Genomic DNA, 57671 nt, shown 5'->3' with positions numbered 1-57671 from the left:
AGCGGCTGCACCAGCGCGCGCGCCAGCGCCTGCGGATTTTTCGCGCCAAATGCCTGCGCGGTAAGACCTGTGGTACTCATGCGCAGGAAAAGCAGCAACATAAAGAGAAAACTGGTCGCCGTGGCGCCAACCGCAACGCCGCCAAGATAGACTGGGCTATCCAGATGACCAATCACAGCGGTATCCACCAGTCCCAGCAGGGGAACGGTGATATTGGAAAAGATCATCGGTAAGGCGAGGTGCCAGAGTGCTTTATCAGAAGAGGTAAAGAAAGGCATACAGGAGAGCCTGGAAGAAGTTAGAGGTACTGAAAAAAATGTTGTCCATGCCCGACAAGCGCAGCGCCATCGGGCACGTTGCCGGATGGCGACATAAACGTCTTATCCGGCCTACAGGGCATTAACAGAAAATTACAGCCATTCACCGTTACGAATAACGCCTACCGCCAGTCCTTCGATAGTGAAGTTTTGCTCACGCAGGTCGACAACGATGGGTTTAAATTCGCTATTTTCTGGCAAGAGTTCAACCTTGTTGCCCTGTTTTTTCAGGCGCTTAACGGTGACTTCGTCATCGATACGGGCAACAACGACCTGACCGTTACGCACGTCCTGTGTTTTATGCACAGCGAGTAAATCACCGTCCATAATACCGATATCTTTCATCGACATACCACTAACGCGCAGCAGAAAATCGGCGTTCGGTTTGAACAGTGAAGGATCGACCTGGTAGTGGCCTTCGATGTGCTGCTGCGCCAGCAGTGGCTCACCTGCAGCCACACGCCCAACAAGCGGTAACCCTTCTTCTTCTTCCTGCAGCAGTCGAATACCGCGCGATGCACCGGATACAATTTCCAGCACCCCTTTACGCGCCAGCGCTTTCAGATGTTCTTCAGCAGCGTTTGGGGAACGGAACCCCAAACGCTGCGCGATCTCCGCACGCGTCGGTGGCATACCTGTCTGGCTGATGTGATCCCTAATGAGATCAAACACCTCTTGCTGCCTGGCCGTTAACGCTTTCATTCCGCCCCCTGGGTGTATATACAGTTATGCTGTGAGTATATACAGCTAAAGGTGATTTTGGAACCGCAAACTGCACAAAAAACAGGAGATTTATGCAGTTGTGGAATCTTTATCGCAAATGCGACCACAACAGGATGCCCCAGGTGATCAGAGCGACAAAAATAGACAGCAATACCGCCGCCGACCCCATATCTTTTGCCCGACCGGAAAGTTCGTGATACTCAGAGCCAATACGGTCAACCACCGCCTCAATCGCACTGTTGAGGATTTCAACGATCATCACCAGCATCACGGACCCAATCAACAGCACGCGGGTAATCGCATCGACGTCCAGCCAGCAGGCGATGGCTACGCCCAACAGGACGGCAACGCTTTCCTGACGGAATGCCGCCTCATTGATCCATGCGGCGCGAAAACCTTTCCAGGAATAGCCTGCAGCTTTGATAATTCGGGTGAATCCAGTGGTATTATTGGCCATCAAAAAGAACCTTTTTACATTATTAGCGTCAATGTCATTGTAACGTTACCCCGTTTGTTTCAGGGTGTGGCAAAGCAGCGCGAAGTATGACGGGATACCACAGAAATTAACTAAACTTTCTGATATCCTTGCAGCGCATTTGCATTATTAACCAGAGGCTTTACATCGTTTATGTCCGGCTGGCCACGAATTTACTACAAATTACTGAATTTACCATTAAGCGTCCTGGTAAAAAGCAAGTCTATTCCGGCAGAACCTGCCCCGGAATTGGGACTCGATACTTCTCGTCCCATTATGTACGTCTTACCGTACAATTCAAAAGCAGACTTGCTGACGCTGCGTGCCCAATGTCTGGTGCACGATCTCCCCGATCCCCTGGAACCGCTGGAGATAGACGGAACTCTGCTGCCGCGCTACGTGTTTATTCACGGCGGCCCGCGTGTGTTCACCTATTACACGCCGAAAGAAGAGTCCATCAAGCTGTTCCATAACTATCTCGATCTGCATCGCAGCAATCCAGACCTGGATGTGCAGATGGTGCCGGTTTCGGTGATGTTTGGCCGTGCGCCAGGGCGTGAAAAAGGCGAAGTCAATCCGCCGCTGCGCATGCTGAACGGTGTACAGAAATTCTTTGCTGTGTCCTGGCTGGGACGCGACAGTTTTGTCCGCTTCTCCCCGTCAGTCTCCTTGCGTCGCATGGCGGATGAACACGGTACGGATAAGATCATTGCTCAGAAGCTGGCTCGCGTGGCGCGCATGCACTTTGCTCGTCAGCGTCTGGCCGCAGTTGGCCCGCGCCTCCCTGCCCGCCAGGACCTGTTTAATAAGCTGCTGGCCTCAAAAGCTATCGCTCGCGCGGTAGAAGACGAAGCGCGCAGTAAAAAAATCTCCCACGAAAAAGCGCAGCAAAACGCCATTGCGCTGATGGAAGAGATTGCCGCCAACTTCTCCTACGAGATGATCCGTCTGACCGACCGTATTCTGGGCTTTACCTGGAACCGGCTGTATCAGGGGATTAACGTTCACAATGCGGAGCGTGTCCGTCAACTGGCGCACGATGGGCACGAAATCGTGTATGTCCCGTGCCACCGCAGCCATATGGACTATATGCTGCTGTCGTACGTTCTGTACCACCAGGGTCTGGTTCCGCCGCACATCGCTGCCGGTATCAACCTGAACTTCTGGCCAGCGGGTCCGATTTTCCGCCGTCTGGGCGCATTCTTTATTCGTCGTACCTTCAAGGGTAACAAGCTCTATTCCACCGTTTTCCGCGAATACCTGGGCGAACTGTTCAGCCGCGGCTACTCGGTTGAGTATTTTGTCGAAGGTGGCCGTTCACGTACCGGTCGTTTGCTCGACCCGAAAACCGGCACGCTGTCGATGACTATTCAGGCGATGCTGCGCGGCGGAACGCGTCCGATTACCCTCGTACCGATCTACATCGGCTATGAGCACGTAATGGAAGTAGGCACCTACGCCAAAGAGCTGCGTGGCGCGACGAAAGAAAAAGAGAGTCTGCCGCAAATGCTGCGTGGCTTAAGCAAGCTGCGTAATCTGGGTCAGGGCTATGTTAACTTTGGTGAACCAATGCCGTTGATGACTTACCTTAACCAGCACGTGCCGGAGTGGCGTGAATCGATTGATCCTATCGAGTCTATCCGCCCGGCCTGGCTGACGCCGACGGTGAATAACATTGCCGCCGATCTAATGGTGCGCATTAACAACGCAGGCGCGGCCAACGCCATGAACCTGTGCTGTACTGCGTTACTGGCTTCCCGCCAGCGCTCTCTGACCCGTGAACAGCTGACCGAGCAGCTTGACTGCTATCTCAGCCTGCTACGCAATGTGCCGTACGCGGCAGATGCTACAGTTCCTGCGCAGAGCGCCAGTGAATTGATCGATCACGCCTTGCAGATGAACAAGTTTGAGGTCGAGAAAGACACCATCGGCGACATCATCATTTTGCCGCGCGAGCAGGCGGTATTGATGACCTACTACCGCAACAACATTGCGCATATGCTGGTTCTGCCTTCATTGATGGCAGCCATCGTGACTCAGCATCGTCGTATTTCACGCGCCGCGCTACAGCAGCATATTGATGCGCTGTATCCGATGCTGAAAGCGGAGCTGTTCTTACGCTGGGAGCGTGATGAACTTGCCGGAGTGATTGACGAACTGGCCAGCGAAATGCAGCGCCAGGGACTTATCACCCTGACCGATGACGAACTGCATATCAATCCGGCCCGCTCCCGTACGCTACAGCTGCTGGCGGCAGGCGCTCGCGAGACGTTGCAACGCTACGCCATTACCTTCTGGTTGCTGAGCGCCAATCCGTCGATCAACCGTGGTACGCTGGAGAAAGAGAGCCGCACCGTGGCGCAACGCCTCTCCGTGCTGCACGGCATTAACGCGCCGGAATTCTTCGATAAAGCCGTGTTCAGCTCCCTGGTGCTGACGCTGCGTGACGAGGGATTCATCAGCGACACCGGAGATGCCGAACCGGAAGAGACGATGAAGATCTATCAGATGCTGGCCGAACTGGTCACGTCAGATGTGCGTCTGACCATCGAGAGCGCTACACAAGGCGAGTAAGCATAAAAAAACCGGTCGGAATGAACTGACCGGTTTTTTATTTTGCAGACTAGACCAAACTCAAAAATGCCAGTAGCTCATCGCCAGTCCTAAGAACAACACCAGACCGACGTAATTATTGTTCATAAACGCTTTAAAACAGGCATCACGTTCGCGATTGACGATCAGTTTCTGCTGATAGACAAACAGCGCGCCCGCCACCAGCAGAGACCAGTAATAACCCAGCCCTAACCCGTTTAGCCAACCCACCAGCGCCATCAACACCAGCACGCCAACCTGCAAAACACCAATAATCAGCTTGTCGTTCTTACCAAACAGAATCGCGGTCGATTTAATGCCTATCTTCAGGTCATCATCCCGGTCAACCATGGCATATTGCGTATCATAGGCCACTGCCCAGAGGATATTGGCGAGGAACATCAGCCAGCAGCTCAGCGGTACGGATTCGCTCACGGCGGCAAACGCCATCGGGATCGACCAGCCAAACGCCGCCCCCAGCACCACCTGCGGCAGATGCGTATAGCGCTTCATAAAGGGGTAAACCCACGCCAATGCTAACGCCGCAACGGATAACAATATGGTCATCGTGTTGAGTGTTAAAACCAGCAGGAAGGCCAGCAGCACCAATACGATGAACAACGTTCGGGCTTCTTTCTCGGTTACGGCCCCGCTCGGCAGCGGTCGATTCGCGGTGCGTTTAACGTGTCCGTCAAATTTCCTGTCGGCATAATCATTCACCACGCATCCGGCGGCGCGCATTAACCATACTCCGGCAACAAAAACCGCCAGGATCCACAGTTGCGGCATGCCCGGGGTCGCCACCCACAATGCCCACAGCGTAGGCCAGAGCAGTAGTAAGGCGCCGATTGGCTTATCCGTACGCATCAAGCGGTGAAACGCCAACAGCTTATTCTGCGTCAGACTCCACTCCATCTTTATCTTCCTCTCAGTACAACGGCGATGCAGGCAGAAAAAGCTCGGTAAGCATCAGCGGCTTACCGCTCAGCCGCAGGCGGGAACGACGCCCCCACAGCGCTGCATCGCGGCCAATCTCAATAAAATCTCGGGTCAATGTTGATGACGTAAACAGGTAGCGTCCGAGCGGGGTTTTCCCCAGGTTTTGTAAGGCCAGTTCAGGACCGCACAAGGTTGATTCAGGCACTACGGTCCGTCCGGCAAGCCAGGGTTCACCATCCGCGCATAACAGGATTTCACGTAACCAATAGCGGGGCTCTTCAGGCAGCAGCGGCAGCTCTTCAGACACCTCATTTTGCCCAACGAATTCTTCGCGAATCAACGTGACGGTGACCTGTTTTCCCTGCTGCTCAAAACGTGTAGTCATGGAATCTTCCAGTAACAACCAGTCGAGCAGTTGGGCGTCCAGCGCCGGGATCGCATCAAAATAACGCAGCGCACGCAGTTGCGTTAACGCAGGGTGTGGCATGCCTTACTCTCCGATTTATAACCTGAAGGCATTGTATCGCAGAAAAGGCATTACGGGGTGAGCAAACACAATTAAGTGATCGGTAGGGCAACATAAGTGTAACAATTAGCACCGAAGGATAAAAAAAGGTGCGCCAGGAGACGCACCAGTTGTTGCAAAATCAACAATGTGGGGAGATGTTTACCCCTTGCCTTTTACACTGCTGATAAAGGTGGATCGGGCAGATTTGGATCCCAGACGTTCAGCTTCATCAAGCAGCTTCAGCGCTTTATCGACATCGCCTTTCGCAACTGCATCCTTAATGCCCTGATTAAAATAGCTTTCCGTGTCGTTCAGCATCGGCTCACTTTTCTTCACCGGCTGCGGCGCAGGTGCGGCAACTGCTGCTGCCGGAGCTGCATAAGCCACCGCTGGTGCGGCGGTATTACCAACCGTAACAGGACCAGGGCCGGACGAGCCAAACAGCGGCCCGACCAGAACGCTGGAGGAGGAGCTGGTTTTGACTTTCAGTTTCAGCAGGCCGTCGGTGGTATGACGAGCGATCGGGTCAGGGATATCCGGAATCGCGTTACCTACCCCCTTGGCATAGGCTTTTGCCGGGTCAAGCAGAGTCGTGGTCTGTTGCAGATCTTTATCCGTGGTAAAGACCAGAACATACAGTTTTTGCTGGCCCAGCGCAGGCGTCAGGCGCATGACCCCTTCCAGGCGATCGGCACTCATCACGCCGGGCTCCTGGTAGGTGAAATAGCTGCTGGGGAAGAACGCAGATGGCGTCATGTTTTGGTCAAGAATTAAGACGTTTGGCGCAAATACGCTGGTTTGTTTGTTGACCTCACTGGACAGCGTCAGGGTCAGTTCGCCAATGTTCGCCGGCACGCTATAGGCCGCGACCGGGCCGGTAATACCCGCGATATCAAGACGCTGGCCCGCTGTCGCAAGCTGTGTCGATTGGGTTTTGGATTGATCAACCGGCGTCCAGGTCAACTGTTGCAGCGCGGCAGTGGGGATTGTTGGGGCCGCGGTGGTGTTCTGCGGAACAATATTAACATCGGCCAGGCTGATGCCAGGCGCGCTGGCAAATAACCCTGCAGATAAACAAAGGGCAACGAGACTTTTCTTCATTTTCATTGTTATCACCTCAGATAGCATGGGTTCAGCGGTGGCCAGGCAATAGCGCGCTAAACCGTAATCAAGAGGGGCTTGCGCCCCTCTTTCGGTCTTTACGTCAGGTTAGTGCTGGATTACCACCAGATTTCCATCTGGGCACCGAAGGACCACTCATCGCTGTCGCCACGGCTGGTTGTGCTGATACCAGAGTTAGTTGCGGCGGCATATTTAGAAACTTTGTCGCCATTTTTCACGTAACCCCACTCTTCATCCCATTTGGCATAGGTTGCGAAGACGCGGATTGCCGGGCGAGACCAGATGCTGTCGCCAGCCTGCCATTGTTGTGCCAGGGTGATTTTGTACTGGCTGTTGCGATCGCTGGTCTGCTGTGATTTAACGTTGTCGTAACCGACTTCCAGCAAGGTGCTCATGATCGGCGTCCATTTGTACATCGGACGGATACCCACGGTGTACCATTCGGTACCCAGGTCGTTATCCAGGTCGATGTTCTGATACATACCGACGTACATCAGGTCCCACTTGTCGCCCAGAGAGATTGCACCATGGTCAAGTACGCGTACCAGGCTACCATTGTTATTGATGTTGTTGTCAACATGATGGATGACAGGTGCATCTGGAGATACCTGAGTATCGAAGGTAGAGCCGTAAGTCCCCTGCGAGCCGCCCTTACCTTGCGTTGTCATGGCGTCAGTCGCGTACTGAACAACAAATTTGTTATAGCCTTTCAGCATACTTTGGGTGTGTTCTGCGGTGAACATCCAACCATCTTTCGTTGCGTCATCCGCGTAGCTGTAACCGTCGGTTTTATTCGCGCGGCCATAGTCCACACCCAGTTCCAGCATACCGTCAGGGTTAGTAGCCATCTGCGCTAAACGTACGTCAAATACGTCGTTCGCGGTATCTTTAGAGGTGTCGTAGATATTCTGGCTACTGAAGGTATAAGACCCCCCAGCTTCCTGAGAACGGGTGGCCGCCAGAGACAGTTTACCGAAGCCCAGATCGATGTTTTCAATACCAGCACCAGGACCTGAAATATCCCAGTAGTAGAAGTCGATCATGTGGACGTCATGACGCTGATAGAAACGTTTACCGGCCCAGATGGTGGAACCCGGCAGCCATTCAATCAGGTTTTTACCCTGCACGTTGGCTTCGCGGAAAGCAGGATCGGTCGCTTCCCAGTCATTCTGCTGTGCAACGGAGTAGGCAACGTTGGTGTCGAAGTAGAAGCTCTTATCGCCCTCTTTCCACACTTCCTGACCTAATTTGATTTCCGCATAGGTTTCACATTCGTTACCAAGACGGTATTTACTTTGTGCACCTGTTGCCTGGAAACATTGTTGTTCACCGCCGCTACCCGTCCAGCCAATACCGGAACGAGCATAACCATGGAAGTCCACGGCCATTGCCTGAACAGACATAATGCCTGCTGCCACAGCAACCGCCAGAGGGAGTTTGCGCAGAGTAATCATCGTTCTATCTCCTGAGATCATTGCTTTTCTTTAAACGCTGCCACCTTCTGCAACTGCGAATGGTTTTGCGTTTCGTTTTTTTTATGGGGACCTTAAACGCCCGGCTCCTGGTGCAACCGACGACATGCAGTGCCATCCTCACGGAACAGATGGCAACGCTCTGGCGGCAGGCCGATAGCGAATGTGGCACCCTCTTCTACCAACACCACGTCGTTCTGGCGGTAAACCAGGTTTTGACGGATGGCGGGGATCTGGATATGAATTTGTGTTTCGTGACCCAACTGCTCGACCACCTGCACTTCACCTTCGAGGGTGACATCGGCGATATCGCTGGGCAGCAGATGTTCCGGGCGGATACCTAAAGACATGTTGGCGCCAACCTGCACCGCATGGCTGTCTACCGGTAGCCAGATTTGCTGGCGGTTGGGCAGCTCAACCTGCACTTGATCGATGGCCGTTGCCGTGACTTTCACCGGCAGGAAGTTCATCTTCGGCGAACCAATGAAGCCCGCTACAAAGCGGTCCGCCGGGTAGTGATACAGCTCCAGGGGCTTACCGACCTGCGCTACGCGACCGGCATCCAGCACCACAATTTTGTCGGCCAGCGTCATCGCTTCGACCTGATCGTGGGTGACGTAAATCATCGTGCGGCCCAGACGTTTATGCAGGCGGGAAATTTCAATACGCATCTGCACGCGCAGTGCGGCGTCCAGGTTCGACAGGGGTTCATCCAGCAGGAATACGCGCGGTTCGGCGACCAGCGTACGGCCAATCGCCACACGCTGACGTTGTCCGCCGGAAAGTGCTTTCGGTTTACGTTCCAGCAGGTGCGCCAGTTGCAGAACTTCCGCGACCTGGTTCACGCGCTGATTCATCACCTCTTTTTTCGCTCCGGCCAGTTTGAGGCCGAACGACATGTTTTCCGCGACAGATAAATGGGGATACAACGCATAGGACTGAAAGACCATGCCCACACCGCGTTCGGCGGGTGGAATGTCGTTCATCCGGGTCTCCCCGATAAACAGATCGCCACTGGTGATGGTTTCAAGTCCGGCAATCATACGCAGCAAGGTCGACTTACCGCAGCCTGAAGGTCCGACAAACACCACGAATTCCCCTTCGTGAATGTCGAGATTGATATCTTTCGATACCACCACGTCACCCCAGGCTTTCGTTACATTTCGCAGCTGTACGCTCGCCATGCCCTTCTCCCTTCGTTACAACCTGTCATCGACAGCAACATTCATGATGGGCTGACTATGCGTGATCCCTTGACTGCGTGAATCCTCCACCCCCCGGCTTTTTTATGGGGGAGGAGGCGGGAGGATGAGAGAGCAGCGTCTGAGACCCGGGCCGTACGCAGCGGAGGAATTTCGTGATGCAGCCTGCAAAAATCGGTGGGTTTTTATGTGCGCCAGTACGCAATACTCACATTTATGTAACACAGATCACATAAAGAGCGGGTGGGGCGTAGGGGTAAGGAGGATGGAAAGAGGTTGTCGTATAAAGAAACTAGTAACCGTTAAGCCACCTCTGCAAAATCACCAAACAGGATGGGAACTATGAAAATCAAAACTGGCGCACGCATCCTCGCATTGTCTGCATTAACGACGATGATGTTTTCCGCCTCGGCTCTCGCCAAGATTGAAGAAGGTAAGCTGGTTATCTGGATTAACGGCGACAAAGGCTATAACGGCCTCGCTGAAGTGGGCAAAAAATTCGAGAAAGACACCGGGATCAAAGTCACCATTGAGCACCCGGACAAACTGGAAGAGAAATTCCCGCAGGTTGCCGCGACCGGCGACGGCCCGGACATCATCTTCTGGGCGCATGACCGTTTTGGCGGCTACGCTCAGTCTGGCCTGCTGGCTGAAATAACGCCTGACAAAGCATTCCAGGACAAGCTCTATCCGTTCACCTGGGATGCCGTACGCTATAACGGCAAACTGATTGCCTACCCGATCGCGGTTGAAGCGCTGTCGCTGATTTACAACAAAGACCTCGTGCCAAATCCACCGAAAACCTGGGAAGAAATTCCTGCACTGGATAAAGAACTGAAGGCGAAAGGTAAATCCGCGCTGATGTTCAACCTGCAAGAACCGTACTTCACCTGGCCGCTGATTGCCGCCGACGGCGGTTACGCGTTCAAGTTTGAAAACGGCAAGTACGACGTGAAAGACGTGGGCGTGGATAACGCTGGCGCGAAAGCGGGCCTGACCTTCCTGGTTGACCTGATCAAGAACAAACACATGAACGCGGATACCGATTACTCCATCGCTGAAGCGGCCTTTAACAAAGGCGATACCGCGATGACCATCAACGGCCCGTGGGCATGGTCTAACATCGACAAGAGCAAAATCAACTACGGCGTCGCGCTGTTGCCAACCTTCAAAGGCAAGCCGTCTAAACCGTTTGTTGGCGTGCTGAGCGCGGGTATCAACGCCGCCAGCCCGAACAAAGAGCTGGCGAAAGAGTTCCTCGAAAACTACCTGCTGACCGATCAGGGTCTGGATGAAGTGAATAAGGACAAACCACTGGGCGCCGTTGCGCTGAAATCCTTCCAGGATCAGTTAGCAAAAGACCCACGCATCGCCGCCACCATGGATAACGCCCAGAAAGGCGAAATCATGCCGAACATCCCACAGATGTCCGCATTCTGGTATGCCGTACGTACCGCAGTGATTAACGCAGCCAGCGGTCGTCAGACCGTCGATGCCGCACTGAAAGATGCACAAGGTCGTATCACCAAGTAGTGCTGTAGCACACGTGCCGGATGGCGGCATAAATGCCTTATCCGGCCTACAACTCACCGTAGGCCTGATAAGCGCAGCGCCATCAGGCACTTTTGCCGACAGATGTTCAATGTTGTAGAGGAAGATCCCCATGGATGTCATTAAAAAGAAACACTGGTGGCAAAGCGACACGCTGAAATGGTCAGTGATGGGTCTGCTTGGGCTGCTGGTCGGTTACCTTGTTGTTTTGATGTACGCTCAGGGGGAGTACCTGTTTGCCATCATGACGCTGATTTTAAGCTCTGCTGGCCTGTATATTTTTGCTAACCGTAAAGCCTATGCCTGGCGCTATGTTTATCCAGGCGTTGCCGGTATGGGGCTGTTTGTCCTGTTTCCGCTGATTTGTACGATCGCCATTGCCTTTACCAACTACAGCAGCACCAACCAACTGACCTTTGAACGCGCTCAGGAAGTTCTGATGGATCGTTCTTATCAGGCGGGTAAAACCTACAATTTTGGCCTGTATCCGGCGGGTGATGAGTGGCAACTGGCCCTCACCGACGGTGAAACCGGCAAGAATTATCTCTCCGACGCCTTTAAATTTGGCGGCGAACAGAAACTGCAGTTGAAAGAAGCCGAAGCGCTGCCAGCGGGCGAGCATGCAACGCTGCGTATCATTACGCAAAATCGCCAGGCATTAACCCAATTGACCGCCATCCTGCCGGATGAAAGCAAAGTGATTATGAGTTCACTGCGCCAGTTCTCCGGCACGCAGCCACTCTATGCGCTCGCTGATGACGGTACGCTCACCAACAGCCAGAGCGGTGTAAAATATCGTCCGAACAACGACATTGGTTTCTATCAGTCGGTGAATGCAGACGGTAACTGGGGCGATGACAAGCTTAGCCCGGGCTACACCGTTACTATTGGCTGGGATAATTTTACCCGCGTCTTTACCGACGAGGGCATCCAGAAACCGTTCTTCGCTATCTTCGTCTGGACGGTGGTCTTCTCGGTACTGACCGTTATTTTGACCGTGGCCGTCGGCATGGTGCTCGCCTGTCTGGTGCAGTGGGAATCCCTGAAGGGCAAAGCGATTTACCGCGTCCTGCTGATTCTGCCGTATGCCGTGCCATCGTTTATCTCGATTCTGATTTTCAAAGGGCTGTTCAACCAGAGCTTTGGTGAAATTAACATGATGCTGAGCGCGCTGTTTGGCATCAAGCCGGCCTGGTTCAGCGACCCAACCACCGCGCGTTCGATGATTATTATCGTCAACACCTGGCTGGGCTATCCATACATGATGATCCTGTGCATGGGCCTGCTGAAAGCAATTCCTGACGATCTGTACGAAGCCTCGGCGATGGATGGCGCAGGTCCGTTCCAGAACTTCTTTAAGATTACGTTGCCGCTGCTGATCAAGCCCCTGACGCCGCTGATGATCGCCAGCTTCGCCTTTAACTTTAACAACTTCGTGCTGATTCAACTGTTGACCAACGGTGGTCCGGACAGGCTCGGTACCACCACGCCAGCCGGTTATACCGACCTGCTCGTGAGCTACACCTATCGTATTGCCTTTGAAGGCGGCGGTGGTCAGGACTTCGGTCTGGCGGCGGCGATTGCCACACTGATCTTCCTGCTGGTTGGCGCGCTGGCGATTGTGAACCTGAAAGCCACACGTATGAAGTTTGATTAAGGGAGATAACGACAATGGCTATGGTCCAACCGAAATCACAAAAGTTACGTTTATTCGCAACGCACTTAGGGCTGCTGATTTTTATCGCGGCGATCATGTTCCCGCTGCTGATGGTTATCGCTATCTCGCTGCGCGAAGGTAACTTTGCCACCGGCAGCCTGATCCCGGAAAACATCTCCTGGGAGCACTGGAAACTGGCGCTGGGCTTTAGCGTTGAGCACGCAGATGGCCGCGTGACCCCGCCGCCGTTCCCGGTACTGTTATGGCTGTGGAACTCGGTGAAAGTGGCCACCATTACCGCGATCGGTATCGTGACGCTTTCCACCACCTGTGCTTACGCCTTTGCCCGTATGCGATTCCCGGGCAAAGCAACCCTGCTGAAAGGGATGCTGATTTTCCAGATGTTCCCGGCGGTACTGTCTCTGGTCGCGTTGTATGCTTTGTTTGACCGCCTGGGCCAGTACATTCCGTTTATCGGCCTGAACACTCACGGCGGCGTGATCTTCGCTTATCTCGGCGGTATTGCGCTGCATGTGTGGACGATTAAGGGCTATTTCGAAACCATCGACGGTTCGCTGGAAGAAGCGGCCGCGCTGGATGGCGCTACGCCGTGGCAGGCTTTCCGCCTGGTGCTGTTACCGCTTTCCGTTCCGATTCTGGCGGTCGTGTTTATTCTGTCGTTCATTGCCGCCATTACCGAAGTACCGGTCGCGTCACTGCTGCTGCGTGATGTGAACAGCTACACCCTCGCGGTAGGTATGCAGCAGTACCTCAATCCACAGAACTACTTGTGGGGCGACTTTGCCGCCGCAGCTGTACTTTCAGCCATTCCGATCACTCTGGTATTCCTGCTGGCGCAGCGCTGGCTGGTCAACGGCCTGACGGCGGGTGGTGTGAAAGGTTAAGTTTTACCGAAGTAACCGCCCGGCAACGGGCAATGCCACTGCAACCCTCAATTTATGTTATCCCAACCTGTGACTGTTATTCGGCGCTCTACGGAGCGCCCTTTTTTTATGTAAATTCCATACGCTTAAGCGATGTAAAACGTTTACACTCACTGGATTATTTTTATTGACAGACAGTTAACATCTTTGTGATAAGCATCACATATGCAAATTTTCATAATGACGAAAACAAAATACAGAATAACACTTCCACTCTCGAAATATTACATTACCCTAACGATAAAATCGGGCGAGTAACAAATATGAAAGTTTATAATTTTGATAAAGTTATTTCACGCGACGGAACCTATAGCGCTAAATATAATAACAAGGGGCGTGACATCATCCCTCTGTCTGTAGCTGATATGGATATCCCCGTAGCTGATTTTATAGTTTCTGAATTGTCAGTCGCAAATCAGAAAGGTATCTACGGTTATACATTATTAAGTGATGACTGGCAGCAAGTAACAGCACAGTGGTACCAACGCCATTACTCGTGGAAGGTCAACCCTGAACACATTGTTTTTTGCCCACGAGTGGTACAAGCCGTCTCATTATTTATCCAGAACTTTACCCAGCCGGGAGATGCTATTGTCAGCCTGGCCCCAGCCTATCATCCTATTAGCCATGCAGTTGAAGTCAACCATAGAGTATTGCTGGAAAGTGCGTTATTTTATCGTGACCACCGCTATGAAATAGACTTTGCGGATCTCGAAGATAAGTTTAAAACGGCTTGTTGTTTTATTCTAATATCGCCGCATAATCCAACAGGAACAATCTGGTCAGAAGACAATCTGAGAAAAATAGCTTCATTAGCAGAGAAATATAATGTTTTTATTATTTCCGATGATGTTCATGCAGACTTCAATTTCACCAAAAAACAACATCAAACAATCTCTTCGATAAGTTCATACGTTGCACAAAACTCGTTTATTTGTACATCTCCAGCAAAAACATTCAATATGGCCGGACTTGAAATCGCCAATATTGTTATTGCTAATGATAAGTATCGTGAAAAGTTTAAATCAGCTCTTATTGCAGCAGGTATCCATAATCCTGGTTATTTCTCTGTTCCTGCATTTCTCTGTGCTTACCGCCATGGCGATTCTTGGTTAGCAGCATTAAAAGATTATTTGGCCGAAAACAGGCGCTGGGTTCAATCATTCTGCCAGGCTCATTTTCCAGACTGGGTTGTCGCCTCTGGTGGTGGAACTTACATGTTGTGGATCGACTACCGAGCGATGAACATCAGCGAAGAGCAACTACGCCATTGGTTTGTCTCCCTCGCTGGTGTTGAGATGAGTTGGGGATCAGATTTTGGCGATGAAGGACTTGGTTTTTTCCGCGTGAACATCGCCACGCCGAGAACCACTCTTACACAAGCATTTGAACGGATTTATCAGAGCATACCCTTCACTACAGGAGTTTCCCTCCATGAATAATAACAATACTCCAAGAACACCAACTCTGGTGGAATCATTGTTACCAATACTAGCGATGGTTCTATTGCTGGGAGTTGGCTATGCAGCTTTCGATCTGCCACCTGAGCCATTAATGGTTCTTTCAACCGTCATTGCTGCGCTGTTAGTTAAGCGGTTGGGGTACGGCTACAATGCAATCCTTGAATCAATATCGCAGAAAATCGCCAAAACAATGCCTGCTCTGCTAATTTTGATCAGCGTGGGCCTCCTGATTGGGACATGGATGATAGGCGGTACTATTCCGCTGATGATTTATTACGGCCTTAATCTGATAAATCCTTCAATGATCTATGTGACCGCCCTGCTCGTTACTGCCGTCGTCTCTGTATGCACAGGGACATCCTGGGGATCGGCAGGCACCGTCGGTGTAGCATTTATGGGTGTGGCCATCGGAATGGAGGCTAATCTGGCAGCAACTGCTGGCGCTATTGTGGCGGGGGCTTATTTCGGGGACAAACTGTCACCTCTTTCAGGCGACACTAACCTGGCCGCGATGGCGGCCCAGATAGATCTCTATGAACACATCGCTCATTTACTTTACACAACCCTTCCTTCATTGATTCTGTCAGCCGTTGTTATGACCCTCTATGGAATGAATGGCGATCTCGGCGGCTCAACCGTGCCCGACAAAGTTCAGCTAATTACAGAGGGATTAAAGGGGATTTATCATTTTAATTTGTTGTTATTGCTCCCCATTGCCATTGTCCTGTACGGTTCGATTACCAAGAAACCAACTATTCCAATTATGCTTGTTTCGGCACTGGTAGCCATGATCAACGCCAGCGTCATTCAGGGTTTCGCACTACACGACATTGTAAAAAGTGCAGTAGACGGATTTAACGTTTCAATGCTTACCGATAAAGATGTTAATCCGCTATTAGGTAATTTGCTCAACCGCGGTGGCATGAACTCGATGATGAGTACGTTGCTTATTTGTTTCTGCGCCCTTTCATTCGCGGGAACATTGGCCTTGAGCGGCGCTTTAGAAGTCATCGTCCATAATCTGCTCAAATTAGTTCATTCCACAGGAACCATGATTCTTGCGACTATTGCCTGTGGCTTAACAATGATTAGCGTGACCTGTAATGGTCAGATCTCAATCCTGATCCCGATTGAAATGTTACGAAGTGCTTATATTGAGCGCGGGCTACATCCAAAAAATCTGGCGAGGACTGTAGAAGACTCTGCCACCATATTTGAACCGATTCTGCCCTGGACTGCCGCGGGTGCCTACATGGCAGGTACGCTTGGTGTTGCTACATTAAGCTATCTTCCGTGGGCTATTCTCTGCTGGAGTGGCATTTTCTTTGCGACGCTATGGGGTTTCACTGGCTTTGGCATCGCTCGCTTGTCCAAAGAAAAGCAGCAACAGCTCATGATGGAAACCGTAAATGAAAGCAAATAGAATCGGCCTGATTAAGATATTCGCCAGTCATTAACCACGTCTACACGCCGCAGCCCGATTGCGGCGTGTTGTCTGTTACTCTCGCTTCAGCCGTTTGGAATTGCACAACCACAGGGTGATCACCAGCAGCAGGATCGCCGCAGAATAGATCAGCACATCCATCGGCGCTTTATGATCGACAATGATCAACCGCACAATCGCGGTGATCCCGATATAGACAAAATAGCGCAGCGGAAAGTGAAACCCTGACTGAAAGTATTTCACAATCAAGGCGATAAATTCAAAGTAGAGGAAGTAAACCACCAGCCCTTCCACCAGCTCATACTTGCTGGTTTGTTCCGGCGCGAACAGCACATCTGCCAGATGCAGCGTTTCTTTCCCGAGGAATACAACCAGGATCAGGCCCAGACTCAGCAGCCCCAGATTCAACACAGTCTGTAAGATGGTGGAGATAAACTCCACGCGCGGACGAGATAGCGACGTCATAACGGCCCCTCCTGTTCAGTGACGAGGTTTCTGTATAACGCAAAAATGTGACAGAGATCTACATTTTTTGTTTATGTTTTGTGCAAGACAGGTCAACGGGGAATGATGAATGTCACGACACATTTCACAGGATGAAGTATGCAGATAAGACAATCCGCTGTCCGCAACGTTACCTGCGGTGAGAACGTGGTGATTTATGAGCCCGCCAATCTCTACGACTGCACATTGGGTGACAACGTCTTTGTCGGACCATTTGTAGAAATCCAGGGCAATACGCAGATTGGCGCAGACAGCAAAATTCAGTCGCACACCTTCATCTGCGAATATGTCACCCTGGGCGCCCGCTGTTTTATCGGTCATGGCGTGATGTTCGCCAACGATATGTTTCGCGAAGGAAAACCCAACGCTGACCGCAACAGTTGGGGGAGAATTATCATTGGAGACGATGTTTCGATCGGCAGTGGAGCGACCATTCTGGCGGTCACTATCTGCGATGGCGCGGTCATCGGCGCGGGAAGCGTGGTGACCAAATCGATCACCGAGAAAGGCGTATATGCGGGAAACCCGGCAAAATTATTGCGTCGCATATAACTTGCCGGATAGCTCGATTAACGGAAATTCACGCTGCGATCGCTGGTCATGTCGTACAGACCAAACTTACGTCCAAGCTGCTGGCCGCCATCACGCGTTAACGGCGTCCAGCCAATCGCCGCACGGCTGCGGGTCGGGCCAGACGAGAACAGATCCAGCGGTACGGAAACGTACACCCCTTTGGTAAAATCACCCTCTCCGTACTCATCCGGCGAGGCATCGGTGATGGTTGCATAGCCACCTACCACAACACCGCTATCAAAGCGTTTCGCCACTTCCAGCGTTCCGCCCTTATCCCCCGCCAGATACTGACCCACGCTGGCTTTCACCAGTACATCCTGAGCGAATGACGGATTCCAGTAAGCCGTCAAATGCCCGGTCTTCACGCTGTAGTCGGTGAATTTCATCATGTCCTGCGCGCTACGCCAGTCACGCTGTTTCACGTAGTTGGCATCAACACCAAACGCCCAACTGCTGTCCAGCGGGCGATACAGCACTTCCGCCCCCGCTCCGCCATACATGGTTTCCAGATAGCCACCGTAAACCTGTCCGTAGAACCCGTTTCCGAGTGACTGGAAGTAGTTGGCCTGCAGGTTATTCACGTAGACATCGTTTTGCACATACTCGCGCACATGGGTACGCACTCGTGGTAAATGCGAATCCTGCGGCGGGTTGGTGTAGTTAAATTTGTCATAGTTATTGGCGAGGTTAGCGAACAAACTCCCGGTGGTCAGCAGATGATCGGTCACCCACCAATCCGCTGTTCCCATTACGCCCAACTGATACATATAGAAGTTTTCCGGGCCGCCCACCGACTGGTTAAGCACCGGATCGATGTGGAGATTAAAGCGTGACTTATCGATATACCAACCCTGCTCGGTCGTTTTCGGCACCACGGGCTCAACGCGTTTTTGCGCCAGTTGGGTTTCATGACCCAACGGCTCGCCTTCCAGATGGCGCTTGAGGCTGGAAACCTCCGTTTCAGTCGTCACCTGCGGCAAGTTAAGGCGATTTTCCGTAATACGGATCGCGCGGATCCCGTCGGGAAGGGAGTTCATCACGATCCGGTTGGCACGTTCGATCCCTTCACGCGAATCACGGTATTTCACCTGTTCACCGGTCACATACAGCGTATCGCCCTGCACCTGAATTTTAGGATCGGCCAGCCCGGCGTTATATTTCAGCAGCGTTAGCTGATTCGCTACCACCGAATGTTGCAGGATGGCATCCTGCGGCTGCGGCTGATATTTCGGCCGGGCGTTGTCGTTATAGTTTGGCCGCAGATCGTTAAAGTTAGTCCGCAGCGTGACCCCAAACATAAAGGTGTTCCCGCGCTCATAGCTCAGGTTAACGTCGGCCCAATCGGTGACGCGATAAATAGCGCCGACGTTAAACTTGCTCTTCTGATCCAGCTTGCCCGCAAAATCCTGTTGGTAATTATTCCCCTCATACTCCAGCTTCAGGCGCAGTGGTTGCCAGGGAGTCTGATATTCCACACCGCCAAATAATGATGCCGGACCATGAAACATCTGGCTGCCGTCAATAGAGCCGGCCTGCTTGTAGCTGTTATCGCGATAGCAGAATTTATCGCTGTATGAGCAAAACGGATTGCTGACGTTGCCGCTGGTCCCGAGATATCCCCAGCCCAGGCCAAGCGAGAAATCAAACGGCCCCCAGGCTTTATTCGCCACTATATACTCCGCATCGAACAGGCCCGTCCCGCCAATATCGCGCGCGCCAGCCGCTACCTGCGGCATCCAGTAGCTCTCTTCCCACAGCCGTAATTTGAGATCAAAAGCCTTATCTTTGTATGTCTGATCGCCTGAAAACGACTCGACGCTGCTGTATTTTTTAGTACGCACATCGGTGTAGCGCAGCGTGGTTTCCAGCCACGGGAACAGTTGTACCGACGCAGAGTAGTAGCGGTACTGATCGTTGTCGCGGTAGTTGAGGCTCATTTCGCCCTCGCGCGCCATGCGTGCAGTTGGGGTTTGCAGCAGCCCCACGCCGCCAAAATCGGACTGCGAAGGTCCAATGGGCGCGGGCCAGGTTTCACCATGGCAAGCAACGCTTACGCCCAGCGCCAGTAAGCTGAGCAGGTAAGTTTTTCTCATTATTCGGGTATCCGCTGGGTCAGGGTGCGAAGAATATCGGCATTGATTTCATCCGGGGTGCTGCTCCAGACAGCATCAGAGAGTCCGACAAAAATGATGCTGCCGGGCATCGGCTCAACGTGACGTTTGTTCCAGTAAGCGACCGGTACTTTCTGCGTGCGTCCATTGGGATAGATGACCCACGCGTAGCTACGATCCGCGCCGCCGAGCCGACTTTGCCCATCGAGGTAGCTGGCGACATCACGCCCGGGCATAAACGGTTGTTTACCTGGGTGGCTTAGCAGGCCAAACAGCGTGATATCGGTTGGCTGCGCTCCGGCCCACAGCGTGTAATTGCCCTGCAGCGGCGGGTTACCTTGCTCGCTGACGCGCACAACATCCGGATCGAGATTAATCTTCTGTCTGCCGGTCACCTTCAGCGCCTGAATTTGCTGGCGTAATGCCTTGATAGATGCGGCATCGTCACCGCTTTCTTCAGCGCTCAGCGTCGCCAGGCGAGCCAGTAATGCCTGCTGCTGACGTTCCGCCTCAGTCGTTGCCCGCTCTTCACTGATAACTGCGCCTGGCCACCAGCTATTGCTCAACTGCGGCTGTCCAACCAGGTCGAGCAGATGTTCAGCCCCGGTCAGCGTTTTTGGCTCTGCGCTGGCGGAGGTAAAGACCTTAACGCTGCCCGCAGCAAAAACGGACGCTGTGCTCAGACTTAACAGCAGCGCCAGTACGGCTCGTTTGATCATGATTTTGCCGCCTTAATCAGCGTGGTTTTCACCGGGAAGTAACGTGCGCCAAGATACTGTTCCGACTGGCGAATCTGCCCTTCGCTGTCGATCCAGTAGCGGTTATGCCAGCGTGTTTGTTCGGTAGTTATCTCTTCATCGAGGAGCCGTACCGGCGTGTTATCGCTGCCGACTTTGATGGTGTCTGCGCCATCCCATTTGAAAACTGAGCGTGCGGTGGCATAGCGTACCTGCTGATGTTCAGTCCAGCCCATCGTACGGGTCCACGTTGCGCCATCGATTATTTGATTTGGTTTGATGAGCGGGTCTGCCGCCAGATTATTCATCTCGATCAGGTTGTCACCACCGAGCTGCGTTTTCACAATGCGCCCATGCTGCGTGACGAGAATGGCCCGATCCTGAGTCACCCATTTTTGCTGTCCGTTTTCTGCGAACGCGAGTACCACAAACAACTGGGGACCGCCGTTGAGTTGCATGTACTGGCTGGCGTAGGGCATGTTTTGGATTTCATCGTCCGTCATCTGTACGCCGGGAGTACCAAACACGCTCTCCCATAGCGAATGACCCAACCCTTCGGTGGTGGCTGAGCACGCCTGCAGTAACAGGCAAACCATTATGATCGCTGGTCGCTTCACGACGTTTCTCCGCAGCGGCAAAATAACCACACCGAAGTGTGGTTAGAATTAATCCCCGTCATACTTCACGTTGCAGATGCGTTAGCTACGTTCACTCACCCCGGTCACATAGCTATCTATGCTCCCGGGGACTCACTCACTTGCCGCCTTCCTGCAACGCGAATTATTTAGGGGCTACGTACCGGTATTACTGGGTACTGGTGGTTGTTGTGGTGGTGGTTCCGGTATTAGAACCATCGCCGCCACCGGTCGCCGCCAGGGCAACCCCCACCGCAGAACTTACGGTGCTCACGCTGGTTGCGGAGGAACTTCCTGCCGAAACCGACGCGGCAGCCGACCCTGCAGCCTCACCCACCTCAACGGGGGCGGCATAGACAGAAGTCGCCGCAAGCGCAGATATAGCCCAAAGGCCATACAGAACTTTTTTCATCACAAATTCCCTTCATTGTATGAATGGAGATTTACCCAAAAGAATTTCGGGCGAGATCGAGTATACACAAGCCAAAGTGTGCAAATTACGCCATACGGGAATTTAGGATAATTAGCCAACAAGCGAGATAACGATTAATAAAATAAAATAACATCCATTTAATCAATCAGTTAAAATATAAATATAGAAAACGCAATATCCGGTAAATCCGAAAACACCAGATATTGAACAACATTTAGGAAATTATTTTAGGATTAAGCTCAATTAAGTAATGAAGATAAAACGTAGATATTCTGGAGCAATCTTATAAAAAAAGCCGATATTAATATCGGCTTTTTTATAAGCAATCTGCAAATTCATTCGAATTGCAGCAAGGCGGCAAGATCGTTAATCCCCGGGAGCATAGATAGCTATGTGACCGGGGTTAACGAACGCAGCCAACACCGCTGCGGTTCGAAGGAAGAAGCAGATTAACGCCAGGACTTATAACGGTTAATCAAACCGTTGGTAGAACTGTCGTGGCTGCTCACTTCGGAACCATCTTTCAGCTCTGGCAGAATGCGGTTTGCCAGCTGTTTGCCCAGCTCAACGCCCCACTGGTCAAAGGTGAAGATGTTCAGGATGGCGCCCTGAGTGAAGATTTTGTGCTCATACAGTGCAATCAGCGCCCCCAGGCTGAACGGCGTGATTTCACGCAGCAGAATGGAGTTAGTTGGACGATTGCCTTCGAACACTTTGAACGGCACAACGTGGTCAAGCGTTGCCGGATCTTTACCCTGGTCGCGATATTCCTGCTCAACGACTTCACGAGATTTACCAAAAGCCAGCGCTTCGGTTTGCGCGAAGAAGTTAGACAGCAGTTTCGGATGGTGATCTGACAGCGGGTTATGGGTGATTGCCGGCGCGATGAAATCGCACGGAACCATTTTGGTGCCCTGGTGGATCAACTGATAGAACGCATGCTGGCCGTTAGTACCCGGCTCACCCCAGATGATTGGGCCAGTCTGGTAGTCTACAGCATTGCCGTTACGGTCAACGTATTTACCGTTGGATTCCATATTGCCCTGCTGGAAGTAGGCCGCGAAACGGTGCATATACTGGTCGTACGGCAGAATCGCTTCGGTTTCGGCACCGAAGAAGTTGTTGTACCAGATACCGATCAGCGCCAGCAGCACTGGCAGATTTTTCTCAGCCGGCGTGGTGGAGAAGTGTTTGTCCATTGCGTGGGCGCCGGAGAGCAGCTCAACAAAGTTGTCGAAGCCTACTGACAAGATGATGGACAGACCGATAGCAGACCACAGGGAGTAACGACCGCCAACCCAGTCCCAGAACTCGAACATATTCGCGGTATCAATACCGAACTCGCCAACCGCTTTACCGTTAGTGGAGAGCGCAGCGAAGTGTTTGGCAACGTGCTTGTTGTCGCCTGCGGTAGCCAGGAACCAGTCGCGTGCGCTGTGGGCGTTGGTCATGGTTTCCTGGGTGGTGAAGGTTTTGGAAGCGACCAGGAACAGCGTGGTTTCCGGGTTCACTTTCTTCAGCACTTCAGCAATGTGCGTCCCATCAACGTTCGACACAAAATGCATGTTCAGGTGATTTTTGTATGGACGCAGCGCTTCGGTCACCATGAACGGGCCGAGGTCAGAACCGCCGATACCGATGTTTACTACATCAGTGATGGCTTTACCGGTATAGCCTTTCCAGCTTCCGGAGATGATCGCTTCAGAGAAGGATTTCATCTTCTCCAGCACCGCGTTTACTTCCGGCATGACATCTTTGCCGTCAACGATGATTGGTGTATTGCTACGGTTGCGCAGCGCCACGTGCAGCACGGCACGGTCTTCGGTGCGGTTGATTTTCTCACCGGAGAACATGGACTTGATGGCGCCTGCCAAATCGGTCTCTTTCGCCAGATCCTGCAGTTTAGCCAGCGTCTCTTCAGTGATGCGGTTTTTGGAGAAATCCACCAGCATCAGATCGTCAAACGTCGCGGAAAACTTAGTGAAGCGATCGCTATCTTTCGCGAACAGATCCGCGATAGTAACGTCTTTCATTTCTTCAAAGTGTTTTTGTAGTGCCTGCCAGGCTGAGGTCTGCGTTGGATTGATGTTTTTCATTAGCAATACTCTTCTGATTTTGAGAATTGTGACTGAGATCGATTGTAACGCCAGTCACAGAAAAGTGTGATTGTTTTAATGCCATTGCCAGGGCATCCGCCAAACGTGGCTAAAAAGTATAGCGGTTATCAGCGTTGTTATTAGTACCGTTACTCAACGCAGTTGCAGCATGAAAAATCCGCATAATCCCAGCGTTGACAGTACAAGCCATGCCTTTTATTTATATACATAAAGTCATTCGATATGCGTCAAGGCGGCAAACCTGAGAATCCACAGGAGCTTACTGAAGTAAGTGACTGTGGTGAGCAGGTGCAGCCAACGAAGAGGCAGATTGAAGGACGAAATGTAATACGGTATTTGCATTTGCGCCTGCACCGGTTTCTGTTCTGCCTTATGTGCCATGGTCGCTCTATTCATTCCCTGACACGAGGTAGTTATGACTGATGTAGTTGTCTCCAAGTTTGGCGGTACCAGCGTGGCGGATTTTGATGCCATGAATCGTAGCGCTGATGTAGTGCTTTCTGATGCTAATGTCCGTGTAGTGGTACTTTCCGCTTCCGCGGGAATCACCAACCTGCTGGTCGCACTGGCTGAAGGGCTGGAGCCAACCGAGCGCTTCGAAAAACTCGATGCCATTCGTCAAATTCAGTTCAATATTCTGGAACGTCTGCGTTATCCAAACGTGATCCGGGAAGAGATCGAACGTCTGCTGGAAAACATCACCACGCTGGCAGAAGCGGCGTCACTGGCGACCTCAACTGCGCTGACCGACGAACTGGTCAGCCACGGTGAACTGATGTCTACCCTGCTGTTCGTCGAGATCCTGCGTGAACGCAACGTGCAGGCGCAGTGGTTTGACGTACGTAAAGTGATGCGCACCAACGATCGTTTTGGCCGCGCAGAACCTGACGTCGCGGCGCTGGCTGAACTGGCAACGCTCCAGTTGGCACCGCGTCTGAGCGAAGGTCTGGTAATTACTCAGGGCTTTATTGGCAGTGAAGGCAAAGGCCGCACCACCACGTTGGGGCGCGGCGGGAGCGATTATACGGCCGCCCTGCTGGCCGAAGCGCTGCATGCCACACGCGTCGATATCTGGACCGATGTTCCGGGCATTTACACGACCGATCCACGCGTTGTTCCGGCGGCGCAGCGTATTGATGAAATCGCCTTTGAAGAGGCCGCGGAAATGGCGACCTTTGGCGCGAAAGTGCTGCACCCGGCAACCCTGTTGCCAGCCGTACGTAGCGATATCCCGGTGTTTGTGGGCTCCAGTAAGGATCCAAAAGCAGGCGGTACGCTGGTCTGCAATAAAACCGCGAATCCACCTCTGTTCCGGGCGCTGGCGCTGCGCCGTAAGCAAACGCTGGTAACGCTGCATAGCCTGAATATGCTGCACTCTCGTGGCTTTTTAGCGGAAGTTTTCGGTATTCTGGCACGCCATAACATCTCGGTAGATTTAATTACCACATCCGAAGTCAGCGTGGCGCTGACGCTGGATACCACCGGTTCGACCTCCACCGGGGATACACTGTTAACACAGTCTCTGCTGATGGAACTGTCTGCCCTGTGTCGGGTTGAAGTGGAAGAAGGCCTGGCGCTGGTGGCGCTGATTGGCAACGACCTTTCCAAAGCCTGTGGCGTGGGTAAAGAGGTGTTCGGCGTACTGGAGCCGTTCAACATCCGCATGATTTGCTACGGCGCGTCCAGCCATAACCTGTGCTTCCTGGTGCCTGGTACCGAAGCCGAACAGGTGGTACAGAAGCTGCACCATAATTTGTTTGAGTGAGTAGATGCCAACGCCCGATGGCTCTTGTACCATCGGGCGTTTTCACCGCATCACCGTTTCATATAACAATCTGTCCAGTTCTCTGACATCACCCTCCCGGCTATCCGGTAACGTCGGCGGAATCTCTCCTCTTTTCAGTTCGGCGCGGATAAACGCATGCAACAGTGGGCGGCGCGGACCATACTCCGCTTCTCTCGCGCACTGCTTGCGTTCCAGCAGTTCATCAATTTCCTGACGCAACGGTGCATCCAGCTCACTTCCCGCCAGCAGGTCGGCAAAACGCATCGGTGGTACACCTTTCCCCGCTTCGACCCACCGCACAGCCAGCAGCGGGCGCAGAACATAGAAGTATTTTTTCAGCCGTACGTCGTCACCCTGCAGATAGCCACGGAAGTTTTTCCGCGCCATCGAATAGTAGTGCCAGCGGGCACGTAGCGGAGAAAACCATTTAGGCACCAACGCTTTCAGCGCTGACACGGTCACTTCATCCTGCTGATAGACCACTGGAGAATCCAGCCACTCGATAAGCGTAGGGTTTGCGCCTTTCAGTAATCCTAGCGCCTTGCGCCATTCCCAGCCGCAGACATCCAGCTCATCATCTATCGGCAACTCGATAACATCTCGTGGCGCCTCGACCCGCAGATACCACTCGGGCGGATGAACATAGATAAATCGCACGTCGTAGTCGCTGTCCGGCGAGGCAAATCCCCAGCCACGACTGCCGGATTCACAGGCATACAGCACCCTGACGCCATAGCGCTGCTCTACCTCTTTTAGCTGGCGCAATATCCTTTCGCGCATCGCGCCGTCCACTGTGTTATAGCTCATTATTCTTATCCTTTTATGTTCACAAGGCCGTGCAGTACCTGGTCGAGGCCACCAAACACCGAGATTTTATCGATACGTTCAGCGACTCTTTCGAGGGTTTCCAGCTCTTTTAAGCGCAGCGCCACCGGGTTGTTTTCCATTACTTTCGCAGTATTCAACAGCGATCGCGTCGCGGCAGTCTCTTCACGACGGCGGATAACGTTGGCCTGAGCGGATTTCTCAGCTTCAACCAGTTGGGACAAAATGGCTTTCATATCTCCCGGCAGGACAATATCTTTCACGCCGAGCGAAGCCACCTCAATACCAAACGGCGTCATTCGGGCTTTCACCTGTGCGCTCACCACCTCATCGATCACCTGCTTATCTTCCAGCAGTTCGTCCAGCGTGCGCGTTCCCACCGCTTCACGCAGCGCAAACTGTAACTCGCGGTAAAGGTGGTCCAGCGGTTTGGTCAGTTGACCAAAAGCCTGCAACACATCGCTATAACGCCAGTTTGCGGCCAGATTTAATCGCAGATTGACCTTATCTTTGGTCAGGATCTCTTGCCCGCCGACCTCCAGCACCTGTAAACGGGTATCAACAACTTCAACTTCAATCAGATGGTTTATCTTCCAGTATGCGGTCAAACCCGGCGGTAACAGCGCCTGGGTTTCGCCATCAATTTTCAGCACACCAACGTGCCACGCAGGAACTTGCACCGTTAAGATGGCTTCACGACCTTTCACCGTACCGTTACGTCGTGGCTGTAATACCGCATTCATCACCTCAACCGGTACCAAAACCTGACGAGTATCCATGCGCACCAGCGTCAGCGCTTCCTCTGCACGCCAGTACAGACGGCGCGTGGCAGGTGGGCAGATCTCCTGTAAAACACCGTTGACATACAACGCTCCGGCTTCGGTATCCGTCGTATCAACAACCAGGCAGTAACGCTCTACCCATGCAGGCTGGAAACGACGCAAATACTCCGCCAGCGCTTGCGGTACCTCGCTACCATCCCTATTAACGATCAGCACTTCAGGGGCGTTAAACCACGGCAAACGGTGCTGCCCAGACTCCAGCGTCTGATAGTAATCGCCCTCGCGGGATAAAAGACCTAACTGCCCTTTTTGTATCGTGATTTTCTTAGCCATTTTATTATTCCTTTATGTTGTTCAGGTGCGGGTGCAGGGGCGAAGCGGCAGGGGAATTCCCTTTTGCCTGTCGCACGGCATCTTTACCGGCAGCCTGTTCTGGAGCGTGCTAACTGCGCATCGCTCCGTTTTATTTCTATGATTAACAACCAGTTTTCATTCGGAGGATGAAATTGGGAATCGAACCCACTGTGTGTCATCGGCTGACGGAACACTTCTGGAAAACAGCCTGTACCGTTCCTGACGTGCCGGCGAGGTTTAACCCCCTGCGTTTTCAGCGTGATTGACGTAAGAGTTATTGCCAGAAGCGTGCCAAAAAGAAAAATACGTGAATTAAATTTTTAACTCATTGATTAACAATCATTTTATTTTACGCACTTAGATTAAAGATTGCCGTGGCGAAGATATTTTCTTATCTTTTTATATCGACATTTATCTTTGTGGATAAACCATGAAAAAGAGACGGGTAGTCATTGGCGTACTGGGTACGGTGCTGGACAAGCGCGGTAAACGCGCTAATCGATTTAAAAAGTGGCGACCCACGGTTGGATTGTGCCAACAGCCTGATCTCCCTGTCGACAGACTGGAACTGCTGCACCAGCCACGCGATGAGAGCATGGCGCAAAGGTTGATTGAAGACGTCGCGCTGCTCTCACCAGATACCGAAGTACGCCCACATGCCGTGACTATTAACGACCCCTGGGATTTTGAAGAGGTCTACGCCGCCTTTCTCGACTTCGCCACCCACTACAGCTTTGATACGGAAAACGAAGAGTATCTGGTGCACATCACCACCGGGACGCACGTCGCGCAGATCTGCTGGTTTCTGCTGACGGAAGCCCGCTACCTGCCCGCCAGCCTGCTACAAACCAGCCCGGCACCAGCCGGTTCATCGGACGAAGCCGTCGCCGCTGGCGTCTGCTCGGTTATCGATCTCGATTTGAGCCGCTATGCCACGCTCACCAGTCGTTTTCAGCGCGAACAGCAACAGTCTGTCTCCTTTCTGAAGGACGGGATTGATACGCGCAACGCCACCTTCAATAAACTGATCGATCGCATTGAGCGTGTAGCATTACGTTCGACCGACCCGATCCTGCTCACCGGCCCCACCGGCGCGGGTAAATCCTTCCTGGCGAAACGTATTTTTCAGCTACGCCAGTCGAAGCATCTGGTGGCAGGGAAACTGGTCGCCGTCAACTGCGCAACCCTGCGTGGCGACAATGCGATGTCTACGTTGTTCGGTCACGTGAAAGGGGCGTTTACCGGCGCACTCACGGCGCGCAGCGGACTGCTGCGTGAAGCGGATGGCGGCGTGCTGTTCCTTGATGAGATAGCCGAGTTAGGGCTGGACGAGCAGGCCATGCTGCTAAAAGCGATAGAGGAAAAAACCTTTTTCCCGTTTGGATCGGACAAAGAAGTACACAGCGATTTTCAACTGATAGCCGGAACCCATCGCGACATGCAGCAGTGGGTCGCTGAAGGCCGTTTTCGCGAAGATCTCTATGCACGTATCAATATGTGGAGCTTCGCCCTGCCCGGTCTGGCGCAGCGGCGGGAAGATATCGCCCCGAACATCGAGTATGAGCTACACCGTTTTTCCAGCCGTAAACAGATGCAGATCCGTTTCGACAAAGAGGCTCGCGTTTGTTATCTGGCATTTGCCTGTTCCCCACAGGCGCAGTGGCGCGGCAATTTTCGCGAGCTAAGTTCATCCATCGCGCGAATGGCGACACTTGCCGAACAGGGGCGCATCACCTTATCCCTTGTCGAAGAAGAAATTGCGCTGTTAAAGGAGAGTTGGCAGATTGTCGCTTCGCAACCTGAACTGAACATGGACATAGACCTGTTCGATCGCCGCCAGTTAGAAACGGTGTTGGAAGTGTGCCGCCGCAGCGCGTCGCTGTCGGAAGCGGGGCGCGAACTGTTTGCCGTCTCACGGCAGAAGAAAGCCAATCCTAACGATGCAGACCGCCTGCGCAAATATCTCGCCCGCTTCGGACTGAGCTGGGAAAACGTTCGCAGCGGAACATAAACATAATTTGTTTGAATAATATTTCATCACGCGATAAACAATAACTATAGCCGGGCTCGAACCCGGCTTTTTATAACAACACAACACATTTCAATCGCAAGGAATATAACATGCTCGCTACTCTCACGCGGCTGTTCCCGTTATGGGCGCTGCTGCTCTCTGTGATTGCGTATTACACGCCCACCACCTTTACGCCTGTCGGGCCATTCGTGCCGTCGTTACTGATGCTGATCATGTTCGGCATGGGCGTTCACCTGAAGGTGGACGACTTTAAACGCGTACTCTCACGTCCAGCACCCGTCGCGGCGGGTATTTTCCTGCACTATCTGGTGATGCCGCTCGCCGCATGGATTTTAGCGCTGGCATTTAATATGCCGCCGGAATTATCCGCAGGGATGGTGCTGGTCGGTAGCGTCGCCAGCGGAACGGCATCAAACGTCATGATCTATCTGGCAAAAGGCGATGTGGCACTCTCTGTGACTATTTCATCGGTTTCAACGCTGGTCGGCGTTGTCGCCACACCGCTGCTGACACGGCTGTATGTCGACGCGCATATCCAGGTCGATGTGATGGGTATGTTGCTGAGTATTCTGCAGATCGTGGTCATTCCGATTGCGTTGGGATTGGTCATTCACCACCTGTTCCCACGCGTCGTAAAAGCCGTGGAACCCTATCTGCCCGCATTTTCTATGGTGTGCATTCTGGCAATCATCAGCGCCGTCGTGGCGGGTTCTGCCTCGCACATTGCGTCGGTCGGCTTTGTGGTGATTATCGCCGTAATCCTGCATAACACCATTGGCCTGCTCGGCGGCTACTGGGGCGGAAAACTGTTTGGTTTCGACGAGTCAACCTGCCGGACGTTGGCTATCGAAGTGGGCATGCAGAATTCAGGACTTGCCGCTGCGCTGGGCAAGATCTACTTTGGCCCGCTTGCCGCCCTGCCCGGCGCGTTGTTCTCCGTCTGGCATAACCTTTCCGGTTCGCTGCTGGCAGGCTACTGGTCCGGCAAGCCGATTGAAGAGAAACCACACGCAGTAAAACAACACTAATCTTCATAAATGGAGGAGGCATCCTCCATTTCTCCCTACCTGCATTTGAACCCCATCACAAAACAACAAATACCAACACAAAACAAAATAATTATTTAATTGTTATATTTCAATCAAATATACGAATAAACTTGTTTAAAACCCCAATTTAATCATTTTATGCATGTTGATTTGGTTTGTTTTAATTGGGAATATAATTCCACTACAACACAGATAAACCCTTACCCTATCTTCGAGGCCGCTATGAAAAAAATTGCGATTATTGGAAGCAGTGGAGGCAACCTCTACAACCTGGGTGGTGCCGAACCCGAAAAGCTACTCCAGGAAATTTACCAGCAGTGCGAAGCCGCAGGTGTGGAAGTTGCCGCTGTGCAGTTCATTGCGGCAGAGGCCTCAATGGACGCTGCCAAACCTCACACGCCAGCGTCTGTATTTGCACTAACCACAGAAAACCAACAAAAACCACAAAGGATATTTAAGGGCAAACTTTCAGAAGTGAACGACTCGGTAGTTGAGAGCGATTTCAGGATTGCTGAGATGATCCGTAACGGTGAGATCGACGGGATCATTGTGATGAGCGCCGATCCGGTGAAGGCCAACCAGGCTGTCTTTGCCGCCGCTGTTGAGATGAAAACACCGATTGTTGGCACCGGCGGAACCTCAATGGCGCTAGTGGCGGCAAAAGGGGCAAATGTCGTCGCAACCTCGGGCACGACAGGAACCACCAGCCGAACCCGCGCAGTCTCCTTCATCGCATCACTGTGTAAGCACTGGGGCGTTAAATATAAACCACAGTTGGGCAGCGCTTCTCCTTCACAGGGCGGTTCTGGAAAAAGCCTGCTTAAGCGCTTCAATATTCGCAGCATTATGATCCCTGCGCTGCCGGGCTTTATCGCCATGGCAATCGTGCTCGCACTCAGTCACATTCCGGGCCTAGAAAAACTCAACGATATCTTTGAAATTCTACTGAAGGGCCTGCCGGTTTTAGTTGCGGTTCTCGCAGCAAAACAGATTTCGGAACTGGATGAAGTCTCAATTGTTGCTGGGGTGGTCGCCGGAGTACTTTCCGTCGAAGGCGGTCTGATTGGAGGGATCATCGGTGGTTTGATGGCCGGGATTTTCGTTCGTTGGCTGTTTGAATTATGCCTGAATTGGCGCTTTCCGATGACCACCGTCAACATTGTAGCGGGTGGGATCTCGGGCCTGGCCGCTGGGTTAATCATGCACTATCTGCTGAGTCCGCTGGCGCTGTCAGCAGGTAATTACATCAAACTGGCTATCGAAAGCACACTGGCCTTCAGCCCTATTCTTGCCGGCCTGCTGGCTGGGTTGGTTATCTGGCCAGCTATTCTGGGGGGAGTCTATCACGCAGTCATTCTGCCGCTGGTGCTCCTGGAAATGGAAAAATCCGGTGTCAGCTTCCTCGGTGCTGTCGATATGGTGGGCCTGGTGATGGTTGCTGCAGGTATCAACCTGGCTAACGTCATCGCACCACGAGAAAAAAGCGAAGCAGCCGTCGCGACGCCCGGCCTGCTTATCAACCTCGGCTTTGGGACCTTCGTTGAATCGGCCTATCCGTTCATGTTTGCCAACAAAATTGTCTTTGGTTCAGCGATCGTTTGGGCCGGTCTGGGCGGCATGATGCTGGGTTTCTTTAACGTCAAAGGCGTGGCTTATGTCCCTGCATTTGCCTCTCCGTTCTTATCCAGCAATGCGCTGCAAATGGCGATTGTGATGGTTACCGTCATGGGCCTGACCTGTATTTCCACCATTATTGCCAACCGTTTTAAGGCTGTCGCACAGAAAGAATCTACCGCGTCAGCCCATTAATTAATGCACCAACACCAGAGGTACACCATGTTTAAAGGCGATATGAATAAAAAACGCGCTAAAGCGTTACAGAAAGTGAAAGATGCCATCACGCTGCACGGCGGGCAAACCATCCTCAGCACAGGGATAACCGGCGACGATGCGCGTCTGGCAAAAGCAGTATGTGAGGCGGGCGTTAAGCTGCTCGAACCGAACCATCCCGCACTGGCGTTAGCGCGTGGGCATAAGGGGGTGAGCAACATGCACGCGGCGGAACAAATCCGCCACGAAATTACTAACAGCCAGATGGCCGAAGCAGTACATGGCGTACGTAATGTGGTCCCTGACGATATCTTCATTACCGTCGGTATTGCAGGTGGCTTTACCGAAACGTTACCAGTCCCGCTCACGGAAACAGAGATACTGGAGATTGCCCGTGCTGGTGCCGATGGCTTACACACCCATAAATCCGACTGGGACGATCTACAGGACATCGTTAATCTCGCCCATCAGTATGGCCTGACCGTTGATGCTTATATTGGTCACCCGGATGACCTGCATACCTTCGGTATTCCTGCGCGCACTCCGGAAGAGGTCGCCAGCGTAGCAAAACGGATGCAGGAAATTGGCGTCGACATGATTGGTTTAATGACCGGTATGAGCTACGAAGGCGTAGCCGCAGGTGATATTCCGCAAGCCATTAAAGATCGCCTGTGGGCACTGGTCGGCGCGGTAAGCGTGCCGACGCTGGCGGAAGGCGGAATTAACCTCGCCAATGCCAAAGCGTTTAAGGATACCGGGGTCAATATTCTGGTCGTCGGTACGGCAATCGACAATATGGTCTGCAACGCCGCCAAAGAGGCTGTCACACCGTTTATTGCGCATTGATATTAAGGGAAAAGAAGCATGTTACTGGTCACCGATCTGGATGGAACACTACTGACTTCGCAAAAGACAATCAGTCCACGCACACGTCAGGCACTCATTGATTTCCACCAGCGCGGTGGCCTGCTGGCCGCTTGTTCTGCCAGACCGGTCTCCTCTATGATGCGCCTGCTACAGCAGCAGCAGGTTGATGCACTGTTTGGTTGGTGCGCCGGCTTCAACGGAGGTCAGATTCTCGAGATGGCGCAGCAGCGCAATATCCATACTGCAGCGCTCTCTTGTATGAATCTTCGGGATATTGACCGACATATTGCGCTTTCCCTCTGTCCTCATCACTTTTTTAGCGCCGATGCTATTTATCATCGTTGCGACCAACAGGTAGCGCCATGGACAACTTATGAAGCCCGTTTATTTGAATTACCACTTATTTCGGCAGCACCTGGAAATATTTTAAACCGGCATGATATTTATAAAATCACACTCGTTACTGAGCAGTTAAAAATAAATACACTGTTTGCAGAAGTGAATAATAAATTACCTTATGGCTATACAGCGACTATCACTGGGGAGAATTACATTGATATCCAACGTAGCGAAATAAATAAAGGTTATGCTATTAGCATGTTAATGCGCCAGTTAAATATAACATCAGAAAAGGTTGCGGCGATTGGCGACCAGCAAAACGATATCAGTATGTTTTCCGCCGCCGGCATTGGTATTGCAATGGGGAATGCGCCAGAGGCAGTAAAACAACAAGCCAGCTATGTGACGGCCTCTAATGATGATGAGGGTATTGTCTGTGCGTTGGAGTGGTTGCGTTGCTCTGCACATCCAGTTACCATGCGCCAAAGCACGACGTTGGCGGAAAATAATGAACCCGATTAAAAGAAGAAAACATATCCTCGATGAATTAAATAAATTCGGTGAAGTGACGGTTATCAAATTATCGGAAACGCTAAAAGTCACATCAGAGACCATTCGCCGCGATCTCTCCATCCTGGAGTCTGAAGGGCAAATTACCAAGATTCACGGTGGAGCCGTCAAGAAGCAGGTTGTTCAGGAAGATGAATTTGGCGCGCGGATTGATATACACCGCGAAGAAAAAATGGCAATTGGTAAACTTGCCGCCGGGATGGTCAGCGAGCACGACACTCTATTCATTGATTCCTGCACAACCAATCTTATTCTGGCCGAACAATTACCTCCTCTGGCCTATTCCGTTATTACTAATTCAGCCTTGATTGCCGATAAAATCAAAGAACATAATCTCAAAGCGCGCGTTTATGTATTAGGTGGTGAATATGACTACCATTTCCGCGCCAATCTCGGCGTCTCCGTTTGTCAGCAAATAAACACTATTCACGCAGATATCTGCTTCATCGGCGCGGGTGGTATTTCACCTCAACATGGTGTGCTGGTGAAAAGCTTCGATGAAGCCTATGTTGCCAAATCAATGATTGCTATGAGTAAAAAGTCGGTAATTCTTGCCGACCATACAAAATTTGGCCAGGACGGTGTGATGTGTATCGCCACATTAAAAGAGATCGATAACATCATCACAGACAAGCGATTCAGAACAACGGGCTATACACAGCAGGACTTTGCCGGAAAATTACGTATTGCTGAATAATACAATACATGACGCTATCAGCAGGTTCTGGATTACCGTACACTGAGGATATCGGCTAACAGAGGGCACCCATATGGCACTCCCCCGCATTACCCAAAAAGAGATGACCGAACGCGAACAGCGTGAACTGAAAACGCTGCTCGACCGCGCGCGCATTGCGCATGGTCGCCTGCTGACCAACGCAGAAACCAACAGCATCAAGAAAGAGTACATCGATAAACTGATGGCCTTGCGCGAAGCGGAAGCGAAAAAAGCCCGCCAGTTGAAGAAAAAGCAGGCTTATAAACCGGATGCGGAAGCATCGTTTTCCTGGTCAGCAAATACGCCAACGCGCGGCAGACGTTAACGCCCTTTCTTCTTACGCCCCGGCGAGGTAAAACGCTTACCGTTTGCCGCCGGGCGCGATTTCTCTTTCTCCGCCGATTTTTCGATTTTCACTACCGGGCGCTTAATGCCTGCGGTTTTGGGCTTCGCTTTCGCCTTCGGTTTGGCTTCTGAGGACGAGTTCTCAATCAGCTTGAACAGATCGATCAGTTCGTCATCCGTCAGGTCGCGCCATTCACCCAGCGGCAGACCGGACAAACCAACGTTCATGATACGCGTACGCTCAAGTTTGGTAACTTCATAGCCAAAGTGTTCGCACATACGACGGATCTGACGGTTCAGCCCCTGAATCAGCGTAATGCGAAACACAAACGGCGCTTCTTTCTTCACCTTACATTTTTTGGTGACGGTGCCGAGGATTGGCACACCGGCCCCCATCCCACGGATAAAATCATCAGTGACCGGCTTATCTACCGTCACCAGATACTCTTTTTCGTGATCGTTACCGGCACGCAGGATTTTATTCACCAGGTCGCCGTGGTTGGTCAGAAAGATAAGTCCCTGAGAATCTTTGTCCAGACGACCGATTGGGAACACGCGCTTGCTGTGATTGACGAAATCAACAATGTTGTCGCGCTCGCTGTCTTCGGTGGTGCTGACAATCCCTACCGGCTTATTCAGCGCGATAAAAACCAGATCTTCCGCTTCACGCGGCTCAATCAACCGACCATTTACTTTTACGACGTCGCCAGGCATCACCTGATCGCCAATGGTGGCGCGTTTGCCATTCAGGAAGACATTCCCTTGTTCGATAAAGCGATCCGCCTCGCGACGCGAGCAGATTCCGCTTTCACTGATGTATTTGTTTAATCGGATAGATGAGTCGGGCAGCATAGTTTCTCCTGTATACACTTCATCCTTCAAGCTGTCTCTGCGTTGGCTGCCCTCACTCACCCAGGTCGCATAGCAATCTATGCTCCCAGGGATTCGCTCCCTTGCCGCCTTGGTACAACTTGAATGACTTTGTGTATTAAAAGCGAAATATACCCTACCTTGTGGGCGATAAAAAATAATCGTGTTCGAATGCCCGAGCGCTATTTGTGATCCGCCCCGCCTTTTGACACAAAAGTGTCAGTGATCCATATCTGCAATTTTGTTGAATGAAAACAAGCAGAATCAAGACATTAGAGCGACAAGCACATATGTGCCAAAGACGCGCAATCACCACATCAAATGTGCAGCACAATCGGTCAGTTATTGACGCTGAAATAAGTGAAAATAGCTTTGAGATGTGAAACAGATGGGGTTATATCAGATCAAGAAGGCAATTTCGTGATTTGCACAAATGTGCAGGAGTCCCAAAATGGCGATGGAAAACAGCGATGATATCCGCCTGATCGTAAAAATCGCGCAGCTTTATTACGAGCAGGATATGACACAAGCGCAAATCGCCCGCGAGCTGGGGATTTACCGCACCACGATCAGTCGGTTACTAAAACGTGGCCGCGAGCAGGGTATCGTCACCATCGCCATTAATTACGACTACAACGAAAATCTGTGGCTGGAACAGCAGCTAAAACAAAAATTTGGCCTGAAAGAAGCGGTCGTAGTCTCCTGCGACAGCGAACAGGAAGATGAACAACTTAATATGATGGGCGTGCATGGCGCACAGTTACTGGAACGCTTACTGGAGCCCGGCGACATTATTGGTTTTTCATGGGGTCGCGCGGTACGGGGATTGGTTGAAGGATTATCCCCGGCCAACCAGTCACGCCAGCTTATCTGTGTGCCGATTATCGGCGGACCGTCCGGCAAACTTGAAAGCCGCTACCACGTCAATACGCTGACCTACGGCGCCGCGGCAAAGCTCAAGGGGGAATCGCACCTGGCCGATTTCCCGGCGCTGTTGGAAAACTCGCTGATCCGTAACGGTATTATGCAGTCCCGGCACTTTAAATCGATTTCCGCCTACTGGGATAATCTGGACGTCGCGCTGGTCGGAATTGGGTCTCCGGCAATACGCGATGGTGCCAACTGGCACGCTTTTTACGGCAGTGAAGAGAGTGATGACCTGCATGCCCGCCATGTGGCCGGAGACATTTGCTCGCGCTTTTACGATATCAACGGTGTAACCGTAGAGACCAGGATGAGTGAAAAGACGCTCTCCATCGAAACCAATAAATTAAAACAGGCGCGTTACTCCATTGGCATTGCAATGGGTGAAGAAAAATACACTGGAATATTAGGCGCATTACGTGGGAATTATATTAACTGTTTAGTCACCAACAGCCATACCGCTGAATTATTGTTGAAGTAAATATATTTGAATTGATCCTGCCATAATTAATTTTATGTGGGATCCCCTTATCTGAAATTGGGAGTTTATTATGCAAACGTGGTTAAATCTGCAAGACAAAGTCATTATTGTTACCGGTGGTGCATCCGGAATTGGTCTGGCCATTGTCGAGGAGTTATTAGCGCAAGGCGCAAATGTGCAAATGGCAGATATTCATAGTGGCGAAGGTAAATATGAAAACCATAGCGGATATCATTTCTGGCCAACGGATATTTCCAGCGCTAAAGAGGTTAATCATACTGTTACTGAAATTATCCAACGCTACGGACGTATTGATGGACTGGTAAATAATGCTGGCGTTAACTTCCCGCGGCTACTGGTCGATGAAAAAGCACCCGCCGGGCAATACGAACTGAACGAAGCTGCTTTTGAAAAAATGGTTAATATCAACCAGAAAGGTGTGTTCTTAATGTCGCAAGCGGCGGCACGCCAAATGGTAAAACAGCATAACGGCGTGATTGTGAATGTCTCTTCAGAAAGCGGACTGGAAGGCTCAGAGGGCCAAAGCTGCTATGCCGCCACTAAAGCCGCGTTGAATAGCTTTACCCGCTCCTGGTCGAAAGAGTTGGGCAAGCACGGCATTCGTGTGGTTGGCATTGCACCTGGCATTCTGGAAAAAACCGGTTTGCGCACCCCCGAATATGAAGAAGCGCTGGCCTGGACCCGCAACATCACCGTTGAACAGCTGCGTGAGGGTTATACCAGGAACGCGATCCCGATTGGTCGCTCAGGACGTTTAAGCGAAGTCGCTGATTTTGTTTGTTATCTCCTCTCAGAGCGCGCCAGTTATATCACCGGAGTAACCACTAACATTGCGGGCGGAAAAACGCGCGGCTAAGGAGGTTTTATGGTCAATGCAATCTTCTGCGCTCACGGCAATCTGGCCTGCGCCATGCTGGAATCGGTACAGATGGTCTACGGCGATGCCAACGTCGAAGCGGTGGCATTTGTCCCTGGGGAGAACGCCAGCAACATCGTGGAAAAACTGAAAAAGTTAGTAAGCGTTCACACTGGCGATGAATGGCTGATTGCCGTCGATCTGCAGTGTGGCAGTCCCTGGAATGCTGCCGCTACGCTGGCAATGCAAAATCCCGCTATTCGGGTTATTAGCGGGTTGTCGCTGCCATTGGCGCTGGAACTGGTTGATAACCAAAGCAGTATGAATGTGGATGAACTGTGTGAACACCTGACGACCATTGCTCAACAAACCTGTGTCGTCTGGCAACATCTGGAAACGACCGAAGAGGATTTCTGATGAACATTACCCTTGCTCGTATTGATGACCGTTTGATTCACGGTCAGGTCACCACCGTCTGGTCAAAGGTGGCGAATGCCCAACGAATTATTATCTGCAATGACGACGTTTATAACGATGAAGTACGTCGCACATTATTACGTCAGGCCGCCCCGCCCGGAATGAAGGTTAACGTCGTTAATCTCGAAAAAGCAGTCGCTGTTTACCATAACCCGCAATATCAGAGCGAAACCGTTTTTTATCTGTTTACCTGCCCGCAGGATGCTTTAGCAATGGTAAAACAAGGGGTAAAAATCGCCACGTTAAATATTGGCGGCATGGCCTGGCGACCGGGTAAAAAACAATTAACCAAAGCGGTCTCTTTAGATGATGACGATATCAAAGCTTTTCGTGAGTTAGATAAATTGGGGGTTACGCTGGATTTACGCGTCGTCGCATCGGATCCATCAGTTAATATCCTTGAAAAAATAAAAGAACAATCGCTCGCTGAATAAATAAAAATGCCTGTGTATTTATGCTTTAACAGGCAGGGATGATCACATTCACAAGGTGACATATTATGGAAATAAGTACCCTACAAATTATCGCCATATTTATATTTTCCTGTATTGCCGGAATGGGCAGCGTGTTGGATGAGTTCCAGACCCACCGTCCGCTTATTGCTTGTACCGTTATCGGCCTGATCCTCGGTGATTTAAAAACCGGGATTATGCTCGGCGGCACGCTGGAGTTAATCGCTCTGGGTTGGATGAACGTCGGCGCAGCGCAGTCTCCCGATTCAGCGCTCGCCAGTATTATCTCCGCCATTCTGGTTATCGTCGGTCAGCAAAGCATTGCTACCGGTATCGCCATCGCCCTGCCCGTCGCGGCGGCAGGCCAGGTACTGACGGTATTCGCCCGTACCATTACCGTGGTATTCCAGCACGCGGCGGATAAAGCAGCCGAAGACGCCCGCTTTCGCACCATCGACATGCTGCACGTTTCCGCTCTCGGCGTACAGGCGCTGCGCGTTGCCATTCCTGCATTAATCGTCTCGCTGTTTGTCAGCGCGGATATGGTCAGCAGCATGCTCAACACCATTCCGGAATTCGTCACCCGCGGATTACAGATTGCCGGCGGCTTTATCGTGGTGGTCGGTTACGCCATGGTGCTGCGCATGATGGGAGTGAAGTACCTGATGCCCTTCTTCTTCCTTGGATTTATTGCCGGAGGGTATCTCGATTTGAGTCTGCTGGCTTTCGGTGGCGTGGGCGTGATCATCGCGCTGGTTTACATCCAGTTAAACCCACAGTGGCGTAAAGCCGAACCGCAGGCGCAACCCGCCTCTTCCCAAGCTCTCGACCAGCTTGATGACTAATGGAGCCAGCCATGGAACAGAAAAAACTGACCAAATCCGACCTGTTTAGCATGTTTGTTCGCTCCAACCTGCAACAGGCATCATTCAACTTTGAACGCATTCATGGGCTGGGCTTTTGCTACGACATGATCCCTGCCATCAAGCGCCTGTATCCACTGAAAGAGGACCAGGTTGCGGCACTCAAACGGCACCTGGTGTTCTTCAATACCACACCTGCCGTTTGCGGCCCGGTAATTGGCGTGACCGCCGCGATGGAAGAAGCTCGCGCCAACGGCGCGGAAATTGACGATGGTGCAATCAATGGCATCAAAGTTGGGCTGATGGGTCCGCTGGCCGGCGTCGGCGATCCGCTGGTATGGGGAACACTGCGCCCGATTACCGCCGCGCTCGGCGCATCGCTGGCACTGTCCGGTAACATTCTCGGCCCGCTATTGTTCTTCTTTATTTTCAATGCAGTACGTCTGGCAATGAAGTGGTACGGCTTACAGCTTGGCTTTCGTAAAGGGGTCAACATCGTTAGCGACATGGGCGGCAACCTGCTGCAAAAGTTGACCGAAGGCGCATCAATTCTTGGCCTGTTTGTCATGGGGGTGCTGGTCACCAAATGGACCAGCATCAACGTACCACTGGTGGTATCGCAAACGCCTGGCGCAGACGGTACCACCGTCACCATGACCGTGCAGAACATTCTCGACCAACTCTGCCCCGGCCTGCTGGCGCTTGGTCTGACGCTGCTGATGGTGCGGCTACTCAACAAGAAAATTAATCCGGTGTGGCTGATCTTCGCCTTGTTTGCGCTGGGGATTATCGGTAACGCGCTGGGCTTCCTGTCCTGATTTTTCCGCCCCGGCGATGCTGGGGCTACTTCAACAAATTGTCCTCGAAAGAGGAAGAGGTGGTAACAATGCAAACAACAACAGCTTTACGCCTTTATGGTAAACGCGATCTGCGCCTGGAAACCTTCGACCTTCCTGAAATGCAGGATGATGAAATTCTTGCTTCCGTCGTAACCGACAGCCTTTGCCTTTCTTCCTGGAAAGAGGCTAATCAGGGTGAGAACCACAAAAAGGTGCCAGATGATGTGGCCACCAACCCAATCATTATCGGCCACGAATTCTGCGGCGATATTATTGCCGTGGGGAAAAAATGGCAGCACAAGTTTCAGCCCGGCCAACGCTATGTCATTCAGGCTAACCTGCAACTGCCGGATCGCCCGGACTGTCCCGGCTACTCCTTCCCATGGGTGGGCGGTGAAGCCACGCACGTCATCATTCCTGATGAAGTCATGGAGCAGGACTGCTTGTTGGCTTACGAAGGCGAAACCTATTTTGAAGGTTCATTGGTTGAGCCACTGTCCTGCGTGATTGGCGCATTCAACGCCAACTATCACCTGCAGGAAGGCACTTATAACCATAAGATGGGCATTCGTCCGCAGGGGCGTACGTTAATCCTCGGCGGCACTGGGCCAATGGGACTACTGGCGATCGACTACGCGCTGCATGGTCCGGTTAACCCGGCGCTGCTGGTAGTGACCGACACCAATAACGACAAGTTGAGCTACGCCCGCAAGCACTATCCGTCAGAGCCACAAACGTTGATCCACTACCTTCACGCCCAGGATGCAGCTTATGACACATTGATGGCATTGAGCGGCGGCCATGGGTTTGACGACATCTTTGTATTTGTACCCAACGAAGAGCTGGTCACGCTGGCCTCTTCCCTGCTGGCTGCCGATGGCTGCATGAATTTCTTTGCGGGTCCGCAGGATAAGCAGTTTAGCGCGCCGATTAACTTCTACGACGTGCACTACGCCTTTACCCATTATGTTGGGACATCTGGCGGCAATACCGACGATATGCGCACGGCGGTAAAACTGATCGAAGAGAAGAAGGTTCAGGCCGCAAAAGTGGTGACGCACATTCTGGGGCTGAATGCGGCTGGTGAGACAACGCTGGAACTGCCAAAAGTCGGTGGCGGGAAAAAACTGGTCTACACCGGCAAAGCCTTTCCGTTAACCGCGCTCACCCAGATTGATGATTCAGCCCTGCGTGACATCCTGGAGCGCCATCAGGGGATTTGGTCGCAGGAAGCCGAACAGTACATATTGTCTCACGCCGAGGAAATTTAACATGATTAACCGCGACACCCAGTTGTGCATGTCGCTTGCCGGCCGCCCCGGCAACTTCGGCACACGTTTTCACAACTATCTGTATGAAAAGTTGGGGTTAAATTTTATCTACAAAGCCTTTACCACGCAGGATATTGAGGCCGCGGTGAAAGGCGTTCGCGCGCTAGGCATCCGCGGCTGCGCGGTATCGATGCCGTTTAAAGAGAGCTGCATGCCGTTTCTGGATGCCATCGATCCTTCCGCAAAAGTCATTGACTCTGTCAACACCATCGTCAATGACAACGGTAAGCTGACAGGATTTAACACCGACTACATTGCGATAAAAAGCCTGATTGCCAGCCACCAGCTTGATACCCACGCACGCGTCATGATCCGCGGCAGCGGTGGAATGGGTAAAGCGGTTATCGCCGCGTTTCTCGATGCCGGTTTTCGCGATGTGATCGTCGCCGCCCGCAATCGTGAGAGCGGCCCGGCGCTGGCAAAACAGTACGGTTTCCAGTGGCAGCCTCAGCCGGAAGGGATTACCTGCGATATTCTGGTCAACGTGACGCCCGTCGGCATGGCTGGCGGTAAAGAGAGCGATGAACTGGCCTACAGCGAAGCAATGGTCGCTGCCGCCAGCGTGGTGTTTGACGTCGTCGCCCTGCCGCCGGAAACACCGGTGATTAAACTGGCACAGCAATTAGGTAAAAAGACCATCAGCGGTGCAGAGGTGATTGCCTTACAGGCCGTGGAGCAGTTCGCCATGTACACCGGCGTACGCCCGGATGACGCGCTAATCGCCGAAGCGGCAGAATTTGCGCGGGCGGGGTAAAAAGCAGGAACAGAGCGCCAGGGACGGGCGCTCTGTTTATTTTAGGTACTATGCAACAGCAAACAATTGCTGGTCAGCTTTCACTTCCAACTGCGCCAACGCGGGAATCAACTGGCTGATGTAATGTTGTGGTTAGACGCCCTGATCGTGTTCCCGCACTTTCGGGGCGTTGTCATTTTTGGTGTGTGAGAGTAATGTGTCATCACACATACTCACACTACTCTTGTGTAATTAAGGTGTCAACACACATGAACGAAAGAAGAGGCAATCCTCCGTTTCAATTCCGTCTGGATCCGGAACTGCGCAAAGCGATGGAAGAAGCACAACGGCAGGATGGCGATGAATCGTTGGCAGCCTGGATTAAACGAGTGATTAGAAAAGAGCTGAAACAGAAGGGAATTGAAGTCTAGTGATACTAAATTCTCATCAACCTTTTCTGAAGGCTGAGTAAACAGACTAAAGGAGATAGTCAAAGATTAACATGGAGTTAAAAAACATAGCTCTCGTGACCGTTATGTACGTCACTGCGATCTGGATGTTATTGCATGGTATTAGAGGATTCCAGACAGGTGTTATCATTGAAACAAGAAAAAGCTCCCCTATAAAAGATTACTATTACCGCGGGGACTTAGGATTTTATGTTAACGTTTTTCTATATATCGTCGGTGGTACCGGGATGATTGGCTTCACAAGCTGGTTGCTAATGACTGATTTGGGTTACTGGTAGTTATTCACTTTCAGCGTGCCCAGTACATTGCCCCCCTTCCCGACAACAACGTCTACAAATAGGTATAAAAATCTATTGCGAGGCGCTTTCCAGAACCTCACTTCCAACATCGTGAGCCATATCAGTGAGGCGTTATACTGACGGTGGTAACATGACTGCGGTTGGTAATTTTCTGATTACATGGAGAAATGATGGAACTGCTTTTATTGAGTAACTCGACGCTGCCGGGCAAAGGCTGGATGGAACATGCGCTGCCGCTGATTGCTGAACAACTGAATGGTCGCCGTACGGCGGTGTTTATTCCGTTCGCTGGCGTGACGCAAACCTGGGATGAGTACACGGCGAAAACGGCAGCCATCTTTGCGCCAATGGGCGTCAACGTTACGGGTATTCATACCGTTGCCGATCCGATTGCCACTATTGAAAACGCAGAGCTGGTGATTGTCGGCGGGGGTAATACCTTCCAGTTACTGAAAGAAAGCCGCGAACGCGGACTGCTGGCGCCGATTGTGGATGTCGTCAAACGCGGTGCGCTGTATATCGGCTGGAGCGCGGGTTCCAACCTTGCCTGCCAGACCATCCGCACCACCAACGACATGCCGATTGTCGATCCAAAAGGCTTTGATGCCCTGGGTCTGTTCCCGCTGCAGATTAACCCACATTTCACCAACGCGCTGCCGGAAGGCCACAAAGGCGAAACGCGTGAACAGCGTATTCGCGAGCTGCTGGTTGTGGCGCCAGAGCTGACGGTAATTGGCTTGCCGGAAGGTAACTGGATTAAGGTGAGTAACGGTAAGTCCGTGCTCGGCGGCCCGAACACCACGTATATCTTTAAAGCGGGTGAAGAGGCGGTTGCCGTTGAAGCAGGCCACTGCTTTTAGTTGATTTGTTGTCTGATGCCGGATGGCGGCTTCGCCTTATCCGGCCTATATGGTAGACGACAGCATTGCCGGATGGCGGCATAAATGCCTTATCCGGCCTACCGCTTCACCTCACTCAATAATCATCCCGCTCATCGTCTTCATCCGGCTGTTCCAGCACGCTGTAAGCCACTGAACAAAACAGCGAGTTCAGACGCTGCATATCGCCCAACAGCGCCAGGTGCAACGAGCTGGTCTCGATGCTCTGCACGTTCTGCTGATGCAAACGGTCAACGTGCGCATGCGAATAACGACGGTTGAGAATACGGAAGCGGTGCTTGCTGCGGCGCAGACGACGGGCACTGGTCACATCACCTGAGAAGAACACCGACATTGCCAGTTGCAGATTGCTGAGCAACTGATCGTAGAGCGCATCCAGTTCTTTTAGCCCTTCGACAGAGAATGCCCGGCGGGCGGCCAGCGACTTATCGGCTATCTCGCTGCCCATACGTTCGACAATATCGGAAGCCTGCTCGAGGTTGAGCGACATTTCGATAATCTCCGCCCAACGGCGTGATTCCTCTTCCGCCAGCTCATCCTTTGGCATCCGCGCCAGATAGAGCTTAATGGCCGTGTATAGCACGTTAATGTCGTCCGCCATCCTGCGCAGCTCTTTCTCTTCACGCGGCTCACCGTGCATCACCTTCTTCAGCCCGTCCATCATCTGCTCCATCGCGTCGCCTATGCGCAAAGCTTCACGGGCGGCATTAGCCAAAGCGAGCGTCGGCGTATCCAGCGCGCTAACGTCCAGATGTTTGGGCTTCAGATGCGCATCAAGTTCTGGCTCATCGCGGATGATGCGCTTACAAAAACGCGCCATCGGTTCGGCGAACGGCACCATCGCCACGCAGCGCACCAGGTTGTAGAAGACGTGGAAGTAGATAACCAGTTCAGATTTCGCCAGCGGCAGTTCATCCATCAGATTAGCCAGCGGATGAACAAACGGCAGGATAATCAGGCTCCCCACCAGCTTAAACAACAGACTGCCGAGCGCCACTCGGCGGGCGGCGGCGTTCGCGGCGCTGTTATTCAACATCGCCAGCAGGCCAGAGCCGAGGTTGGCGCCAATCACCAGACACAACGCCACCGGGAACGAGATAATGCCCGCAGCGGTCAGCGTGGCCGTCAGCAGCACCGCCGCCAGGCTGGAGTAGCTGATAATCGCAAACATGGCGCCAATCAGCGCATCCAGCATGATATCGCCGGTGAGCGAGGCGAAAATAACCTGTACGCCGTTCGCCTGGGTGATCGGCGTGACCGCCTGCACAATCAGCTCCAACGCCAGTAAAATCAATCCCAGCCCAATACCAACCCGCCCCAGTTGCCCCACGCGGGACTGCTTACGTCCGAGAAAGAAGATCACGCCGATAAAAATCAGCAGTGGCGACAGCCAGGAGAGGTCGAAAGTCAGGATACGCGCCATCAGCGCGGTCCCCACGTCGGCGCCGAGTACAATCACCAGCGCAGGGGTGAGCGCCACGAGATCTTGCGCGACAAACGAAGTGACCAGCATGGTGGTGGCGTTGCTGCTTTGCACCAGCGCCGTCACGCCGATACCCGCACAAAAGGCGAGCGGCTTCTTTTCAACACTACGGCTGAGGACGGTACGCAAGCGGGCGCCAAAGACACGCATCACGCCGGTACGCACAATATGCGTACCCCAAACCAGCATCGCGACGGCAGAAAGCAGGTGTAACAGAGTTAACACGGAATCAGGTACTCCTTATCGTTATATGTTCCTGAGGCCGAAGCCTTCTTTCAGTATAAGGGTTTAAACGTAATAAAGAGACAGGGCACTCAATGAGTGCCCTGTTTGTTGTAAATAAAGATGACAGTTTTGTGAATCAATCAGCGTCGTAGCCGAGGTTTGGCGCTAACCAACGTTCGACTTCCGCCACGCTCATGCCTTTACGGAAGGCATAATCTTCAACCTGATCGCGCTGGATTTGCGCCACGGCGTAGTACTTGCTGTCCGGATGACTGAAATACCAGCCGGAGACCGACGCGCCTGGCCACATCGCAAATGATTCAGTGAGCTTCATCCCGGTGTGCGCTTCCACGTCCAGCAGTTCCCAAATGGTGGCCTTTTCAGTGTGTTCCGGGCACGCCGGATAGCCCGGCGCCGGGCGAATCCCCTGGTAGTTTTCGCGGATAAGTTCCTCGTTACTGAGATTCTCATTCGCCGCATAGCCCCAGTAAACTTTACGCACGCGCTCATGCAGATACTCCGCGAATGCTTCCGCCAGACGGTCAGCGATCGCTTTCACCATGATCTTGTTGTAGTCGTCATGCTGGGCTTCAAAGGCGTCCGCCAGCGCATCTTCCTCCAGACCGCCGGTAACCGCGAAAGCACCGATGTAATCCGCTTTGCCGCTCAGTTTCGGCGCGACAAAGTCAGACAGGCAATAGTTGGCGAAACCGACTTTTTCCGTCTGCTGGCGCAGGTGATGACTCACGTTGATGACGTGCGTACGCGTCTCGTCACGGTAAATCTCGATGTCGTCACCCACGCGGTTGGCTGGGAATAAACCCACCACGCCGCGCGGATTCAGGGTCTTCTCAGCGCTGAGTTTATCCAGCATGTCGTTGGCATCTTTGAACAGGCGCTTCGCCTCTTCTCCTACCACCTCATCTTCAAGAATGCGCGGATATTTCCCGGCCAACGACCAGGTCATAAAGAACGGCGTCCAGTCGATGTAGTTGCGTAGGGTTTCGATGCTGGCTTCAACTTCCTGCACGCCGAGGCGGTGCGCCACCGGCGGCGTGTAGTTTTCCCAGTCGAAGGCCAGATCGTTATCACGGGCAACCTGTAACGTTACCGGCGGGGTACGCGGTTTCTTACGCGCATGCTGGATACGCACGGTTTCGTACTCTTTACGCGTACGGGCGACAAAGTCATCGCGCTGGGTGTCTGAGAGCAGCGCGGCCACGACGCCCACGGTACGCGAAGCGTTCTGCACGTAAACCGTCGGGCCACTGTAGTTCTGCTCAATTTTCACCGCGGTGTGTGCTTTCGAGGTGGTCGCACCGCCAATCAGCAGTGGGATGGTGAAGCCCTGACGCTCCATTTCTTTCGCCACGTTGACCATTTCGTCCAGCGATGGGGTAATCAGCCCGGAAAGGCCAATCAGATCGGCATTCACTTCACGCGCCGTTCTGAGGATTTTCTCCGCGGGCACCATCACGCCAAGATCGACGATTTCGTAGTTGTTACATTGCAGCACCACGCCAACAATGTTTTTGCCGATATCGTGCACATCGCCCTTCACGGTCGCGATGACCATCTTGCCGTTGCTGGAACCTTTCTCTTTGCTGGCCTCAATGTACGGTTCGAGGTAGGCCACCGCCTGCTTCATCACGCGAGCGGATTTCACCACCTGCGGCAGGAACATTTTTCCCTCGCCGAACAGGTCGCCGACCACGTTCATGCCGTCCATCAGCGGTCCTTCAATAACCTCGATCGGACGCGCAGCTTGCTGGCGCGCTTCTTCGGTATCCAGCTCAATAAACTCGGTAATGCCTTTCACCAGCGAGTATTCGAGGCGCTTTTTCACGTCCCAGGTGCGCCATTCCGCCATCTGGGCATTCGCCGTGTCGTCGGTTTTACTGCCGCGATATTTCTCAGCCAGCTCCAGCAGTCGTTCGGTGCCATCGTCACGGCGGTTAAGGATCACGTCTTCAACCGCATCGCGCAGCTCGGCGGGCAGGTCGTCATAAATCGCCAACTGTCCGGCGTTGACGATCCCCATGTCCATACCGTTGCGAATGGCGTAGTAGAGGAATACCGCGTGAATAGCTTCACGTACCGGGTCGTTGCCGCGAAACGAGAATGAAACGTTTGAAACGCCGCCGGAGATCAGCGCATGCGGCAGTTCGCGTTTGATGTCCTCACAGGCGCCGATAAAGTCCTGCGCGTAGTTGTTGTGCTCATCAATACCGGTCGCGACGGCAAAGATGTTCGGGTCAAAGATAATGTCTTCCGGCGGGAAGCCCACTTCTTCGGTAAGAATTTTGTACGCCCGACGGCAGATCTCGATTTTACGCGCGCGGGTGTCGGCCTGCCCCTGCTCGTCAAAAGCCATCACCACCACCGCGGCACCGTAGCGACGCAGAAGCTTCGCGTGATGAATAAAGGTCTCAACCCCCTCTTTCATCGAGATGGAGTTAACGATGCCTTTACCCTGAATGCACTTCAGCCCTTTCTCGATAACGTCCCATTTCGAGGAGTCGATCATGATCGGTACGCGGGCGATATCCGGTTCACCGGCGATCAGGTTGAGGAAACGCACCATTGCCGCTTCGGCGTCGAGCATCCCCTCATCCATGTTGATATCGATAATCTGCGCGCCGCTTTCCACCTGCTGGCGGGCGACATCCAGCGCTTCGCTGTATTTCTCTTCTTTGATCAGGCGTTTAAATTTCGCCGAACCGGTGACGTTGGTGCGCTCGCCGACGTTCACAAACAGGCTGTCGTCGCCGATGTTCAGCGGTTCAAGGCCGGACAGGCGGCAGGCAACCGGGATTTCCGGCAAACGGCGCGGCGGCAAGCCATCCACCGCGCGGCTCATGGCGGCGATGTGTTCCGGCGTGGTGCCGCAGCAGCCGCCGACCACGTTGAGAAAGCCCGCCTGCGCCCACTCGCGGATTTGTGCCGCCATGGTGTCGGCGTCGAGATCGTATTCGCCAAAGGCGTTTGGTAAACCGGCATTCGGGTGCGCGGTCACGTAGCATTCGGCAATGCGCGACAGTTCCTGCACATACTGGCGCAGCTCGTCCGGACCTAAGGCGCAGTTCAGGCCGAAAGTCAGCGCATCCGCGTGGCGCAAGGAGTTATAGAATGCTTCGGTAGTCTGGCCGGAAAGCGTACGCCCGGAAGCATCGGTGATGGTGCCGGAGAGCATAATCGGCAGCTCAACGCCCAGCGCTTCGAATTCGGTTTTCACCGCAAAAATAGCGGCTTTGGCGTTCAGGGTATCGAAGACGGTTTCAATCAGGATCAGGTCACTGCCGCCTTCCACCAGCGCTTTGGTAGATTCACGGTAGGCGGCCACCAGTTGATCAAAGGTAATGTTGCGGTAAGCCGGGTCGTTAACGTCAGGCGAGATAGACGCCGTACGGTTGGTTGGGCCGAGCACACCCGCGACATAGCGCGGTTTTTCCGGCGTGCGCGCCGTCCATTCGTCTGCCGCCGCACGCGCCAGTTTAGCTGCCGTAAAGTTGATTTCCGCCGACAGGGATTCCATCTGGTAATCCGCCATGGCGATAGTCGTGGAGTTAAAGGTGTTGGTTTCGATGATATCCGCGCCCGCCTCAAAGTAGGCGTTATGGATCGCGGCGATCACCTCCGGTTTGCTGAGCACCAACAGGTCGTTGTTGCCTTTCAGATCGCACGGCCAGTCGGCAAAGCGTTCGCCGCGGAAATCCTCTTCGCTCAGACGATATCCCTGGATCATGGTGCCCATACCGCCGTCCAGCACCAGAATACGTTCATTTAACTGCTGACGTAATTGTTCTACTTTGCTGCTCACACTCGCTCCCGACAACGCTCAACCAGACCGAAAAAAACTCAACAGGCCATACTGGCACAAACCTGAGAGGTGGAAAAGGGAACAACGGCCAACATGAGACATGTTCAGCTTCACTCATCCGATCAGTACAGGAATTCTTGCATTATAATTTAATAAAACGAAAATGATTTCCACGATACAGAAAAGGAGTCCGCCATGGTTGCCACAATCCCCGCGAAACGCGGTAGAAAACCCGCCGCTGCTACTGCGCCTGCAACCGGGCAGGTTCAGTCTCTGACCCGCGGCCTGAAGCTACTGGAGTGGATTGCGGAATCCAACGGCAGCGTGGCGCTAACCGAACTGGCGCAGCAGGCCGGCCTGCCAAATTCCACGACTCACCGTTTATTGACCACCATGCAGCAGCAGGGTTTTGTCCGCCAGGTCGGTGACTTAGGACACTGGGCCGTCGGTGCACATGCGTTTATCGTCGGCAGCAGCTTTTTACAAAGCCGTAATTTGCTGGCGATTGTCCACCCGATCCTGCGCAAGCTGATGGAAGACTCCGGTGAGACGGTAAACCTCGCCGTGCTGGATCAAAGCGACCATCAGGCCATTATTATCGACCAGGTGCAGTGCACACAACTGATGCGCATGTCCGCGCCTATCGGCGGCAAACTGCCGATGCACGCTTCCGGCGCGGGTAAGGCGTTTTTATCCCAACTGAGCGAAGAACAGGTGACTGGCCTGCTACACCGTAAAGGCCTGCACGCTTACACCCACGCCACGCTGGTGTCGCCGGTGCATCTGAAAGAGGATTTGGCCCAGACGCGCAAGCGCGGCTATTCCTTTGATGATGAGGAACATGCGCTGGGCCTGCGCTGCGTGGCGTCATGCATTTATGACGAGCACCGCGAGCCGTTCGCCGCTATTTCCATTTCCGGACCCATTTCGCGCATTACCGACGATCGCGTGACCGAGTTTGGCGCTATGGCGATCAAAGCGGCGAAAGAAGTGACGCTGGCGTATGGCGGGATTCGCTAAGATGGGATTGCCGGGTGGCGGCTACGCCTTATCCGCCCTACGGTCGGTTTCATAACGCACGCTGAAACGCTGTTTGCGCCGGTAGGCGTAAACATCTTCCACATGCCCGTTTTTAATCCGCGTTTGCAGGCCCCGCCAGTAGTCGGCGCTGAACAGGTCAGCGTGCATCTCTTCAAATAGCGGCCCGATACGCGGGTCGGCACAAAGCCAGTGACGAAACTCTTCCGGGAAGACATCTCCCGGCGATACGCTGTACCAAGGCTCAGCGCTCATCTCATCTTCCGGGTAGCGTGGCGGCGGGATATGGCGGAAATTCACCTCCGTCATGTAGCAAATTTCATCATAGTCGTAGAACACCACGCGCCCGTGGCGGGTCACGCCGAAGTTCTTAAACAGCATATCGCCGGGGAAAATATTGGCGGCAGCCAGTTGGCGAATCGCGTTGCCGTACTCTTCAATGGCATCGCGCAGCTGCTGGCCTTCGACCTGCTCCAGCCAGATATTCAGCGGCACCATCCGTCGTTCGATATACAGATGGCGAATGACAATCTGATCGCCGAGATCGGTAATTTTTTCCGGGGCTTCCTGCAATAACAGCGCCATCAGCGCCGGATCGATTTGCCGTTTATCCAGCACAAAGTTCTCGAACTCCTGAGTGTCAGCCATTCGCCCAACACGATCGTGCTCTTTGACCAGTTGATAGCAGGCGCGGACGTGGGCGGCAGACATCTCTTTTTGCGGGGCAAATTTGTCTTTGATGATTTTAAACACCCGGTCAAAGCCCGGCAGGGTAAACACCAGCATCACCATGCCGCGAATACCCGGCGCTTCGATAAAATGCTCATCGCAATGGGCAAGATAGAGCAGATACTCGCGGTAACTTTCGGTCTTCGCGTGTTTCTGACAGCCAATCGCCATGTACAGTTCGGCGGTGGTTTTTCCGGGCAGGATCTCGCGCAGCCACTCCACCAGCGCCGCAGGCAACGGAGCGTACACCATAAAATAGGAGCGGGCGAAGCCAAACACAATGCTCGCCTCCGCTGTCGTGGTCAGACAGGTATCGACAAACAATTCGCCTTCGTCAGTCCGGTGGATTGGCAGTAAAAACGGCAGCGTCCCGGAAGGGGTGATCAACTTACCAACCAGCCAGGCGGCCTTGTTGCGATAAAACAGTTCGTTCGCCACCTGTAAATGACAGCGCTGCAACACATCCGCACCCAGAGTTTCGGTCAGGTGTTCGATGATGTAGTGGATATCACGATGTTTGTTCTGCCACGGTAGACGCAGAGGCAGATCGCTGAGAACGCGCGTAAGCAGCCACTCCCAGCCGGTATCAGGAAAGAAGTCTTTCGCCAGCGGACGTGGGATCGTGCGAAAACGGCGCTCTGGCTGAGAACTGAAAATAAACAGCCGCTCGGGAGTCAGCGAGCGGTGGTCAAATAACCGGCAGTAGACGGAGTTAAAGAAACTCTCCGCAATCTCGAAGCGTGGGTAATCCGGCAGTAGCCGGGTGTAATGCTCTTTCACGCGAAGTAAAAAATCCGCGTCGGTACTTTTACCGTCAGTAATGCAGCGCAGCTGTTCCACCACCAGACCCACATGGTGATCGTAAAGGTGAATACGACTTTTCATCGCCTGCTGAACCGCATGCCAGTCGGCATGTTCAAAACGCTGCTGCGCGCCGGAGGTGACTTCCAGAAAACGCCCGTACTGGGCGTCGAAACCTTGCAAGATAGTCTGAGCAATCAGTAATTCCAGGCCACGCGTCATCGATTTCTCCCATCCGGCACAACGTCATGCCGGATGGCACGTTCGCTTATCCGGCCTACATCCCTTCGTAGGCCCGGTAAGCGCAGCGCCACCGGGCATTAATCAAAACTGCGATTCTTCGGTCGAGCCGGTCAGCGCGGTCACCGAGGAAGTACCGCCCTGAATGATGGTGGTGACTTTATCGAAGTAGCCTGTACCCACTTCCTGCTGATGGGATACGAAGGTGTAACCGTCTTTAGCCGCCGCAAATTCTGGCTGCTGAACCTTCTCAACATAGTGGCGCATGCCTTCGCCCTGCGCATAGGAATGCGCGAGGTCGAACATGTTGAACCACATGCTGTGGATGCCCGCCAGGGTAATGAACTGGTATTTGTAACCCATATCCGACAGTTGCTGCTGGAAGCTGGCAATGGTTTTGTCGTCGAGGTTTTTCTGCCAGTTAAACGACGGCGAACAGTTGTAGGCCAGCAGTTTGCCTGGGAATTTCGCGTGAATCGCATCGGCAAAGCGCTTCGCCAGTTCGAGGTCCGGCGTGGAAGTTTCACACCACACCAGATCCGCATACGGTGCGTAGGCCAGGCCACGGCTGATCGCCTGCTCAATGCCCGCATGCGTACGGTAGAACCCTTCGCTGGTACGTTCGCCGGTGATGAACTCGCTGTCGTAAGGGTCGCAATCAGACGTAATCAGATCGGCTGCGTCAGCATCAGTACGCGCAATCACCAGCGTCGGAACACCCATGACGTCGGCTGCCAGACGGGCGGCCACCAGTTTCTGGATAGCTTCCTGAGTCGGAACCAGCACTTTGCCGCCCATGTGACCACATTTTTTCACCGATGCGAGCTGATCTTCGAAGTGAACGGCCGCTGCACCAGCCTCAATCATCGATTTCATCAGTTCAAACGCGTTCAGTACGCCACCAAACCCAGCTTCCGCATCGGCAACAATCGGCAGGAAGTAATCGACATAGCGCGGATCGTTCGGCTCAATACCGGTTGACCATTGGATCTGATCGGCGCGACGGAATGTGTTGTTGATCCTGTCCACCACTGCCGGGACGGAGTTCGCCGGATACAGCGATTGGTCTGGATACATGCTGGATGCCAGGTTGGCATCTGCCGCCACCTGCCAACCTGAAAGATAGACCGCTTCAATACCGGCCTTCGCCTGCTGCAGCGCCTGACCGCCGGTCAGCGCGCCGAGGCTGTTGATATAACCTTTCTTCGATTCACCGTGCAGCAGACGCCACATTTTCGCCGCGCCAAGCTGCGCCAGCGTACATTCCGGGTTGACCGAGCCACGTAATTTCACCACTTCCTCCGCGCTATATGGACGGGTGATGCCTTCCCAGCGCGGTTGAGTCCATTCTTTCTGTAATTCTTCGATTTGTTGAGTACGGGTTTTCATGTGCAGATGCTCCATATTGTTATGTGGTGGATTACGCCAGCAGGCGGTAACCTGGCAGGGTGAGGAAGTCGATTAAGTCATCTGATGTGGTGATTTGTTCCATCAGGCGCGCGGCATCGTCAAAACGCCCGCTGCTGTAGCGGTGCTCGCCCAGTTCGTCCTGAATCACCAACATCTCTTCGGCCAGCATCTGACGGAACAGCGGTTTGGTAACCGGCTTACCGTTGCTGAGCGTCTTCTGGTGGTGGATCCACTGCCAGATGGAGGTACGGGAGATTTCGGCGGTGGCCGCATCTTCCATCAGACCGTAAATCGGTACGCAGCCGTTACCGGAGATCCACGCTTCGATGTACTGCACCGCGACACGGATATTGGCGCGCATGCCTTCTTCAGTACGCTCACCTTCACAAGGCGCCAGCAGTTGTTCTGCGGTAATCGGCGCATCTTCTTCACGGGTCACGAATAGCTGATTTTTGTTTTCACCGAGTACGTCGTTGAACACCGCCATAGCGGTATCTGCCAGTCCCGGATGGGCAATCCATGTGCCGTCATGACCGTTATTCGCTTCCAGCGCTTTGTCCGCTTTTACCTTGGTCAGAACCTGGTTGTTACGTTCCGCATCTTTGCTGGGAATGAACGCCGCCATGCCGCCCATCGCGAACGCGCCGCGTTTATGACAGGTTTTAATCAGCAGACGCGAATAGGCGCTGAGGAATGGCTTATCCATCGTCACCACCTGACGGTCCGGCAGCACGCGATCCGGGTGGTTCTTCAGCGTTTTGATATAGCTAAAAATGTAGTCCCAGCGACCGCAGTTCAGGCCCACAATGTGGTCACGCAGGGCGTGCAGAATTTCGTCCATCTGGAAAACAGCCGGCAGCGTTTCAATCAACAGGGTCGCTTTAATGGTGCCGCGCGGCAGGTTAAAGCGGTCCTCTGCATAGCTGAACACTTCGCTCCACCATGCCGCTTCTTGCCAGGCCTGTGTTTTTGGCAGATAGAAATAAGGGCCGCTGCCTTTCGCCAGCAACGTTTTGTAGTTGTGGAAGAAATAGAGGGCAAAGTCGAACAAGCTGCCTGGGATGGATTCGCCACGCCAGGTGACGTGTTTTTCCGGCAGGTGCAGACCACGAACACGACACACCAACAGAGCCGGATTGGGTTTGAGCTGATAAATTTTACCCGCTTCATTGGTATAGCTAATGGTGCCATTGACCGCATCGCGCAGATTGATCTGCCCGTCGATAACTTTGCTCCACTCAGGAGCCAGCGAATCTTCAAAATCAGCCATAAAGACTTTGACGTTCGCGTTCAGCGCGTTGATGACCATCTTGCGCTCAACCGGTCCGGTAATCTCTACGCGGCGATCCAGTAAATCATCAGGAATTCCGCGGATCTTCCAGTTACCCTCACGAATGGAAGCCGTTTCCGAAATAAAATCAGGCAACTTACCGTCATCAATATCCTGCTGCTGCTGGATACGCGCAGCCAGAAGTTTATTCCGCTTTGGCGTAAATCTTGTCACCAGCTCGGTAAGAAACTCTACCGCTTCAGCGGTCAGAATTTGTTGCTCCTGTTCGCCGCTCGGCCTGGTAAAGACCAGTTCATCGGTTGTCGTTGCCTGTTGATTCATTGCGTAGTTCCTCGTCATTGATCCAAACACATCCCCAATGCGAACGAAGGATCGTTGTGCGGTTTTCGTTCAGCACAACTAAGACTACTCATTTAAATTTCAAAATCAAAAACAATTTCCATTTTTAATTTAATTATCAATTAACTTATTGATAACAATATAAATTAAATTTAATTACATGATGAGGTGCGTTTCGGAAATAAAAAAGGCACCCGAAGGTGCCTGATTCAACATGCTGAAACGCTTAAGGATCGTCTGCTACAGAAGATTAATCCAGCGTTGGATTCATGTGACGCAGATCATATGGCGTGATCTGGTAGACGTAATAGTTGAGCCAGTTGGTGAACAACAGATTGCCGTGGCTACGCCAGGTTGCCCGCGGTTTGTTTTGTGGGTCATCTTTCGGGAAATAGTTATAGGGAACTTCCGGCGTTAAGCCCGCTTCGACGTCACGAAAATATTCGCTGCCGAGTGTGTGATCGTCATACTCAGGATGACCCGTCACGAAGGCAATACGTTTATCTTTGCTGGCAAACAGGTAAGCATCTCCCTCTTCGGTTTCAGCAAAAATCTCGAGATCGGTGTAGTCGCGGATAAGCGCAGCAGGGAAATCGGCATAGCGCGAATGCGGGGCCAGGAACGCATCATCAAATCCACGCGTCAGCAGCGCATGAGGGTGAAGAATATGGTGCTCATAGACGCCTGAGAGCTTATCCGTGCGGGTTTGCTTGGGAATTCCGTACAGGATATTCAACGCGGCTTGCACCGCCCAACAGACAAATAGCGTCGATGTAACATGATCTTTCGCCCATTCAAGCACTTGTTTAATCTGCGGCCAGTAAGCCACATCATTAAATTCAACCAGGCCCAACGGCGCGCCGGTCACAATCAGTCCGTCAAAGTTCTGATCGCAGATATCCTCGAAATTACAGTAAAAGTTATTCAGATGCTCCGTTGGGGTGTTGCGTGACTCGCGGGCATCGATGCGCAATAGCTGAACATCTACCTGCAGCGGTGAGTTAGAGAGTAAACGCAGAAACTGGTTTTCCGTTTCAATCTTCTTGGGCATCAGGTTGAGGATGAGCACCTTCAGTGGACGAATTTCCTGACCGGAAGCGCGGGATGTCGTCATCACGAAGACGTTCTCCTCACGCAAGAAATTGACGGCGGGTAGCTCGTCCTGCACGCGAATTGGCATAACCTGATAACCTCACTACATACGCTTAAACGTTTAGACATCCAGATAGCTGAAGATACCCAGGAATTATGCGAATGTCGAGCCTGCATCCTCAAGTTGAGAAAGTTTCACGGCTCCTTGCTGTAGAATAGTGGAGTAAAGAAAAAAAGGAGAATGCTATGACCATTACCATTCGTCGTTCGCGTCAGGACGAAGGAGATAAGTTAGTTTCTATTTGGTGTCGTTCAGTAGATGCCACACACCATTTCCTCTCTGCGGATTATCGGATTGAGCTGGAGGAGCTGGTACGTTCATTTTTACCTGAAGCCCCTCTATGGGTTGCAGTGACAGAACAGGATGAGCCCGTCGCCTTCATGCTCCTTACCGATAAGCATATAGATGCGTTGTTTGTCGATCCGGATGTGCGTGGGAGTGGTGTGGGTAAGTTGCTGATTGAACATGCTTTATCAATGAGTTCAACGCTAACAACCAACGTTAACGAACAGAATGAGCAGGCAGTTGGATTCTATAAGAAGATGGGATTTAACGTGACGGGACGTACAGAAGTGGACGATCTCGGACGGCCGTACCCGTTACTCAACCTC

The 57671-nt window shown here is 52.6% G+C and carries 50 protein-coding genes and 1 pseudogene (1 of these 51 running past the window's edge); 27 read left to right on the top strand and 24 right to left on the bottom strand.

Annotated elements, in window-relative coordinates:
• The 3 genes from dinF to OGV80_RS01910 form a co-directional block, all read right to left on the bottom strand.
• Positions 1 to 278, bottom strand: partial view of an MATE family efflux transporter DinF gene (gene dinF / locus OGV80_RS01920; protein ID WP_087051802.1) — the beginning only. 1042 nt of this gene lie to the left of the window's left edge; 278 of the gene's 1320 nt are visible here — the first part of the coding sequence; the start codon lies at positions 276 to 278; its stop codon lies beyond the left edge, outside the window.
• A gap of 132 nt (positions 279 to 410) precedes the next feature.
• The gene (lexA, locus tag OGV80_RS01915; RefSeq protein WP_003826596.1) at positions 411 to 1019 is read right to left on the bottom strand and encodes a transcriptional repressor LexA; all 609 of its coding nucleotides are present in this window, start codon (positions 1017 to 1019) and stop codon (positions 411 to 413) included.
• Positions 1020 to 1128: 109 nt separating this feature from the next.
• Positions 1129 to 1497 (bottom strand): diacylglycerol kinase, encoded by a 369-nt coding sequence (locus OGV80_RS01910; RefSeq protein ID WP_003826594.1) that lies wholly within the window; start codon positions 1495 to 1497, stop codon positions 1129 to 1131.
• A gap of 171 nt (positions 1498 to 1668) precedes the next feature.
• On the opposite strand from OGV80_RS01910, the gene plsB reads away from it, so the two are divergent.
• Positions 1669 to 4089 (top strand): glycerol-3-phosphate 1-O-acyltransferase PlsB, encoded by a 2421-nt coding sequence (gene plsB / locus OGV80_RS01905; RefSeq protein WP_003826592.1) that lies wholly within the window; start codon positions 1669 to 1671, stop codon positions 4087 to 4089.
• 60 nt (positions 4090 to 4149) lie between these two features.
• On the opposite strand, the gene ubiA is transcribed toward plsB, so the two are convergent.
• The 5 genes from ubiA to malK all read right to left on the bottom strand — a co-directional run bounded on the left by ubiA (position 4150) and on the right by malK (position 9332).
• Positions 4150 to 5022, bottom strand: coding sequence for a 4-hydroxybenzoate octaprenyltransferase (ubiA, locus tag OGV80_RS01900; protein ID WP_043018076.1), 873 nt, complete (start codon positions 5020 to 5022; stop codon positions 4150 to 4152).
• A 13-nt stretch (positions 5023 to 5035) separates the two neighbouring features.
• Complete coding sequence (gene ubiC / locus OGV80_RS01895) at positions 5036 to 5533, bottom strand: chorismate lyase (RefSeq protein WP_043018075.1); 498 nt, start codon at positions 5531 to 5533, stop codon at positions 5036 to 5038.
• Between the two features lie 180 nt (positions 5534 to 5713).
• Positions 5714 to 6661, bottom strand: a complete 948-nt coding sequence (gene malM, locus OGV80_RS01890) for a maltose operon protein MalM (RefSeq protein ID WP_047407224.1) — start codon at positions 6659 to 6661, stop codon at positions 5714 to 5716.
• Positions 6662 to 6774: 113 nt separating this feature from the next.
• A complete protein-coding gene (locus OGV80_RS01885; protein WP_087051799.1) occupies positions 6775 to 8130 on the bottom strand; it encodes a maltoporin in 1356 nt (451 codons plus the stop codon).
• A gap of 92 nt (positions 8131 to 8222) precedes the next feature.
• Positions 8223 to 9332, bottom strand: coding sequence for a maltose/maltodextrin ABC transporter ATP-binding protein MalK (gene malK, locus OGV80_RS01880; protein WP_048215134.1), 1110 nt, complete (start codon positions 9330 to 9332; stop codon positions 8223 to 8225).
• 360 nt (positions 9333 to 9692) lie between these two features.
• Between malK and malE the strand changes: the two genes are divergently transcribed.
• Positions 9693 to 10883: a maltose/maltodextrin ABC transporter substrate-binding protein MalE gene (gene malE, locus OGV80_RS01875; protein ID WP_047407230.1), complete on the top strand. Its 1191-nt coding sequence runs from the start codon at positions 9693 to 9695 to the stop codon at positions 10881 to 10883.
• A 15-nt stretch (positions 10884 to 10898) separates the two neighbouring features.
• Here the strand turns inward: malE and OGV80_RS24465 are convergent.
• Positions 10899 to 10973, bottom strand: a pseudogene (locus OGV80_RS24465) (hypothetical protein); the annotation flags it as partial.
• Positions 10974 to 11013: 40 nt separating this feature from the next.
• Between OGV80_RS24465 and malF the strand changes: the two are divergent.
• The 4 genes from malF (at position 11014) to nhaC (ending at position 16388) form a co-directional block, all read left to right on the top strand.
• Entirely contained in the window at positions 11014 to 12558 is a 1545-nt protein-coding gene (gene malF / locus OGV80_RS01870) for a maltose ABC transporter permease MalF (protein WP_087052813.1), read from the top strand.
• Positions 12559 to 12572: 14 nt separating this feature from the next.
• A complete protein-coding gene (malG, locus tag OGV80_RS01865; protein ID WP_043018069.1) occupies positions 12573 to 13463 on the top strand; it encodes a maltose ABC transporter permease MalG in 891 nt (296 codons plus the stop codon).
• Between the two features lie 302 nt (positions 13464 to 13765).
• Positions 13766 to 14944, top strand: coding sequence for a MalY/PatB family protein (locus tag OGV80_RS01860; protein ID WP_286513443.1), 1179 nt, complete (start codon positions 13766 to 13768; stop codon positions 14942 to 14944).
• Entirely contained in the window at positions 14937 to 16388 is a 1452-nt protein-coding gene (gene nhaC / locus OGV80_RS01855; RefSeq protein WP_043018068.1) for a Na+/H+ antiporter NhaC, read from the top strand. The genes OGV80_RS01860 and nhaC overlap by 8 nt, the downstream gene beginning before the upstream one ends.
• Positions 16389 to 16463: 75 nt before the next feature.
• On the opposite strand, the gene psiE is transcribed toward nhaC, so the two are convergent.
• On the bottom strand, positions 16464 to 16874 hold the full coding sequence (gene psiE, locus OGV80_RS01850; RefSeq protein WP_003031674.1) for a phosphate-starvation-inducible protein PsiE: 411 nt from the start codon (positions 16872 to 16874) through the stop codon (positions 16464 to 16466).
• Between the two features lie 138 nt (positions 16875 to 17012).
• Here psiE and OGV80_RS01845 point away from each other — a divergent pair, with 138 nt between their 5' ends.
• Complete coding sequence (locus tag OGV80_RS01845) at positions 17013 to 17465, top strand: acyltransferase (protein WP_087052814.1); 453 nt, start codon at positions 17013 to 17015, stop codon at positions 17463 to 17465.
• A gap of 17 nt (positions 17466 to 17482) precedes the next feature.
• Here the strand turns inward: OGV80_RS01845 and OGV80_RS01840 are convergent, their stop codons facing one another.
• From OGV80_RS01840 to pgi, 5 genes are all read right to left on the bottom strand, one after another.
• Complete coding sequence (locus OGV80_RS01840; protein ID WP_220772036.1) at positions 17483 to 19579, bottom strand: YjbH domain-containing protein; 2097 nt, start codon at positions 19577 to 19579, stop codon at positions 17483 to 17485.
• Positions 19579 to 20316 carry a capsule biosynthesis GfcC family protein gene (locus tag OGV80_RS01835; protein WP_087051796.1) on the bottom strand — a complete coding sequence of 246 codons (738 nt, stop codon included), beginning with the start codon at positions 20314 to 20316 and terminating at the stop codon, positions 19579 to 19581. The genes OGV80_RS01840 and OGV80_RS01835 overlap by 1 nt, the downstream gene beginning before the upstream one ends.
• Entirely contained in the window at positions 20313 to 20951 is a 639-nt protein-coding gene (locus tag OGV80_RS01830) for a YjbF family lipoprotein (protein WP_047407247.1), read from the bottom strand. The genes OGV80_RS01835 and OGV80_RS01830 overlap by 4 nt, the downstream gene beginning before the upstream one ends.
• 187 nt (positions 20952 to 21138) lie before the next feature.
• Positions 21139 to 21381 (bottom strand): exopolysaccharide production protein YjbE, encoded by a 243-nt coding sequence (yjbE, locus tag OGV80_RS01825; RefSeq protein ID WP_043018063.1) that lies wholly within the window; start codon positions 21379 to 21381, stop codon positions 21139 to 21141.
• A gap of 470 nt (positions 21382 to 21851) precedes the next feature.
• A complete protein-coding gene (gene pgi / locus OGV80_RS01820) occupies positions 21852 to 23498 on the bottom strand; it encodes a glucose-6-phosphate isomerase (RefSeq protein ID WP_043018062.1) in 1647 nt (548 codons plus the stop codon).
• 436 nt (positions 23499 to 23934) lie between these two features.
• Here pgi and lysC point away from each other — a divergent pair, with 436 nt between their 5' ends.
• Positions 23935 to 25284 carry a lysine-sensitive aspartokinase 3 gene (lysC, locus tag OGV80_RS01815; protein WP_193145827.1) on the top strand — a complete coding sequence of 450 codons (1350 nt, stop codon included), beginning with the start codon at positions 23935 to 23937 and terminating at the stop codon, positions 25282 to 25284.
• A 42-nt stretch (positions 25285 to 25326) separates the two neighbouring features.
• Here lysC and OGV80_RS01810 read toward each other — a convergent pair whose 3' ends face one another.
• Complete coding sequence (locus OGV80_RS01810) at positions 25327 to 26112, bottom strand: nucleotidyltransferase domain-containing protein (protein ID WP_286513431.1); 786 nt, start codon at positions 26110 to 26112, stop codon at positions 25327 to 25329.
• Between the two features lie 5 nt (positions 26113 to 26117).
• Positions 26118 to 27245: a slipin family protein gene (locus OGV80_RS01805; protein WP_087052818.1), complete on the bottom strand. Its 1128-nt coding sequence runs from the start codon at positions 27243 to 27245 to the stop codon at positions 26118 to 26120.
• Between the two features lie 451 nt (positions 27246 to 27696).
• Here OGV80_RS01805 and rtcR point away from each other — a divergent pair, with 451 nt between their 5' ends.
• The 7 genes from rtcR to OGV80_RS01770 all read left to right on the top strand — a co-directional run bounded on the left by rtcR (position 27697) and on the right by OGV80_RS01770 (position 34996).
• A complete protein-coding gene (gene rtcR, locus OGV80_RS01800) occupies positions 27697 to 29277 on the top strand; it encodes an RNA repair transcriptional activator RtcR (protein WP_286513429.1) in 1581 nt (526 codons plus the stop codon).
• A gap of 110 nt (positions 29278 to 29387) precedes the next feature.
• Positions 29388 to 30326 carry a ketopantoate/pantoate/pantothenate transporter PanS gene (panS, locus tag OGV80_RS01795; protein ID WP_043018056.1) on the top strand — a complete coding sequence of 313 codons (939 nt, stop codon included), beginning with the start codon at positions 29388 to 29390 and terminating at the stop codon, positions 30324 to 30326.
• A gap of 243 nt (positions 30327 to 30569) precedes the next feature.
• Entirely contained in the window at positions 30570 to 32156 is a 1587-nt protein-coding gene (locus OGV80_RS01790; protein ID WP_075145364.1) for a PTS sugar transporter, read from the top strand.
• A 27-nt stretch (positions 32157 to 32183) separates the two neighbouring features.
• Positions 32184 to 33023 (top strand): beta/alpha barrel domain-containing protein, encoded by an 840-nt coding sequence (locus tag OGV80_RS01785; RefSeq protein ID WP_032942081.1) that lies wholly within the window; start codon positions 32184 to 32186, stop codon positions 33021 to 33023.
• An 18-nt stretch (positions 33024 to 33041) separates the two neighbouring features.
• Entirely contained in the window at positions 33042 to 33905 is an 864-nt protein-coding gene (locus tag OGV80_RS01780; protein ID WP_286513425.1) for a Cof-type HAD-IIB family hydrolase, read from the top strand.
• Complete coding sequence (locus OGV80_RS01775) at positions 33892 to 34650, top strand: DeoR/GlpR family DNA-binding transcription regulator (protein ID WP_032942078.1); 759 nt, start codon at positions 33892 to 33894, stop codon at positions 34648 to 34650. Before OGV80_RS01780 ends, OGV80_RS01775 begins: the two co-directional genes overlap by 14 nt.
• Before the next feature lie 73 nt (positions 34651 to 34723).
• The gene (locus OGV80_RS01770) at positions 34724 to 34996 is read left to right on the top strand and encodes a YjbD family protein (RefSeq protein WP_003826541.1); all 273 of its coding nucleotides are present in this window, start codon (positions 34724 to 34726) and stop codon (positions 34994 to 34996) included.
• On the opposite strand, the gene rluF is transcribed toward OGV80_RS01770, so the two are convergent.
• The gene (gene rluF, locus OGV80_RS01765) at positions 34993 to 35868 is read right to left on the bottom strand and encodes a 23S rRNA pseudouridine(2604) synthase RluF (protein ID WP_008786901.1); all 876 of its coding nucleotides are present in this window, start codon (positions 35866 to 35868) and stop codon (positions 34993 to 34995) included. The two genes, OGV80_RS01770 and rluF, sit on opposite strands and share 4 nt — an antisense overlap.
• Positions 35869 to 36343: 475 nt before the next feature.
• On the opposite strand from rluF, the gene OGV80_RS01760 reads away from it, so the two are divergent.
• From OGV80_RS01760 to pepE, 10 genes are all read left to right on the top strand, one after another.
• Positions 36344 to 37291 carry a sugar-binding transcriptional regulator gene (locus tag OGV80_RS01760; protein ID WP_087050431.1) on the top strand — a complete coding sequence of 316 codons (948 nt, stop codon included), beginning with the start codon at positions 36344 to 36346 and terminating at the stop codon, positions 37289 to 37291.
• 70 nt (positions 37292 to 37361) lie between these two features.
• A complete protein-coding gene (locus OGV80_RS01755; protein WP_043018051.1) occupies positions 37362 to 38168 on the top strand; it encodes an SDR family oxidoreductase in 807 nt (268 codons plus the stop codon).
• Between the two features lie 9 nt (positions 38169 to 38177).
• Entirely contained in the window at positions 38178 to 38585 is a 408-nt protein-coding gene (locus OGV80_RS01750) for a mannose/fructose/sorbose PTS transporter subunit IIA (protein ID WP_047407273.1), read from the top strand.
• The gene (locus tag OGV80_RS01745) at positions 38585 to 39079 is read left to right on the top strand and encodes a PTS sugar transporter subunit IIB (protein WP_047407276.1); all 495 of its coding nucleotides are present in this window, start codon (positions 38585 to 38587) and stop codon (positions 39077 to 39079) included. The genes OGV80_RS01750 and OGV80_RS01745 overlap by 1 nt, the downstream gene beginning before the upstream one ends.
• A gap of 65 nt (positions 39080 to 39144) precedes the next feature.
• Positions 39145 to 39942: a PTS mannose/fructose/sorbose transporter subunit IIC gene (locus OGV80_RS01740; protein WP_286513423.1), complete on the top strand. Its 798-nt coding sequence runs from the start codon at positions 39145 to 39147 to the stop codon at positions 39940 to 39942.
• 11 nt (positions 39943 to 39953) lie between these two features.
• The gene (locus tag OGV80_RS01735) at positions 39954 to 40778 is read left to right on the top strand and encodes a PTS system mannose/fructose/sorbose family transporter subunit IID (RefSeq protein ID WP_003031641.1); all 825 of its coding nucleotides are present in this window, start codon (positions 39954 to 39956) and stop codon (positions 40776 to 40778) included.
• Positions 40779 to 40846: 68 nt separating this feature from the next.
• Positions 40847 to 42070: an L-sorbose 1-phosphate reductase gene (gene sorE / locus OGV80_RS01730; RefSeq protein WP_047407286.1), complete on the top strand. Its 1224-nt coding sequence runs from the start codon at positions 40847 to 40849 to the stop codon at positions 42068 to 42070.
• 1 nt (position 42071) lies between these two features.
• Positions 42072 to 42884, top strand: coding sequence for a shikimate 5-dehydrogenase (locus OGV80_RS01725; RefSeq protein WP_047407288.1), 813 nt, complete (start codon positions 42072 to 42074; stop codon positions 42882 to 42884).
• A 248-nt stretch (positions 42885 to 43132) separates the two neighbouring features.
• Positions 43133 to 43294 carry a phage protein gene (locus OGV80_RS01720; RefSeq protein ID WP_003841416.1) on the top strand — a complete coding sequence of 54 codons (162 nt, stop codon included), beginning with the start codon at positions 43133 to 43135 and terminating at the stop codon, positions 43292 to 43294.
• Positions 43295 to 43802: 508 nt separating this feature from the next.
• On the top strand, positions 43803 to 44492 hold the full coding sequence (pepE, locus tag OGV80_RS01715) for a dipeptidase PepE (protein ID WP_286513469.1): 690 nt from the start codon (positions 43803 to 43805) through the stop codon (positions 44490 to 44492).
• A 115-nt stretch (positions 44493 to 44607) separates the two neighbouring features.
• On the opposite strand, the gene OGV80_RS01710 is transcribed toward pepE, so the two are convergent.
• Both OGV80_RS01710 and metH read right to left on the bottom strand, forming a co-directional pair.
• A complete protein-coding gene (locus tag OGV80_RS01710) occupies positions 44608 to 46239 on the bottom strand; it encodes a Na/Pi cotransporter family protein (RefSeq protein ID WP_047407292.1) in 1632 nt (543 codons plus the stop codon).
• A 136-nt stretch (positions 46240 to 46375) separates the two neighbouring features.
• Complete coding sequence (gene metH / locus OGV80_RS01705; RefSeq protein WP_043018040.1) at positions 46376 to 50059, bottom strand: methionine synthase; 3684 nt, start codon at positions 50057 to 50059, stop codon at positions 46376 to 46378.
• A gap of 195 nt (positions 50060 to 50254) precedes the next feature.
• Between metH and iclR the strand changes: the two genes are divergently transcribed.
• A complete protein-coding gene (iclR, locus tag OGV80_RS01700; RefSeq protein ID WP_043018039.1) occupies positions 50255 to 51079 on the top strand; it encodes a glyoxylate bypass operon transcriptional repressor IclR in 825 nt (274 codons plus the stop codon).
• A gap of 21 nt (positions 51080 to 51100) precedes the next feature.
• On the opposite strand, the gene aceK is transcribed toward iclR, so the two are convergent.
• The 4 genes from aceK to metA form a co-directional block, all read right to left on the bottom strand.
• On the bottom strand, positions 51101 to 52849 hold the full coding sequence (gene aceK / locus OGV80_RS01695; RefSeq protein WP_286513417.1) for a bifunctional isocitrate dehydrogenase kinase/phosphatase: 1749 nt from the start codon (positions 52847 to 52849) through the stop codon (positions 51101 to 51103).
• Between the two features lie 102 nt (positions 52850 to 52951).
• Complete coding sequence (aceA, locus tag OGV80_RS01690; RefSeq protein WP_016155323.1) at positions 52952 to 54256, bottom strand: isocitrate lyase; 1305 nt, start codon at positions 54254 to 54256, stop codon at positions 52952 to 52954.
• 31 nt (positions 54257 to 54287) lie between these two features.
• Entirely contained in the window at positions 54288 to 55889 is a 1602-nt protein-coding gene (gene aceB / locus OGV80_RS01685) for a malate synthase A (RefSeq protein ID WP_181634165.1), read from the bottom strand.
• 268 nt (positions 55890 to 56157) lie between these two features.
• Complete coding sequence (gene metA, locus OGV80_RS01680) at positions 56158 to 57087, bottom strand: homoserine O-acetyltransferase MetA (protein WP_043018036.1); 930 nt, start codon at positions 57085 to 57087, stop codon at positions 56158 to 56160.
• 158 nt (positions 57088 to 57245) lie between these two features.
• Here metA and OGV80_RS01675 point away from each other — a divergent pair.
• Positions 57246 to 57671 (top strand): acetyltransferase (locus OGV80_RS01675; protein ID WP_286513414.1); only part of this gene is annotated, 426 nt, incomplete at its 3' end.

Source organism: Citrobacter sp. Ce119 (genome assembly GCF_030334525.1).
Classification (GTDB): Bacteria; Pseudomonadota; Gammaproteobacteria; order Enterobacterales; family Enterobacteriaceae; genus Citrobacter; species Citrobacter europaeus.
The sequence above is the reverse complement of the archived record's forward strand: the minus strand, read 5'-3'. Positions and strand labels throughout refer to the sequence as shown.

Coding starts and splice junctions, on each gene's coding strand:
- lexA (WP_003826596.1), bottom strand. CDS start 1,019: ATGAAAGCGTTAACGGCCAGGCAGCAAGAGGTGTTTGATCTCATTAGG.
- OGV80_RS01910 (WP_003826594.1), bottom strand. CDS start 1,497: ATGGCCAATAATACCACTGGATTCACCCGAATTATCAAAGCTGCAGGC.
- plsB (WP_003826592.1), top strand. CDS start 1,669: ATGTCCGGCTGGCCACGAATTTACTACAAATTACTGAATTTACCATTA.
- ubiA (WP_043018076.1), bottom strand. CDS start 5,022: ATGGAGTGGAGTCTGACGCAGAATAAGCTGTTGGCGTTTCACCGCTTG.
- ubiC (WP_043018075.1), bottom strand. CDS start 5,533: ATGCCACACCCTGCGTTAACGCAACTGCGTGCGCTGCGTTATTTTGAT.
- malM (WP_047407224.1), bottom strand. CDS start 6,661: ATGAAAATGAAGAAAAGTCTCGTTGCCCTTTGTTTATCTGCAGGGTTA.
- OGV80_RS01885 (WP_087051799.1), bottom strand. CDS start 8,130: ATGATTACTCTGCGCAAACTCCCTCTGGCGGTTGCTGTGGCAGCAGGC.
- malK (WP_048215134.1), bottom strand. CDS start 9,332: ATGGCGAGCGTACAGCTGCGAAATGTAACGAAAGCCTGGGGTGACGTG.
- malE (WP_047407230.1), top strand. CDS start 9,693: ATGAAAATCAAAACTGGCGCACGCATCCTCGCATTGTCTGCATTAACG.
- malF (WP_087052813.1), top strand. CDS start 11,014: ATGGATGTCATTAAAAAGAAACACTGGTGGCAAAGCGACACGCTGAAA.
- malG (WP_043018069.1), top strand. CDS start 12,573: ATGGCTATGGTCCAACCGAAATCACAAAAGTTACGTTTATTCGCAACG.
- OGV80_RS01860 (WP_286513443.1), top strand. CDS start 13,766: ATGAAAGTTTATAATTTTGATAAAGTTATTTCACGCGACGGAACCTAT.
- nhaC (WP_043018068.1), top strand. CDS start 14,937: ATGAATAATAACAATACTCCAAGAACACCAACTCTGGTGGAATCATTG.
- psiE (WP_003031674.1), bottom strand. CDS start 16,874: ATGACGTCGCTATCTCGTCCGCGCGTGGAGTTTATCTCCACCATCTTA.
- OGV80_RS01845 (WP_087052814.1), top strand. CDS start 17,013: ATGCAGATAAGACAATCCGCTGTCCGCAACGTTACCTGCGGTGAGAAC.
- OGV80_RS01840 (WP_220772036.1), bottom strand. CDS start 19,579: ATGAGAAAAACTTACCTGCTCAGCTTACTGGCGCTGGGCGTAAGCGTT.
- OGV80_RS01835 (WP_087051796.1), bottom strand. CDS start 20,316: ATGATCAAACGAGCCGTACTGGCGCTGCTGTTAAGTCTGAGCACAGCG.
- yjbE (WP_043018063.1), bottom strand. CDS start 21,381: ATGAAAAAAGTTCTGTATGGCCTTTGGGCTATATCTGCGCTTGCGGCG.
- pgi (WP_043018062.1), bottom strand. CDS start 23,498: ATGAAAAACATCAATCCAACGCAGACCTCAGCCTGGCAGGCACTACAA.
- lysC (WP_193145827.1), top strand. CDS start 23,935: ATGACTGATGTAGTTGTCTCCAAGTTTGGCGGTACCAGCGTGGCGGAT.
- OGV80_RS01810 (WP_286513431.1), bottom strand. CDS start 26,112: ATGAGCTATAACACAGTGGACGGCGCGATGCGCGAAAGGATATTGCGC.
- OGV80_RS01805 (WP_087052818.1), bottom strand. CDS start 27,245: ATGGCTAAGAAAATCACGATACAAAAAGGGCAGTTAGGTCTTTTATCC.
- rtcR (WP_286513429.1), top strand. CDS start 27,697: ATGAAAAAGAGACGGGTAGTCATTGGCGTACTGGGTACGGTGCTGGAC.
- panS (WP_043018056.1), top strand. CDS start 29,388: ATGCTCGCTACTCTCACGCGGCTGTTCCCGTTATGGGCGCTGCTGCTC.
- OGV80_RS01790 (WP_075145364.1), top strand. CDS start 30,570: ATGAAAAAAATTGCGATTATTGGAAGCAGTGGAGGCAACCTCTACAAC.
- OGV80_RS01785 (WP_032942081.1), top strand. CDS start 32,184: ATGTTTAAAGGCGATATGAATAAAAAACGCGCTAAAGCGTTACAGAAA.
- OGV80_RS01780 (WP_286513425.1), top strand. CDS start 33,042: ATGTTACTGGTCACCGATCTGGATGGAACACTACTGACTTCGCAAAAG.
- OGV80_RS01775 (WP_032942078.1), top strand. CDS start 33,892: ATGAACCCGATTAAAAGAAGAAAACATATCCTCGATGAATTAAATAAA.
- OGV80_RS01770 (WP_003826541.1), top strand. CDS start 34,724: ATGGCACTCCCCCGCATTACCCAAAAAGAGATGACCGAACGCGAACAG.
- rluF (WP_008786901.1), bottom strand. CDS start 35,868: ATGCTGCCCGACTCATCTATCCGATTAAACAAATACATCAGTGAAAGC.
- OGV80_RS01760 (WP_087050431.1), top strand. CDS start 36,344: ATGGAAAACAGCGATGATATCCGCCTGATCGTAAAAATCGCGCAGCTT.
- OGV80_RS01755 (WP_043018051.1), top strand. CDS start 37,362: ATGCAAACGTGGTTAAATCTGCAAGACAAAGTCATTATTGTTACCGGT.
- OGV80_RS01750 (WP_047407273.1), top strand. CDS start 38,178: ATGGTCAATGCAATCTTCTGCGCTCACGGCAATCTGGCCTGCGCCATG.
- OGV80_RS01745 (WP_047407276.1), top strand. CDS start 38,585: ATGAACATTACCCTTGCTCGTATTGATGACCGTTTGATTCACGGTCAG.
- OGV80_RS01740 (WP_286513423.1), top strand. CDS start 39,145: ATGGAAATAAGTACCCTACAAATTATCGCCATATTTATATTTTCCTGT.
- OGV80_RS01735 (WP_003031641.1), top strand. CDS start 39,954: ATGGAACAGAAAAAACTGACCAAATCCGACCTGTTTAGCATGTTTGTT.
- sorE (WP_047407286.1), top strand. CDS start 40,847: ATGCAAACAACAACAGCTTTACGCCTTTATGGTAAACGCGATCTGCGC.
- OGV80_RS01725 (WP_047407288.1), top strand. CDS start 42,072: ATGATTAACCGCGACACCCAGTTGTGCATGTCGCTTGCCGGCCGCCCC.
- OGV80_RS01720 (WP_003841416.1), top strand. CDS start 43,133: ATGAACGAAAGAAGAGGCAATCCTCCGTTTCAATTCCGTCTGGATCCG.
- pepE (WP_286513469.1), top strand. CDS start 43,803: ATGGAACTGCTTTTATTGAGTAACTCGACGCTGCCGGGCAAAGGCTGG.
- iclR (WP_043018039.1), top strand. CDS start 50,255: ATGGTTGCCACAATCCCCGCGAAACGCGGTAGAAAACCCGCCGCTGCT.
- aceK (WP_286513417.1), bottom strand. CDS start 52,849: ATGACGCGTGGCCTGGAATTACTGATTGCTCAGACTATCTTGCAAGGT.
- aceA (WP_016155323.1), bottom strand. CDS start 54,256: ATGAAAACCCGTACTCAACAAATCGAAGAATTACAGAAAGAATGGACT.
- aceB (WP_181634165.1), bottom strand. CDS start 55,889: ATGAATCAACAGGCAACGACAACCGATGAACTGGTCTTTACCAGGCCG.
- metA (WP_043018036.1), bottom strand. CDS start 57,087: ATGCCAATTCGCGTGCAGGACGAGCTACCCGCCGTCAATTTCTTGCGT.